This is a genomic window from Klebsiella sp. X1-16S-Nf21, from assembly GCF_002837615.1.
Classification (GTDB): domain Bacteria; phylum Pseudomonadota; class Gammaproteobacteria; order Enterobacterales; family Enterobacteriaceae; genus Klebsiella; species Klebsiella variicola.
Genome location: NZ_PJDK01000001.1, coordinates 171,964 through 228,658, shown reverse-complemented (window position 1 = coordinate 228,658; position 56,695 = coordinate 171,964). Strand labels below are relative to the sequence as shown.

The 56,695-nt window shown below is 59.3% G+C and carries 53 protein-coding genes and 3 pseudogenes (2 of these 56 running past the window's edge); 21 read left to right on the top strand and 35 right to left on the bottom strand.

All coding sequences use genetic code 11. The features are described from left to right. The 3 genes in view from CW267_RS01215 to CW267_RS01205 are tightly spaced (at most 9 nt apart) and all read left to right on the top strand, a layout consistent with a single transcriptional unit that may run on beyond the window. Nucleotides 1–976, top strand: the 3' portion of a protein-coding gene (locus CW267_RS01215) for a dipeptide ABC transporter ATP-binding protein (RefSeq protein WP_032730463.1). Its footprint begins 641 nt before the window's first position; 976 of the gene's 1,617 nt are visible here — the last part of the coding sequence; its start codon lies beyond the left edge, outside the window; it ends in the stop codon at nt 974–976. Further along, a complete protein-coding gene (locus tag CW267_RS01210; protein ID WP_032735723.1) occupies nt 976–1,962 on the top strand; it encodes a putative FMN-dependent luciferase-like monooxygenase in 987 nt (328 codons plus the stop codon). Before CW267_RS01215 ends, CW267_RS01210 begins: the two co-directional genes overlap by 1 nt. Nucleotides 1,963–1,971: 9 nt before the next feature. Beyond that, nucleotides 1,972–3,063 carry an alkylhydroperoxidase domain protein gene (locus CW267_RS01205; RefSeq protein WP_100780994.1) on the top strand — a complete coding sequence of 364 codons (1,092 nt, stop codon included), beginning with the start codon at nt 1,972–1,974 and terminating at the stop codon, nt 3,061–3,063. A gap of 6 nt (nt 3,064–3,069) precedes the next feature. On the opposite strand, the gene araJ is transcribed toward CW267_RS01205, so the two are convergent. Further along, nucleotides 3,070–4,224: an MFS transporter AraJ gene (gene araJ, locus CW267_RS01200; RefSeq protein WP_032730466.1), complete on the bottom strand. Its 1,155-nt coding sequence runs from the start codon at nt 4,222–4,224 to the stop codon at nt 3,070–3,072. A gap of 277 nt (nt 4,225–4,501) precedes the next feature. On the opposite strand from araJ, the gene CW267_RS01195 reads away from it, so the two are divergent. From CW267_RS01195 to CW267_RS01180, 4 genes are all read left to right on the top strand, one after another. After that, complete coding sequence (locus CW267_RS01195; protein WP_012968112.1) at nt 4,502–4,939, top strand: VOC family protein; 438 nt, start codon at nt 4,502–4,504, stop codon at nt 4,937–4,939. Between the two features lie 86 nt (nt 4,940–5,025). Next, nucleotides 5,026–5,844: a polyphosphate kinase 2 gene (gene ppk2, locus CW267_RS01190; protein ID WP_012541603.1), complete on the top strand. Its 819-nt coding sequence runs from the start codon at nt 5,026–5,028 to the stop codon at nt 5,842–5,844. 178 nt (nt 5,845–6,022) lie between these two features. Continuing rightward, the gene (locus CW267_RS01185) at nt 6,023–6,208 is read left to right on the top strand and encodes a hypothetical protein (protein ID WP_025711567.1); all 186 of its coding nucleotides are present in this window, start codon (nt 6,023–6,025) and stop codon (nt 6,206–6,208) included. Further along, entirely contained in the window at nt 6,205–6,531 is a 327-nt protein-coding gene (locus CW267_RS01180) for a CcdB family protein (protein ID WP_032735730.1), read from the top strand. The genes CW267_RS01185 and CW267_RS01180 overlap by 4 nt, the downstream gene beginning before the upstream one ends. Before the next feature lie 52 nt (nt 6,532–6,583). On the opposite strand, the gene fdnI is transcribed toward CW267_RS01180, so the two are convergent. The 3 genes from fdnI to fdnG are packed head-to-tail and all read right to left on the bottom strand — an operon-like array spanning nt 6,584 to nt 11,176. Then, nucleotides 6,584–7,240, bottom strand: a complete 657-nt coding sequence (gene fdnI, locus CW267_RS01175; RefSeq protein ID WP_032735733.1) for a formate dehydrogenase-N subunit gamma — start codon at nt 7,238–7,240, stop codon at nt 6,584–6,586. After that, entirely contained in the window at nt 7,233–8,117 is an 885-nt protein-coding gene (gene fdxH / locus CW267_RS01170) for a formate dehydrogenase subunit beta (protein WP_032735735.1), read from the bottom strand. The genes fdnI and fdxH overlap by 8 nt, the downstream gene beginning before the upstream one ends. Before the next feature lie 11 nt (nt 8,118–8,128). Then, on the bottom strand, nt 8,129–11,176 hold the full coding sequence (fdnG, locus tag CW267_RS01165) for a formate dehydrogenase-N subunit alpha (protein WP_094030618.1): 3,048 nt from the start codon (nt 11,174–11,176) through the stop codon (nt 8,129–8,131). Nucleotides 11,177–11,401: 225 nt separating this feature from the next. Here fdnG and yddG point away from each other — a divergent pair, with 225 nt between their 5' ends. Then, complete coding sequence (gene yddG, locus CW267_RS01155) at nt 11,402–12,280, top strand: aromatic amino acid DMT transporter YddG (RefSeq protein WP_100780993.1); 879 nt, start codon at nt 11,402–11,404, stop codon at nt 12,278–12,280. Here yddG and CW267_RS01150 read toward each other — a convergent pair. The 7 genes and pseudogenes from CW267_RS01150 to CW267_RS01120 all read right to left on the bottom strand — a co-directional run bounded on the left by CW267_RS01150 (nt 12,277) and on the right by CW267_RS01120 (nt 18,525). Continuing rightward, nucleotides 12,277–13,050 (bottom strand): 1,6-dihydroxycyclohexa-2,4-diene-1-carboxylate dehydrogenase, encoded by a 774-nt coding sequence (locus CW267_RS01150; RefSeq protein WP_100780992.1) that lies wholly within the window; start codon nt 13,048–13,050, stop codon nt 12,277–12,279. The two genes, yddG and CW267_RS01150, sit on opposite strands and share 4 nt — an antisense overlap. 9 nt (nt 13,051–13,059) lie before the next feature. Then, nucleotides 13,060–14,076 (bottom strand): benzoate 1,2-dioxygenase electron transfer component BenC, encoded by a 1,017-nt coding sequence (benC, locus tag CW267_RS01145; RefSeq protein ID WP_032735739.1) that lies wholly within the window; start codon nt 14,074–14,076, stop codon nt 13,060–13,062. Nucleotides 14,077–14,085: 9 nt separating this feature from the next. Next, nucleotides 14,086–14,571, bottom strand: coding sequence for a benzoate 1,2-dioxygenase small subunit (benB, locus tag CW267_RS01140; protein ID WP_012968103.1), 486 nt, complete (start codon nt 14,569–14,571; stop codon nt 14,086–14,088). Continuing rightward, nucleotides 14,571–15,953: pseudogene (locus CW267_RS01135) on the bottom strand (Rieske 2Fe-2S domain-containing protein). Before CW267_RS01135 ends, benB begins: the two are co-directional and overlap by 1 nt. Before the next feature lie 109 nt (nt 15,954–16,062). Beyond that, nucleotides 16,063–16,989 carry a catechol 1,2-dioxygenase gene (catA, locus tag CW267_RS01130; protein WP_032730479.1) on the bottom strand — a complete coding sequence of 309 codons (927 nt, stop codon included), beginning with the start codon at nt 16,987–16,989 and terminating at the stop codon, nt 16,063–16,065. A 69-nt stretch (nt 16,990–17,058) separates the two neighbouring features. Next, a complete protein-coding gene (catC, locus tag CW267_RS01125) occupies nt 17,059–17,349 on the bottom strand; it encodes a muconolactone Delta-isomerase (protein WP_012968100.1) in 291 nt (96 codons plus the stop codon). 12 nt (nt 17,350–17,361) lie between these two features. Beyond that, nucleotides 17,362–18,525: a muconate cycloisomerase family protein gene (locus tag CW267_RS01120; RefSeq protein WP_165787415.1), complete on the bottom strand. Its 1,164-nt coding sequence runs from the start codon at nt 18,523–18,525 to the stop codon at nt 17,362–17,364. 171 nt (nt 18,526–18,696) lie between these two features. On the opposite strand from CW267_RS01120, the gene CW267_RS01115 reads away from it, so the two are divergent. Further along, a complete protein-coding gene (locus tag CW267_RS01115) occupies nt 18,697–19,533 on the top strand; it encodes an IclR family transcriptional regulator C-terminal domain-containing protein (protein ID WP_165787414.1) in 837 nt (278 codons plus the stop codon). Here the strand turns inward: CW267_RS01115 and kmrA are convergent. Continuing rightward, a complete protein-coding gene (kmrA, locus tag CW267_RS01110) occupies nt 19,528–21,027 on the bottom strand; it encodes an efflux MFS transporter KmrA (protein WP_012968097.1) in 1,500 nt (499 codons plus the stop codon). The two genes, CW267_RS01115 and kmrA, sit on opposite strands and share 6 nt — an antisense overlap. Before the next feature lie 119 nt (nt 21,028–21,146). Here kmrA and CW267_RS01105 point away from each other — a divergent pair, with 119 nt between their 5' ends. Beyond that, nucleotides 21,147–21,722 (top strand): TetR family transcriptional regulator, encoded by a 576-nt coding sequence (locus tag CW267_RS01105; RefSeq protein WP_032738859.1) that lies wholly within the window; start codon nt 21,147–21,149, stop codon nt 21,720–21,722. A 188-nt stretch (nt 21,723–21,910) separates the two neighbouring features. Here the strand turns inward: CW267_RS01105 and nhoA are convergent, their stop codons facing one another. The 4 genes from nhoA to CW267_RS01085 form a co-directional block, all read right to left on the bottom strand. Continuing rightward, nucleotides 21,911–22,756 carry an N-hydroxyarylamine O-acetyltransferase gene (nhoA, locus tag CW267_RS01100; protein ID WP_032754496.1) on the bottom strand — a complete coding sequence of 282 codons (846 nt, stop codon included), beginning with the start codon at nt 22,754–22,756 and terminating at the stop codon, nt 21,911–21,913. Nucleotides 22,757–22,832: 76 nt separating this feature from the next. Next, nucleotides 22,833–24,488 carry an ABC transporter permease gene (locus CW267_RS01095; protein ID WP_032754498.1) on the bottom strand — a complete coding sequence of 552 codons (1,656 nt, stop codon included), beginning with the start codon at nt 24,486–24,488 and terminating at the stop codon, nt 22,833–22,835. Nucleotides 24,489–24,546: 58 nt separating this feature from the next. Continuing rightward, nucleotides 24,547–25,515, bottom strand: coding sequence for an ABC transporter substrate-binding protein (locus CW267_RS01090; RefSeq protein WP_032735752.1), 969 nt, complete (start codon nt 25,513–25,515; stop codon nt 24,547–24,549). Next, nucleotides 25,512–26,216: an ABC transporter ATP-binding protein gene (locus CW267_RS01085; protein WP_165787413.1), complete on the bottom strand. Its 705-nt coding sequence runs from the start codon at nt 26,214–26,216 to the stop codon at nt 25,512–25,514. The genes CW267_RS01090 and CW267_RS01085 overlap by 4 nt, the downstream gene beginning before the upstream one ends. A gap of 211 nt (nt 26,217–26,427) precedes the next feature. On the opposite strand from CW267_RS01085, the gene CW267_RS01080 reads away from it, so the two are divergent. Further along, on the top strand, nt 26,428–27,009 hold the full coding sequence (locus CW267_RS01080; protein WP_004151228.1) for a flavin reductase family protein: 582 nt from the start codon (nt 26,428–26,430) through the stop codon (nt 27,007–27,009). 57 nt (nt 27,010–27,066) lie between these two features. On the opposite strand, the gene CW267_RS01075 is transcribed toward CW267_RS01080, so the two are convergent. Next, nucleotides 27,067–27,891 carry a helix-turn-helix domain-containing protein gene (locus CW267_RS01075; RefSeq protein ID WP_008804719.1) on the bottom strand — a complete coding sequence of 275 codons (825 nt, stop codon included), beginning with the start codon at nt 27,889–27,891 and terminating at the stop codon, nt 27,067–27,069. Nucleotides 27,892–28,095: 204 nt separating this feature from the next. Here CW267_RS01075 and CW267_RS01070 point away from each other — a divergent pair, with 204 nt between their 5' ends. The 3 genes from CW267_RS01070 to CW267_RS01060 are packed head-to-tail and all read left to right on the top strand — an operon-like array spanning nt 28,096 to nt 32,729. Beyond that, on the top strand, nt 28,096–29,664 hold the full coding sequence (locus CW267_RS01070) for a family 78 glycoside hydrolase catalytic domain (RefSeq protein ID WP_100780989.1): 1,569 nt from the start codon (nt 28,096–28,098) through the stop codon (nt 29,662–29,664). A gap of 23 nt (nt 29,665–29,687) precedes the next feature. Continuing rightward, the gene (locus CW267_RS01065) at nt 29,688–31,070 is read left to right on the top strand and encodes an MFS transporter (protein WP_032735757.1); all 1,383 of its coding nucleotides are present in this window, start codon (nt 29,688–29,690) and stop codon (nt 31,068–31,070) included. Nucleotides 31,071–31,112: 42 nt separating this feature from the next. Further along, complete coding sequence (locus tag CW267_RS01060) at nt 31,113–32,729, top strand: carbohydrate porin (RefSeq protein WP_032730489.1); 1,617 nt, start codon at nt 31,113–31,115, stop codon at nt 32,727–32,729. Nucleotides 32,730–32,769: 40 nt separating this feature from the next. On the opposite strand, the gene CW267_RS01055 is transcribed toward CW267_RS01060, so the two are convergent. The 5 genes and pseudogenes from CW267_RS01055 to CW267_RS01035 form a co-directional block, all read right to left on the bottom strand. Further along, nucleotides 32,770–33,216, bottom strand: a complete 447-nt coding sequence (locus CW267_RS01055; protein ID WP_064165799.1) for a hypothetical protein — start codon at nt 33,214–33,216, stop codon at nt 32,770–32,772. A gap of 78 nt (nt 33,217–33,294) precedes the next feature. Beyond that, a pseudogene (gene nadS, locus CW267_RS01050) lies at nt 33,295–33,591 on the bottom strand (NadS family protein). A 188-nt stretch (nt 33,592–33,779) separates the two neighbouring features. Beyond that, a complete protein-coding gene (gene pptA, locus CW267_RS01045; protein ID WP_002906690.1) occupies nt 33,780–34,007 on the bottom strand; it encodes a tautomerase PptA in 228 nt (75 codons plus the stop codon). A 70-nt stretch (nt 34,008–34,077) separates the two neighbouring features. Further along, nucleotides 34,078–34,695, bottom strand: a complete 618-nt coding sequence (locus tag CW267_RS01040; RefSeq protein WP_012541578.1) for a glutathione S-transferase family protein — start codon at nt 34,693–34,695, stop codon at nt 34,078–34,080. Between the two features lie 83 nt (nt 34,696–34,778). Continuing rightward, the gene (locus CW267_RS01035) at nt 34,779–35,783 is read right to left on the bottom strand and encodes a LacI family DNA-binding transcriptional regulator (protein WP_032735759.1); all 1,005 of its coding nucleotides are present in this window, start codon (nt 35,781–35,783) and stop codon (nt 34,779–34,781) included. A gap of 304 nt (nt 35,784–36,087) precedes the next feature. Here CW267_RS01035 and CW267_RS01030 point away from each other — a divergent pair, with 304 nt between their 5' ends. Continuing rightward, a complete protein-coding gene (locus tag CW267_RS01030; protein ID WP_022066149.1) occupies nt 36,088–37,284 on the top strand; it encodes an L-talarate/galactarate dehydratase in 1,197 nt (398 codons plus the stop codon). 204 nt (nt 37,285–37,488) lie between these two features. Beyond that, nucleotides 37,489–38,799, top strand: coding sequence for an MFS transporter (locus CW267_RS01025; RefSeq protein ID WP_032421387.1), 1,311 nt, complete (start codon nt 37,489–37,491; stop codon nt 38,797–38,799). A 65-nt stretch (nt 38,800–38,864) separates the two neighbouring features. Here the strand turns inward: CW267_RS01025 and CW267_RS01020 are convergent, their stop codons facing one another. The 8 genes and pseudogenes from CW267_RS01020 to CW267_RS00980 form a co-directional block, all read right to left on the bottom strand. Then, nucleotides 38,865–39,716, bottom strand: a complete 852-nt coding sequence (locus tag CW267_RS01020; RefSeq protein ID WP_162494483.1) for a transporter substrate-binding domain-containing protein — start codon at nt 39,714–39,716, stop codon at nt 38,865–38,867. A 38-nt stretch (nt 39,717–39,754) separates the two neighbouring features. Then, the gene (locus tag CW267_RS01015; protein ID WP_100780988.1) at nt 39,755–40,528 is read right to left on the bottom strand and encodes an amino acid ABC transporter ATP-binding protein; all 774 of its coding nucleotides are present in this window, start codon (nt 40,526–40,528) and stop codon (nt 39,755–39,757) included. Then, the gene (locus CW267_RS01010) at nt 40,512–41,438 is read right to left on the bottom strand and encodes an amino acid ABC transporter permease (protein WP_100780987.1); all 927 of its coding nucleotides are present in this window, start codon (nt 41,436–41,438) and stop codon (nt 40,512–40,514) included. The genes CW267_RS01015 and CW267_RS01010 overlap by 17 nt, the downstream gene beginning before the upstream one ends. Before the next feature lie 9 nt (nt 41,439–41,447). Beyond that, a complete protein-coding gene (locus CW267_RS01005) occupies nt 41,448–41,957 on the bottom strand; it encodes a GNAT family N-acetyltransferase (protein ID WP_008804708.1) in 510 nt (169 codons plus the stop codon). 11 nt (nt 41,958–41,968) lie between these two features. Beyond that, nucleotides 41,969–44,232: pseudogene (locus CW267_RS31165) on the bottom strand (NtaA/DmoA family FMN-dependent monooxygenase). Between the two features lie 24 nt (nt 44,233–44,256). Further along, the gene (locus tag CW267_RS00990) at nt 44,257–45,378 is read right to left on the bottom strand and encodes a M20 peptidase aminoacylase family protein (RefSeq protein ID WP_008804705.1); all 1,122 of its coding nucleotides are present in this window, start codon (nt 45,376–45,378) and stop codon (nt 44,257–44,259) included. Next, nucleotides 45,368–46,375: an MsnO8 family LLM class oxidoreductase gene (locus CW267_RS00985; protein ID WP_100780985.1), complete on the bottom strand. Its 1,008-nt coding sequence runs from the start codon at nt 46,373–46,375 to the stop codon at nt 45,368–45,370. Before CW267_RS00985 ends, CW267_RS00990 begins: the two co-directional genes overlap by 11 nt. Before the next feature lie 91 nt (nt 46,376–46,466). Further along, nucleotides 46,467–47,018, bottom strand: coding sequence for a shikimate kinase (locus tag CW267_RS00980; protein ID WP_022065415.1), 552 nt, complete (start codon nt 47,016–47,018; stop codon nt 46,467–46,469). A 95-nt stretch (nt 47,019–47,113) separates the two neighbouring features. Between CW267_RS00980 and CW267_RS00975 the strand changes: the two genes are divergently transcribed. Next, nucleotides 47,114–47,809: a class I SAM-dependent methyltransferase gene (locus CW267_RS00975; RefSeq protein ID WP_032730502.1), complete on the top strand. Its 696-nt coding sequence runs from the start codon at nt 47,114–47,116 to the stop codon at nt 47,807–47,809. 2 nt (nt 47,810–47,811) lie between these two features. Here the strand turns inward: CW267_RS00975 and dapF are convergent, their stop codons facing one another. Then, on the bottom strand, nt 47,812–48,699 hold the full coding sequence (dapF, locus tag CW267_RS00970; protein ID WP_044612891.1) for a diaminopimelate epimerase: 888 nt from the start codon (nt 48,697–48,699) through the stop codon (nt 47,812–47,814). Nucleotides 48,700–48,893: 194 nt separating this feature from the next. On the opposite strand from dapF, the gene CW267_RS00965 reads away from it, so the two are divergent. Further along, nucleotides 48,894–49,781: a LysR family transcriptional regulator gene (locus CW267_RS00965; RefSeq protein ID WP_008804700.1), complete on the top strand. Its 888-nt coding sequence runs from the start codon at nt 48,894–48,896 to the stop codon at nt 49,779–49,781. 189 nt (nt 49,782–49,970) lie between these two features. Next, nucleotides 49,971–51,425, top strand: a complete 1,455-nt coding sequence (ansP, locus tag CW267_RS00960) for an L-asparagine permease (protein WP_008804699.1) — start codon at nt 49,971–49,973, stop codon at nt 51,423–51,425. A gap of 50 nt (nt 51,426–51,475) precedes the next feature. Here ansP and CW267_RS00955 read toward each other — a convergent pair whose 3' ends face one another. Together CW267_RS00955 and CW267_RS00950 are read right to left on the bottom strand one after the other, a co-directional pair. After that, nucleotides 51,476–51,697, bottom strand: coding sequence for a YgdI/YgdR family lipoprotein (locus CW267_RS00955; RefSeq protein WP_002906779.1), 222 nt, complete (start codon nt 51,695–51,697; stop codon nt 51,476–51,478). Nucleotides 51,698–51,853: 156 nt separating this feature from the next. After that, the gene (locus CW267_RS00950; protein WP_008804698.1) at nt 51,854–52,915 is read right to left on the bottom strand and encodes a YncE family protein; all 1,062 of its coding nucleotides are present in this window, start codon (nt 52,913–52,915) and stop codon (nt 51,854–51,856) included. 259 nt (nt 52,916–53,174) lie between these two features. On the opposite strand from CW267_RS00950, the gene pqqU reads away from it, so the two are divergent. Beyond that, nucleotides 53,175–55,280, top strand: a complete 2,106-nt coding sequence (gene pqqU, locus CW267_RS00945) for a TonB-dependent receptor PqqU (protein WP_008804697.1) — start codon at nt 53,175–53,177, stop codon at nt 55,278–55,280. Nucleotides 55,281–55,352: 72 nt separating this feature from the next. Here pqqU and CW267_RS00940 read toward each other — a convergent pair whose 3' ends face one another. Continuing rightward, complete coding sequence (locus tag CW267_RS00940; RefSeq protein WP_016161172.1) at nt 55,353–55,652, bottom strand: DUF406 domain-containing protein; 300 nt, start codon at nt 55,650–55,652, stop codon at nt 55,353–55,355. A gap of 89 nt (nt 55,653–55,741) precedes the next feature. Next, on the bottom strand, nt 55,742–55,972 hold the full coding sequence (locus CW267_RS00935; RefSeq protein WP_046620343.1) for a hypothetical protein: 231 nt from the start codon (nt 55,970–55,972) through the stop codon (nt 55,742–55,744). Here CW267_RS00935 and rihA point away from each other — a divergent pair. Next, nucleotides 55,934–56,695, top strand: partial view of a pyrimidine-specific ribonucleoside hydrolase RihA gene (gene rihA, locus CW267_RS00930; RefSeq protein WP_100780984.1) — the 5' portion only. The gene runs 174 nt beyond the window's last position; 762 of the gene's 936 nt are visible here — the first part of the coding sequence; it begins with the start codon at nt 55,934–55,936; its stop codon lies beyond the right edge, outside the window. The genes CW267_RS00935 and rihA overlap by 39 nt on opposite strands.

Below are 56,695 nucleotides of genomic sequence, written 5' to 3'. Positions count from 1 at the left end.
GGCGCTGGCCGCAGAACGCGCCGACCGGATCATGGTGTTTCGTCAGGGAGAGATTCAGGAACAGGGCGCCACCGAGACGATTGTCCAGCGTCCGCAACACCCCTACACCCGCCAGCTGCTCCACGACCTGCAGGATGCGCCGTTGGGGCTGACGGCGGCTCGTCACCGACTGCTGGCCACGCCGGCCATTCGCGTGGAGGGGATCAGCAAACGTTTCTCGCTGGGCAAACAGGCGCTGCAGGCGCTCGACAGCGTCAGTTTTGAGGTCAGACGCGGCACCACCCATGCGCTTGTGGGCGAATCCGGCTCCGGGAAAACTACCCTGGCGCGGATCCTGCTGGGCTTTGAGCGCGCCGATGCCGGACAGGTGACCATCGACGGTATCGACGCCGGGCATCTCAGCCGCGAGGCGCAGCGTCAGCTGCGGCGGAAAATCCAGTTTGTCTACCAGAACCCCTTCGCCTCGCTCGACCCGCGCCAGACGCTGTTTGCGATTATCGAAGAGCCATTAAAGAACTTTGAGCGCCTCAGCGCGTCGGCGCGTCGCCTGCGCGTGGAGACCGTCGCCGCGCGGGTGGCGCTGGCCCCGGAGCTGCTGTCGCGTACGCCGCGGGAGCTCTCCGGCGGCCAGCGGCAGCGGGTGGCGATTGCCCGGGCGCTGATCCTCGAGCCGGCGATACTGGTCCTTGACGAAGCGACCTCGGCGCTCGACGTCACCGTTCAGGCGCAGATCCTCGCCCTGCTGCAGCAGTTACAGCAGCAGCTGGGTCTGAGCTACCTGTTCATTACCCACGATCTGGCGACGGTCAGGCGGATTGCCGACAGCGTCACGGTACTGCGCGCCGGCCAGGTGGTGGAGCATGGCGACGTTGACCGCCTGTTCGCCACTCCGCAGCAGGCCTACACTCGCGAACTGATCGCCGCCATTCCCCAGGTTTCACCCCGCTTAGCACAGGCCCACACGGAGAACGCATAATGCCTAAACGCCTCGGCTTTTTTACCCGTCTGCTCGATCAGGGCTCCGCGCAAACGCGCTACCGGCTGGCGGCCGAACAGATCCGCCACGCGGAGCGTTTGGGCTTCGACAGCGCATGGATTGCCCAGCACCATTTTCATGAACAGGAAGGCGGCCTGCCATCGCCGCTGGTGTTTCTCGCCCACGTGGCGGCACAGACCGACCGGATCCGTCTCGGCACGGCGATTATCACTCTGCCGATGGAAAATCCGCTGCGCGTCGCCGAAGACGCGGCGGTACTGGATTTACTCACCGACGGGCGTCTGGAGGTGGGATTTGGTTCCGGCGGCACGCCAACGTCGTTTCTGCCCTTCGGCCTGACCAGCGAGCGGCGCGGGGCGGTGTTTGCCGACCATCTGCACCTGATCCATAGCGCCTGGCGCGGCGACACGCTGAGCCACCCGGACAACCGTCTCTATCCGCCCGCACCGCAGTTGGCGCAGCGTATCTGGATCGCCACCTTCTCGGCGGAGGGCGCCATCCGCGCCGGTCAGGCGGGACACGGGCTGATGCTGTCGCGCACCCAGCCACGGCCACCCGGCGAGCCACGTCTGCCGCTGGACGCCATTCAGAACCCGATCATCGACGCCTACCTGGCGGCGCTGCCGGACGGCGTTGCACCGCGGATCCTCGCCTCGCGCACCGCCTTCGTCGCCGACAGTCACGCCTACGCCCTGCAGGTCGCCGAGCCCGGTCTGCGCAAGCAGGCGACACAGCACCGGGCGGCGGGTCATACAATAGAAGGTGACAGTGTCACCGACTATCTGCAACAACTGGATGCCCACGTCGGCGATCCTGAGCATGTTATTGCCTCCCTGGCGCAGGACAGCGTGCTGGCCCGCGCCACCGATATTTCGTTTCAGGTGCACTCGGTCGAGCCTTCGCACCGGGATACGCTGCGTTCCATTGAGCTGATCGCTCAGCATATTGCCCCCCACATCAGATAAGGAGTCACCATGACGCTGAGTCAGGATATTCTGGCCGAACTGGCGGAGATTGCCGCCGGTTCCCCGCTCGACCAGGCGCGCGCCGTACGCGATGCCGCCACCCGTCACGCCCAGGGAAGTTATGAAGTGCTGTTCCGCCAGCAGGACGCTGACTTTCCTCTTGATGAACGCTTCGCGGTGGCCGCGAAGGTGGCGAAACTGCACCAGGCGGACGCGCTGGCGGCGCACTATGCCGGTTTCGGGCTCGCCGATCCAACCACCGATCGTTTGGTCCCGGCGCTGGCCTTTGCCCGCCTGCTCACCTTCACCCCCGTCGAAGCTACCCCCGGCGCGCTGCACACCTTAACCGGCGCGGGCTGGAGCCTGCGGGGCATCGTCACTCTGGCGCAACTGGTGGCCTTTGTCAGCTTCCAGAGCCGACTGCTGCTGGGCCTGCGGGCGCTGAACCATAAGCCCATTGTCAGCGCCGATACGCCGCTGGTCGCCGGATACTGGCATACCACACCGCACACCCAGAGCGGCAAAGCGGCCCCGGTTCGCTTCACCCGCGACGAGCTGCACTGGGAACCCTGGCTGGCCGATAAACCGCTGGCGGAATTCAGCGCTGAAGAACAGGCGATTCTGGCCAAATATGGCCATAGCGACTCCCCCTACTTTCGCCTGCTGGCGCGCAACCAGCCGGTGCTGGAGCAGCGGACGCTGACCGATAAAGGCATTTTCTATACCCCCGGAGGATTGCCGCGCGCAGAACGCGAACTGGCGGCCACGGTGACCAGCAAAATCAACGGCTGTATCTACTGCGCCTCGGTGCATGCCCGCAAAGCGGCGCAGCTGGCGAAGGACGAGACCGCTGTCGACACGCTGCTGGCGGTGACGCCGGGGGAAAATTTGAGTGACGGCCAGTCGCCGCGCTGGCAGGCGGAAATCGACGCCGCCGCTGCGCTGTCGGTGACGCCGCCCGGGCTGAATGCCCGCCATCTGGCGGCGCTTGATGAGCAGGGTTTAGATACCCTGGCCCAGCTGGATCTGCTGCAGTCGGCGGCCTTTTTCGCCTGGGCCAACCGGCTGATGCTGACCCTTGGCGAACCCTGGCGTGAGTAAGCGTCGTTAGCAAGCTTGTCGGCGCTGATGGCAGCCATAGATGAGCAAGGCGCTCATCGCCAGAAACGACAGCGTGGCGGCAGGAAGCGCCACGCTGTTCCAGCCAAAGCCCTGGGCAATCATCATCCCGCCGCAGAAGGCGCCGATGGCGCTGCCGAGGTTGAAGGCAATCTGCCCTCCTGCCGCCCCCAGCATCTCGCCGCCTTTGGCGTTCTGCAGCAGCAGGATCTGCAGCGGCGCCGACAGGGCGAATAGTCCCGCGCAGCAGATAAACGCCAGGGTCAGCGAAGCGACTTTATGCTCACCGAAGGCAAAGATCAGCAGCAGCGTCACGGCAATGACCCCGTCGGTCATGGCCGCAATACGCAGCGGGCTGAAGCGTCCGGAAATTTTGCCGCTGAACAGATTACCGACCACCATTCCCAGCCCCGCCAGCATCATAATCAGCATCATCCTGCTTTCGGCAAAGCCGGAGACATTGAGCATGAAGGGCTTAATATAGCTGAACCAGGCAAACACACCCGCATTGCCAAACATGGTGGCGGCAAAAATCAGCCACGGCGCCGGGGAGGCCAGAAAACGGAACTGCTCGCGCAGCCGGGTGCTGGTGCGATCATAGAGGGTGGGCACCCAGCAGAAAATAGTCATCAACACGGCGACGTTAAACACGGCGATAAGGGCAAAGGTATAGCGCCAGCTGAAGTGATGCCCAAGCCAGGTGCCGCCGGGGACCCCCACCAGGTTAGCCACCGTCATCCCGCCGATCATCCCCGCCACCGCGGCGGTCACCTTCCCCGGCGGCGCGATTTTCGACAGGATAATCGCGCCGACGCCAAAGAACGCCCCGTGAGGAAAACCGGAAACCAGGCGGCCAAGCGCCAGCATGGCGTAGCTACTGGAGAGGGTAAACAGGGTATTGCCGAGAATACACAGGGCAGCGAGAAACAGCATCACCGATTTCAACGAAAACCGGCTGGAGAGCAGCGCCATGATCGGCGCGCCGATCACCACACCGAAGGCATACCAGGCAATCATATTGCCGGCGGCGGGGATCGAAATCCCGACATCGTGCGCCATATCCGGCAGCACGCCCATAATGCCAAATTCCGCCATGCCGAGTCCGAAGGTGCCCAGCGCCAGTGAAAAAATCGTTTTTTTCATACATCTTATAGGGGTATTGAGAGACGGCCGGCATTATTGACCATCCCGCCCCGACACACCAGCTAAAAACGCCCGACGGCAGTTTCCTCCATACAACGGCCTGATTCGTTCATGCTCGCCGCCGCGCGGCCGGCCATCATCGAGCCGGCGACGGCGTGGCTTAGCAATGACCCTCCCCTATTAAAATCAGTGGGCTCAAAGCGATAAACGCCCAATTGATCTCAACTTAACTTGAGGTTGTAAAGTCTTCCCATCATTCACCTCTGGAGAATCATCGATGCAAACTGTTGATGTCGGTTTTACCCATGTCGCCTTTACCGTCCGCTGTCTGGCCAGCAGCATTGATTTTTATACCCGCTATACCGCGATGACCGTCATTCACCAGCGCGAGCCCGGCTTGCCCTCAGCGCGTAAGGTGGCGTGGCTCAGCGATCGCACCCGGCCCTTCGCTCTGGTGCTGGTGCAGAGTGACGATCCGGCCGACACACCGCTGGGCCCGTTCGGCCATCTCGGTGTCGCCTGCGCCACCCAGGCGGAGATCGATGAGAAGGTCGCTCAGGCGCGGCGGGAAGGCGTTTTGCGGCGGGAACCGGAACAGCTGGGCGATCCGGTGGGATACTTCGCCTTCTTTGCCGACCCGGACGGTAACACCCTGGAGCTGTCATGGGGGCAGCGGGTGGGGCTGGAAGTCATTGCGGCGGGGAACGCCAGCTAGCCCGTCCCCTCCGCGAATATTTTCCACCGCCTCGCCGGCGAAGGATTACACTTCAAAGGGATACCTCGGCAACACGGAGCATGGCGATGGGTAATAAGAAAAACGGTAATCCGGTCGACGCGGCGGTGAAGACCGCCCCGCTCGACAATAAAGCGTATGAGAAAGCGTTACGCAAACTCCATGTTGAGCTGGTGAAACTGCAGCGCTGGGTGGTGCATAAAGGGCTGAAGGTTTGCATCGTCTTTGAAGGGCGGGACGGCGCCGGCAAAGGCGGCACCATTAAGGCGATCACCGAGCGCGTCAGCCCGCGTATCTTCCGGGTCGTCGCCTTGCCCTCACCCACCGAGCGTGAGAAAAGCCAGCTCTATTTTCAGCGCTATATCAAGCACCTTCCGGCGGCTGGCGAGATTGTGATTTTCGATCGCAGCTGGTACAACCGCGCCGGCGTCGAACGGGTGATGGGCTTTTGCACCCCGGAGGAGGTGCAGAAGTTTCTCGACGGCGCGCCGATGGTGGAGCGCGGCATGGTCGAATCGGGCATTATTCTGCTCAAGTACTGGCTGGAGGTCTCTCCGCAGGAGCAGGAGCGCCGCCTGCGGGATCGCATCGACGATGGTCGTAAAATCTGGAAGCTCTCGCCGATGGACATAAAGTCTTTCAACCGCTGGGATGAATATACCGCCGCCCGCGACGCCATGTTCGCCGCCACCGATACCGCCTGGGCGCCGTGGTTCGTCGCCCGCTCGGAGGATAAAAAGCGCGTACGCCTGAATATCATCACCCATCTGCTGTCGCAGATCCCCTATGAAGCTTTACCGGTGGAGCATGTGACGCTGCCGAAGCGCAAAATTGGCAAAATGAAACAGACCAATTTCCCCTTCCGCTTTATTCCCGAGAAGTTCTGATTATTCTTCGCCGCGCTGGTTAATACCAGCGCCAGGTTTATTACCACAACCATGAATATTTCATGCGGTTACTTTCCTCTGGAAGCGGCCTCGCAAAATAAACATTAAAGTTGCTGCTGGGATTTATTTTTTAGTGAGTAAAGTGAATAATCACAGAACCAACCGCAAGGAGCCGATGATGAAAAGTAATACGCTACGTAAAAGACCCACTGACGTACCCGTCCAGAAGGCGTCAGCACAGCCAGGTAAGGATTTACGAGAAGCAGATAAACAGCGACAGCACAAGGAATTCATTGCCGCAATGAATGAATTTATTGCAAAAGGAGGCACTCTTACTGATGATGAATTTTTCAGGGTACTATGATGCTTGAACAATTCAATGTTTATCGAAATTGTTCTGCTCAGACAAATAAAACCCTGCCGTATTATATGATCGTGCAGAATGATTATTATGCAGACCTGGCCACGAGAGTCATTATTCCTTTAATGCGAACACAACAGTTACCACGCTGGCATCAGCATGTCGTACCAAGGATAAATACAGAATTTGACAGCTTTTTACTTTGTACGCCAATGATCAGTAACTTAAATAATAAACGGATCCAGCCACAGGATTTCGTCTGCAATCTGAGTCATGCGCGCCAGGGCGTTATCGATTCAATCGATACACTTATCACGAACTGCTGACTGCCGGGAACCCGCTCCGACATCTCCGGAGCGGGTTTTGCGCCGTGAAGGCTTACTTCATCCCTTCGCGACTCTCTTTCATCGCCTCCAGGCGTTCGACATCGCGATACCAGCGCGGGTGATGTTTCTTCGCCCAGCGGCGGCTCACCTTGCCTTCGATCATGCCTTTAATCGACCCTTTCACCCAGAATGCCATATACATATGGATGAGGATCGCGTGGATCAGGATAATCGCCGACGTCGCATGAATCAGCAGGCTATAGCGAATCACCTGAATCGGGAAATATGCCGCGAAATACGGCCGCCAGATAATCACCCCGGTCACCAACAGCACGAAAATCATGCTCATAATGGTCCAGAACATCATCTTCTGCCCGGCGTTATATTTCCCGACGCGCGCGACCTTATGTTCGTTGCCTTTCAGCACCTCCACGATACCTTTCAGCCAGGGGATATCCTGTTTATCAGGGATATTGTGGTGGACAAAACGCACAAACATAAACATCAGCGCGACAAAAATCAGCACCCCAAAGAACGGGTGCAGGATACGCCCCATCTGCGGCGTGCCGAAGGTTTCCGTTAGCCACTGCAGCGTCGGGAAGAAAAACGATATTCCCGACAGTGCCACGAGGAAGAAACAGATAACCACCGTCCAGTGACAGGCGCGATCGATAAACGTCGTGCGCATAATCATCTTCGATTTACTCATCATGCTCCTCCTCGTCGTCATCAACTTCCTTGTTCGGCCCGATACCGATGTAGTGGTAGATAAGCCCGGCGAAGGTGGCGATAAAGCCCGCCGCCGCCAGCGGTTTCAGCGCCCCCTTCCACAGACTGATACTGGTATCGATCTGCGGTTCCTTCGGCAGCTTGTGATACAGCTCCGGCTGGTCGGCATGATGCAGGACGTACATCACGTGGGTGCCGCCTACGCCCGGCGGGTTGTAGATCCCGGCGTTGGCATAACCGCGTTTTTTCAGCTTAGCCACCCGCTCCTGCGCCACTTCCAGCATCTCTTTTTTCGTGCCGAAGTGGATCGCGCCGGTAGGACAGGTTTTCACGCAGGCCGGTTCCTGACCGACGCTGACCCTATCCACACACAGCGTGCATTTATAAACCCGGTTATCCTCTTTATTGAGGCGCGGAATATTAAACGGACACCCGGCAATGCAGTAGCCGCAACCAATGCAGTTTTCCTGCTGGAAATCGACGATGCCGTTGGCGTACTGAATAATCGCCCCGGCGGAGGGGCAGGCTTTCAGGCAACCCGGCTCCTCGCAGTGCATACAGCCATCCTTGCGGATAAGCCATTCCAGCTTGCCGTTCTGTTCGGTCTCGCTAAAGCGCATTACCGTCCAGGATTTAGCGCTAAGATCCGCCGGGTTGTCATACACGCCGACGCAGTGCCCCACTTCATCGCGAATGTCATTCCACTCGGAACAGGCCACCTGGCAGGCTTTACAGCCCACGCAGGAGGAGACATCGATTAGCTTGGCGACTTCGGCCTTATAGTCCCGCGCGCGCGGCGCAGGCGTGATGGGGTTGGTCGCGGAGCGTTTAATAATGTCTTGTGTTTCCATCGCCATTGAATCGCTCCTTACGCTTTCTCGATGTTGACCAGAAACGCCTTATACTCCGGCGTTTGCGAGTTGGAATCGCCGACGTTAGGCGTCAGGGTATTGGCGATATAGCCTTTACGGGCCACGCCTTCAAAGCCCCAGTGCAGCGGGATCCCGACGGTTTCGACCTGCTGGCCGTTGACGTTCAACGTGCGCAGTCGGCGGGTCACCACGGCAACCGCGCAAATAAACCCGCGTTTGCTGCTGACTTTCACCCAGTCGCCGTTGGCGATACCTTTGCTTTTCGCCAGCCCTTCGCTGATTTCGACAAACTGTTCCGGCTGCGCGATGGAATTGAGCAGCGCATGCTTGGTCCAGGTGTGGAAATGCTCGGTCAGACGATAGGTGGTGCCGACATACGGGAACTTATCCTTCTTACCCAGGCGGATGGCGTCCTCTTCATACAGACGCACCACCGGGCTGGAGACCACCTTCGGGTGCAGCGGGTTGGTGCCAAGCGGGGTTTCCATCGGCTCGTAGTGCTCCGGGAACGGCCCTTCCGCCAGTTTATCGAGCGCAAACAGGCGGCCAAGTCCCTCCTGCTGCATGATAAACGGCCCGGTGTTGCTCCCCGGCGGCGCAGTATTGAAGTCCGGAATATCATTTCCGACCCACTTGCTGCCGTTCCACTGGATCAGCATCCGCTTCGCATCCCACGGCTTGCCGTTAATATCAGCCGAAGCGCGGTTATACAGCACCCGACGATTGAGCGGCCACGCCCAGGCCCATCCCAGCGTATTGCCCAGGCCCGAAGGATCGGCGTTATCACGATTCGCCATCTGGTTACCCTGCTCGGTCCAGCTGCCGGTATAGATCCAGCACGACGACGCGGTGCTGCCGTCATCGCGCAGCAGCGCGAAGCTATTGAGCAGTTGGCCTTTTTTCGCCAGCAGAGCGCCATTTTGATCGTAGAGATCCGCCAGCGCGTAGCCGTTGTTCTCTTTAGCCACTTCTGCCGATTCCGGGTGATCTGGCTGCTTATAGCGCCAGCTCATTTTCAGCAGCGGTTCCGCGCCCTTCCCGCCTTCGCGACGGTACAGCTCGCGCAGACGATGATAGATCCCAGCCAGGATTTCGCCATCGTTGCGCGCTTCCCCCGGTGCGTCCTGGCCTTTCCAGTGCCACTGCAGCCAGCGACCGGAGTTGGCGATCGAACCATCCTCTTCGGCAAAGCAGGTCGACGGCAGGCGGAAGACTTCGGTCTGAATCGCCGACGGGTCGACATCATTAGACTCGCCGTGGTTCTGCCAGAAGGTCGAGGTTTCGGTCACCAGCGGATCGATAACCACCAGATACTTCAGCTTGCTGAGACTGCGGACCACTTTGTTTTTGTCCGGGAAGGACGCTACCGGGTTGAAGCCCTGACAGATATAGCCAGTGACGTTGCCGTTATCCATCATATTGAAGTACTTGATAACGTCGTAGGCCTGATCCCATTTCGGCAACCAGTTGAAGCCCCAGTCATTCTCTTTCTGCGCCGCCTCGCCATAGAACGATTTCATCAGGCTGACGAAGAATTTCGGGTAGTTGCTCCAGTAGTTCACCTGGTCGGGCAACGTCGCTTTCGGCGTGTTGGCGCTAAGATAACTTTGCAGATCGCTCTGTTTATCGGATGGCAGCGTCAAATAACCCGGCAGACTGGTCGACAACAGGCCCAAATCGGTCAGCCCCTGAATATTGGAGTGGCCGCGCAGCGCGTTGACGCCGCCGCCGGCCATGCCCATATTGCCGAGCAGCAACTGGATCATCGCCATGGTGCGGATGTTCTGCGCGCCGACGGTGTGCTGCGTCCAGCCCAGGGCATACAGGAAGGTGGTGGTGCGGTCCGCGGCGCTGGTTGACGCCAGCACCTCACACACTTTAAGGAAGTCCGCTTTCGGCGTACCGCAGATATTCTCCACCACTTCCGGCGTGTAGCGGGAAACATGCTGCCTGAGCAGATTCCACACGCAGCGCGGATGGCTGAGCGTTTTATCGCGTTTGGCGTAGCCGTTTTCATCGAACTGGTAGTTCCAGGACGATTTATCGTACTGACGTTTTTCGGCATCGTAGCCGCTGAACAGGCCCTCTTCGAAGGCAAAATCATCCCGCACCAGCAGACTGGCATTGGTGTAATGCTTCACGTACTCGGCATTGATCTTATTATTTTCGATCAGGTACAGCAGCACGCCCGACAGGAAGGTAATGTCGGTACCGGAACGAATCGGCGCATAGATATCGGCCACCGACGCGGTACGCGTAAAGCGCGGGTCGACGACGATAAGCGTGGCATCGTTATTGTTTTTCGCTTCCATCGCCCAGCGGAATCCCACCGGATGCGCTTCGGCGGCGTTGCCGCCCATCACCACCACGACGTTAGCGTTTTTGATATCAACCCAGTGGTTGGTCATCGCACCGCGACCAAATGTTGGAGCAAGACTTGCTACCGTTGGTCCGTGTCAGACGCGTGCCTGGTTGTCTACCGCCAGCATGCCGAGCGAACGCACAAATTTTTGCGTCAGCATGCCAGTCTCATTGCTTGCCGCCGAGGCGCACAGCATGCCGGTGGAAAGCCAGCGGTTAACCGTCACGCCCTGCTCGTTCTTTTCAATAAAGTTGGCGTCGCGGTCGGCTTTCATCAGTCTGGCGATGCGGTTAAAAGCTTCATCCCAGGAGATGCGCTGCCATTTATCCGAGCCCGGGGCGCGGTATTGCGGATAACGCAGGCGGTTTTCACTGTGGACATAGTCCAGCAGGCCTGCGCCTTTCGGGCACAGCGCGCCGCGGCTCACCGGATGGTCCGGGTCCCCTTCAATATGGTAAATCGCTTCTTTGGCGTTTTTCGCGCCGTCGCCGAGGCTATACATTAATAGCCCACAGCCCACGGAGCAGTAAGTGCAGGTGTTGCGGATCTCTTTCGCACGCAGCAATTTGAAATTGCGTGCCTGAGCCAGCGCCATTTTAGGGGCAAAGCCCAGGGCGGCGGCTGTGGTTCCGGCCATACCGCCTGCGCAGATCTTAAAGAACTTTCTGCGGCTGACGTCCATTGCATTCCTCCATGCAGGATGTTGATTCATCGCGCGGAGGAAACTAACAGCAATACCTTTGTTTTATTTGCGTCAAATCAAGGTCGAAAACGCTCGCCCCCTTAATAGTCAGCGGCGACGAGTTTGACTAATACCAAAGAGTTAACGCCGGCGGGAAATATCGACCATCGACCGGCAAAAGATGTTATAAATTCCGGCTGCGTTTGCGTCACTATCAGGTTAAATATGCAAAAAAAGAGAGCGACATCAATCGGCTTCGCCGCCATTATCTTATGGAGCACGATGGTCGGATTGATTCGCGGCGTCAGCGAAGGGTTAGGCCCGGTTGGCGGCGCGGCGATGATTTATAGCCTCAGCGGCCTGCTGCTCATTTTTACCGTTGGCTTTCCCAACCTGCGCCAGATCCCGCGCCGCTATCTGCTGGCTGGCAGCGTGCTGTTTGTCAGCTATGAAATCTGCCTCGCCCTGTCGCTGGGGTTCGCCGCCACTCGCCAGCAGGCCATTGAAGTGGGGATGGTCAATTACCTGTGGCCCAGCCTGACGATTTTGTTCGCCATTCTCTTTAATGGCCAGAAAAGCAGCTGGCTGGTGATCCCCGGCTTATTGCTGGCGCTGTTCGGCGTGAGCTGGGTACTTGGCGGCGAGCACGGGCTCAACCCCGAGGAAATCATCAATAACGTGGTGTCCAGCCCGCTGAGCTACATTCTGGCATTTGTCGGGGCGTTTATCTGGGCGGCGTACTGCACGGTGACCGCGAAGTACGCCAAAGGTAAAAATGGCATTACCCTCTTTGTCCTGTTAACCGCCCTGACGCTATGGCTGAAATTTCTCGTCAGCGACCAGCCGCCGATGCTCTTTAGCTGGCCGGTAGTCATTAAGCTGATCACGGTCTCCGTGGCGCTGGGGCTGGCTTACGCGGCGTGGAACGTCGGCATCCTGCACGGCAACGTCAGCCTGCTGGCGGCCGCGTCGTACTTCACGCCAGTGCTCTCTTCCGCGCTGGCGGCAGTCCTGCTCAGCGCCACGCTATCGTGGTCCTTCTGGCAGGGCGCCGGGATGGTGTGTCTCGGCTCCCTGCTCTGCTGGTACGCCACCCGCCGCTAACCGAGATCGCCCCCCGCCACCGGTAGCGTCACGCCGGTGATATAGCTGGCTTCATCGCTGGCGAGAAACAGGATCGCGTTCGCCTGTTCCGCCAGCGTGCCGTACCGGCGCATCAGACTGCTCGCCACCGTCTGATCGACCACCTGCTGATACCACGCCTTTTCCTGCTCGCTCGGCTGCTCATCGTTGCGCGGCGTCAGGCGCGGCGGCACCTCCGTCCCGCCTGGCGCGACGGCGTTAATCCGAATGCCGCTGCCGCTGTACTCCATGGCAATCGACCGGGTCAGCGCATTCACGCCGCCTTTCGCCGCCGAGTAAGGCACCCGGTTCACTCCTGCCGTCGCCACCGACGAGATATTGACGATGCTGCCTTTCCCCTGCTTCAACATCCAGGGGAGCGCCGCACGGCAGCCCCACAGCGTGGGGAACAGCGAGCGGCGGATCTCTTTCTCAATTTGTTCTGGCTGATATTCAGCGAAAGGTCGCGCCCAGATGGTGCCGCCGACGTTGTTGATGAGCACGTCGAGGCGGCCAAAATGAGCGACCCCGGCGGCAAACGCCTGTTCAGTACTCTGCCACTGCTCAAGGTCAGCCTCCAGCGCCAGTACCTGACTTCCGGCCTGGGCTAAAACGGCAGCCAGTTCGTGCACGTAAGGCGAGCGGTCAATCAGCAACAGGGCGGCGCCTTCAGTTGCCGCCTGCTCCGCGGTCTGGCGACCAATGCCCTGCGCCGCGCCGGTAATAGCGACGACTTTATCGGTAAAACGCATCATGCCTCCTTATGCCGCCGCGCTCTGGCTGGCGATAAATTTCTCATACCAGAACCCTGCCGGGGAAATGCCTCTGTCGCGCAGCGCCGTGGCGACCGCGTTCACCATCGGCGGCGGCCCACAAAGATAGATATCGACGTCGCCGTTATTCAGCATGGCGTCATCCAGATGGTCGGTCACAAAGCCGCGCTGCGGGCAGGTACTGTTTTCATCCGCCACCACCGGCAGCCAGCGATATCCCGTCAGTTGTTGGTTAAACGCATCCAGCGCGTCGGTTTTCACCAGATCGCAATCGCGGGTCACGCCGTACAGTAGCGTTACCGGGCGCTGACTGCCCTGTGTTTGCAGGGTATGTAACATGGAGAGCAGCGGCGCCAGCCCGGTGCCGCCCGCCAGCATGAGCAGCGGGCGTTCGCCGCTGCGCAAATAGAAGCTGCCCATGGGGCCGCTGAGGGTCAGGCGATCGCCGGGCCGCGCCTGCTGGGTTAACCACTGGCTCATCATGCCGCCAGGCACGTTACGGATCAGAAAACGCCCTTCGAGAGAACCCGGCAGCGAGCTAAATGAGTAGGCGCGCACATGAGGCGTGCCCGGTACCTGAATGTTAATGTACTGTCCCGGCAGAAAAGCCAGCGGCTCATCCAGCGCGACCACCAGTTCGATGGCGGTATCGGACAGACAATTCACCTGTCGTACCTGCGCCCCGGTGTTGGTCAGCGCGGTTTTGCACTGGGCGGCGGCCACCGGCACGTCGATCACACAGTCGCTGGTCGGGACCATCTGGCAGGTCAGCACCTGGCGGGCCTGCGCTTCGTCGTCGCTTAACGCCTCGTCGAGATAATCCTCCCCCAGATCGTATTCACCGCTGGCGCAGTGGCATTTGCAGGTGCCGCAAACGCCGTCCGAGCAGTCCATCGGCAGATTCACCTTCTGGCGATAGGCGGCATCCAGCACCTTCTCCCCGGCATGGCATTGAATAAAGCGGGTAATGCCGTCCTCAAAATTAAGAGCAATATTGAAGGTCATAAGCGCCTCTTAAATGTGGTAAACGTCAATCACCTGACGGATATAATCGTTATTCAGGCGCACGGTTTTGCGCACGATCTGCGGTCTGCCGTCCTGCTCAATTAGCGTGCAACAGGTAGAGCCGAAATAGGCATCCGTGTGTTGATAGCGGTGGCTCCAGGTGACCCAGTTGTAGCGCACCTCCAGCCCCTCGTCGCTGTCGCCCATCAGTTCAACATTGCTGATGATGTGCGTGGTGCGCGGCTCCGGCGTACTGGCGCCGGAACGTTCGGTTTTAATGCGATAGACGCGATCTTCCAGGCCTTCACGGTTGGGATAATAGATAAGGGAAATCTCTTTTTGCGGGTCGCGCGTCAGCTGGTCATCGTCGCCCCACGCCGGCATCCAGTAGACCACCTGCGGACTGTAACAGCTCAGCCATTCGTCCCACTGACGATCATCCAACAGGCGGGCTTCGTAATAGAGAAACTGGCGAACGTGTTCGAGATTCAACATCAGGCCACCTCCACGCGCTGGGTAATCGACTGGTCGTAACGCTGCTGTTCCTGTTCCAGCGCCGCCAGCATCACCGTTTGCCAGTGATGGTGATGGGCGATGTACAGCGCTTCATCTTCTGATTTCACCCCGCTGAGTCGTGGCGTGAAACCGGCATGTTTGGCGTGCTCATCCGGGCCGTCGACCCAGCGCAGCGCACCGCGGCTCAGATCGCTCCATGGCAGATTTTCGCCGAGATAGCCGCGCTGACAGGCGCTGAACTCTTCCAGATCGTCCGGCGTCCCCATCCCGCTAAAGTTAAAGAAATCTTCATACTGGCGGATGCGTAGCGCCCGCGCCTGGTCTGATTCACCTTTTGGCGCAAAACACCAAATGGTGACTTCGGTTTTATCGACCGCAATCGGGCGGATCACGCGGATCTGGGTAGAAAACTGATCCATCAGGTAGACGTTGGGGTACAGGCACAGGTTGCGGGTTTCATTGACCATCTGGTCGGCGCGTCGTTCGCCAAATTCCGCCTACAGACGCTCGCGGTGGGCATACACCGGGCGCACTTCCGGGTTCAGCGCCCGGGTCCACAGCAGCATGTGGCCATTGTCAAAACCGTAGCCGCCGCCGACGCTCTTTGACCAGCCGTTGGCGTCAACCGCATGCGTCCCCTCCGCTTCATAGTTGCGGCGTGACATGGTTGAGGCATAGTTCCAGTGCACCACGCTGACGTGATAGCCATCGGCGCCGTTCTCCGCGCCCAGCTTCCAGTTGCCTTCGTATACATAGCTCGACGAGCCCTTCAGCACTTCCAGGCCGTCCGGCGCCTGATCGACGATCAGATCGATGATTTTGCGGGTTTCGCCGAGATAGGCCTCCAGCGACTGCACGTCCGCATTGAGGCTACCGAATAAGAAACCGCGGTAAGACTGAAAACGCGGCAGTTTTTGCAGATCGTGAGATCCTTCCTGTTTGAAGGTGTCAGGATAGGCGCCGGTGCTCTCATCTTTGGCTTTTAATAATTTGCCGTTATTGCTGAAGGTCCAGCCATGGAACGGACAGGTAAATGAGTTTTTATTTCCGGTTTTGCGTCGGCATAACATAGCCCCGCGGTGGGCACAGCTATTAATTAATGCATGCAATTCATTCTTTTTATCACGAGTGATAATAACCGGCTGCCGTCCCAGCGTCAGAGTATAATAATCTCCCGGCTCGGCAATCTGGCTTTCATGCGCGAGAAAAACCCAATTACCTTCGAAGATATGCTTCATTTCAAAATCAAATAACTGTGGATCGGTAAATATAGAGCGGTGGCAACGGTAAATATGATTTTCACGGTCGACAATTAACGCGTTGTTAATTTTGTCTTTAAGCGCTGATAGCGTTTTTTGCATGAGTCAGTCCCTCCTGCAGGATTCAGGATGAAAGAAACAGGGTGAATTTGTCGTTTTCGGGTGCAATGTCTGGCCCGGGCAGCGGCGTGCCCGGGGCCGATAATACCGGTTACTCTTTGGCGCGCAGGCGGGTGCCGCGGTGCTCTTCGTCGGCGTTCAGGGCTTTACACAGGGTGAAATCAAAACAGACCTCGGTGTGCTCTCCCTCAAGATCGCGCTGCGCGATGGTCTCGCGGTCGGTCACTTTTACCGGGTCGGCAATCAGACCGTCGCGGGTAGCAAAGGCAAAATCATCCCACAGATATTTATCGCCGCTGAGGTTAATCTGGCTGGTCAGATGCTTATGGCCCGGGGCGGAGACGAAGAAGTGAATGTGCGCCGGACGGTTGCCGTGGCGGCCTAACTGATCCAGCAACTTCTGCGTCGGACCATCCGGCGGGCAGCCGTAGCCGGACGGCATGATGCTGCGCACGCTGTAGCGGCCATCGGCGCCAGTACGGATCCGGCGACGGAGGTTGTAGTCGCTCTGACTTTGATCGAAAAACGAGTAATTACCGAGGGTATTGGCGTGCCAGATATCAACAATGGCGTTAGCGATCGGCTGGCCCTGATTATCTTTAACCTGACCATGCAGCCACATCACTTCCCCGGCATCTGCGCCATCATCCATCCGGGCGTGGCTGTCGGCCAGCGGCGCATTGGCCACATACAGCGGCCCTTCGATGGTGCGCGGGGTACCGGTTTCCCGCCGCGCCGCCGCATCAATGGCGTCCTGACGCAGGTCGAGGAAATGCTCCAGTCCCAGCCCGGCCGCCAGCAGCGCCGCTTCCTGACGCCCACCCAGCTCGTGCAGATAGTTCACCGCGTGCCAGAACTCTTCTTCTGTGACGTTATAGTCATCGATCAGCGTGCAGATATTCTCCAGCAAACGGTGGACGATGGCTTTAAAACGTTCATTACCGCCAGGGACATTTAACCCCGCGCCTTCACGTAATAATTTCTGCACGGCTTCTTGTTGTACGAAAGCATTACTCATAATTATTCTCTCTTATCGTTGTAGGATATTTGCCGGGTGTTCCCGGCATGAGGTCAGATGTTATTATTATTAGCTATCGTCTTCACGAACAGACGAGGGATGACGGCACAGCGCCTCGACGCGAATATCCATAAAGGGATACAGCGGCAATCCCATTAAAATTTGATGTAACTCTTCGGCATCTCGAACATCGAAAATGCTGACATTGGCGTAAAGACCGGCGACGCGCCAGATATGTCGCCATTTGCCTTCACGTTGTAATTGCTGCGAATAGGCTTTCTCGCGTTGTTTAATTTCATCCGCTTCGGCGGCAGGAAAACCGAGCGGAATATTAACGGTCATCTCCACTTTAAATAGCATTATTTACTCCTGTTATGCTTTACGGGAATAGAAGCGCAGCTTGTCTTCATCCAGCTCCACGCCGAGCCCTGGCGTCTGCGGGAGCGCTACCTGACCATCGGCAAAGGTGAGTGGCACGCTGACAATATCGTCTTTGAGGAGCAGCGGGCCGAACATCTCAGTGCCCCACTGCAGCGGCAGCGTCGACCAGGCGTGCAGCGACGCGACGGTACCGACGGTCCCTTCCAGCATGGTGCCGCCATACAGGCCAACCCCCGCCGCCTGGGCGACGCGGGCCAGCGCCAGCACGCTGTTCGGTCCCCCGGCTTTGGCGATTTTCAGGGCATAAGCGCCGGTAAATCCCTGTTGCGCCAGTTGGTAACCATCGTAAGCGGTCGCGACCGCTTCATCCGCGAGGATCGCAGTTTCAATATGCTGGCTCAGGCGCACCAGTGCAGCATTGTCGTGGTCGCTGACCGGCTGTTCGATAAGATCGACCCCCATCGCCGCCAGCTCTCGACAGCCTTTCGCGCCGGTCGCGGCATCCCAAGCCTGGTTAACGTCGACGCGGATGCTGGCGCGATCGCCTAACGCTTCCACAATGGCCCGGGTATGACGCAGGTCGGTGGCTAATTCCCGCGCGCCAATTTTCAGCTTGAACGCCTGATGACGGCGCTCGGCTAACAGCTTTTCCCCTTCGGCGATATCTTTCGCGGTATCGCCGCTGGCTAACGTCCACAGCACCGGCAACGCCGTTTGCAGCGCGCCGCCGAGCAGCGCCGATACCGGTAGCCCTAAAGCTTTGCCCTGGGCATCAAGGAGTGCGGTTTCAATGGCAGACTTTGCGAAAGTATTGCCTCTAATGGCGCTGTTCATACGCGCCGTCAGCGCATTCAGGTTATCGGCCGGCAGCCCTTTCAACAGCGGCGTCAGATAATGGGTTATCGCCGACGAGATAGCCTCCGGGCTCTCGACGCCATAGCTCAAACCACCAATGGTGGTGGCTTCGCCGATGCCGCAGATGCCGTCGGAGCGGGTAAGCCGCACGATCACCAGCGTCTGGCAGCCCATGGTGGTCATCGATAACTTGTGTGGCCGGATGGTCGGGACATCCACTATCCAGCTCTCAATACGTTCTACGGTGGCGGTCATTTTCGGTTCCTGATGAGATGTATAACTTTTTGTACCCACATCCATAACGGGGAGGTGTGTGCCATTGACAATAGGGTTCAGCCTGGCGGCTGGTCAACGGCGATAATCGAAATGTTGTGCGATTATCGGCACGTTTGTTAAAAGGCAGTTAATAATGTGATCGCGGTGGTAAAACCGGCACAATTCAGGACGGTGCAGTTTGCGCACGGTATAGTGATGCCCCGTGAGCTTTGCATTGCAACGGAGAGGGAATCAATGCGTGACCATACCCCCACCACCTTGAGCGCCAGGCAGGCCGAGCACGACCCCAATTTTATGCTGTCTCTGGCCCGCGGGCTGGAGGTGCTCAATGCTTTTACTCCCCAGCGCCAGCGGCTGACCATTTCTCAGTTGAGCCAGAAAACCCAAATCTCCCGCGCGGCGGTACGCCGTTGCCTGTATACCCTCGCCGCGCTGGGCATGGTGCACAGTCCGGATGGCCGCAGCTATGAACTGCTGCCCCGGGTGCTGGCCGTCGGCCACGCCTATCTGGCCGGCACGCCGCTGGCGAAAGTCGCGCAGACGGCGCTGGATAGCCTTGGCAAAGCGCTCGGCGAATCCTGCTCAGCGGCGACGCTGGACGGCGACAACGTGCTCTATATCGCCCGCGCGGCGGTCAATAATTTACTGAGCATCGACCTGGGGCGCGGCAGTCGCCTGCCAGCATGGGCGACCTCTATGGGACGGGTATTGCTGAGCGCACTGCCGGAGGAACAGCTTGAAGTGACACTGTCACGAGCAACGTTAATCCGCTACACCCCGCATACCCTGTGCGATATGGCCGGGCTACGCGCGGAGATCGCCCGGGTGCGCATGCAGGGCTATGCCCTCGCCGACCGGCAGATTGAGGTGGGGTTGTGTTCGCTGGCGGTGCCCGTGCTGTCACGCAATGGCCAGGTGGTGGCCGCCCTGAATGTCGGGGTTCCCGCCGCGACGACCAGCGCCGCGGCGTTAAAAGAGAAGGCCCTCGCCCCGCTACGACGCGCGGCGATGGACCTGTCGCTACAGCTATAGCGCTGACTGCGGTTTCGCCACGCTCGCCAGGCTGCGCCAGATGCCGGCCGCCAGCAGCAGAAGCAGTACGCCCGCCGTCGCCAGCACCAGGCTGTGAGCCTGGGTAAAGGCCGCCTTCGCCGCCGCCATCAGCGCCTCAGCCATCCCGGCGGGCAGCGCCTCGGTCAGACTGACCGCCTCGCCGATTGACGACGACGCCTGCTGCGCCATGGACTCACTCAGCCCGGACGGTAGCACAATGGTGGCGCTGTAGCTGCGGGTCAGGATCAGGCCAAACAGCGCAATACCGAGACCGGCGCCCAGCTCATAGGCCATGGTTTCGATGGCCCCGGCCGCCGCCGCTTTCTCCTTCGGCGCCGCCGCCATAATCGCGGAGCTGGAGGCCAGCAGCGCGCTGGCGACGCTGAAGCCCAGCAGCGTCATCAGCCCCCACGCCTGCCACGGCTGACTGCTGAAATCGGTCAGCGCGAGGCCCAAAAAGCTGAAGGCGCTGAGCAACATCCCGCCGGTCGCCACCTCGCGCAGCCCAAGCCGCGACACCAGCAGGCCGGCAATCGGGCCGCTGAAGCCGCTGGCGACCATCACCGGCAGCATAAACATCCCCGCCTCGAACGGCGTTTTCTGATGCACAAACTGCAGCTCCTGCGCCATCAGCAGCTCAAAACCGACCAAGGTAATCAGGGCCGTCATCGCCATCATCACCCCGCTTAAAATAATACGATGGGTGAACAGCCGCATATCCACCATCGGGCGGGTCGCCGACAGCTGCTTGCGGATAAACCAGGTGAGCATCGCCGCTCCGCCGATCGCCACCAGTGCGGTGAGCCACAGCGCCAGCTGGCCCTTCAGCGCCGATTTCGCGCTAAACACCAGCATCAGGATCGAGGCAATTAAAATGAGCGCCTGCAGCAGATTGAGCGGTTGTTCGCGGCGCGCAGGCTGGCGCGGCACCACCTTCGCATTAATGGCGATAACCACCAGCACGATCGGTACGTTGATCAGGAATACCGACCCCCAGTAGAAATGCTCCAGCAGCATGCCGCCCACCAGCGGGCCAAAAGCCGCGCCGCCGGAGCCCACCGCCGCCCACAGACCCAGCGCCATATTGCGCTGGCTGGCCTCGGCAAAGGTGCTGCGGATCCCGGCCAGCGTCGCCGGGACGATCATCGCCGCCCCCACCGCCAGCAAAGCGCGTGAGGCAATCAGCGTCAGGGCCGTCGGCGACAGCGCGGCGCACAGCGAGGCGACGCCAAAAATGGCGCTGCCGAGCAGCAGCAGGCGCTTGAAGCCGATTTTATCGCCGAGGGCGCCCATCGGCAGCACCATACCGGCCATGACTAAGGAGTAGATATCAATAATCCACAGCAGCTCATTGCCGCTGCTACCCAGCGCGACGCTGAGCGTCGGCGCGGCCACATGCAATACCGTGGCGTCAATCGCCACCGGAATATAAACCAGCAAAATCGCCATCAGCGTCATCCATTGCCGTGACATAGCTTGTACCTCAATGTTGGAAATTGGACACACGTCCAGGATGGCGATCCTGCCGGATTGTTGAACGCATGTCCAATTTTTTGTTACACTCGGCCAAAGCCAGATGACAGCGGGGTTCTATGCACTATTTACAGCGGGATGCACGACGGGAAGGGATTATGCAGGCCGCCATGCGGCTGGCGCTGCGCGGCGGCTTTGCCGCCATGACCGTGCGGCAGATCGCCCGCGAAGCCGAGGTGGCCGCCGGGCAGTTGCACCACCACTTCTCCTCCATCGGCGAGCTGAAATCACAGGTTTTCATCCGTCTGATCCGCGAGATGCTCGATATGCCGCTGGTGGCCGAAGACGCCAGCTGGCGCGAGCGGTTATTCTCGATGATCGGCAGCGAAGATGGCCGGCTGGAGCCCTATATCCGCCTGTGGCGCGAAGGCCAGGTGCTGGCCGACAGCGACCCGGACATCAAAGCGGCCTACCTGCTGACCATGAACATGTGGCATGAAGAGACCGTCGCCATCATCGAGCAGGGCCTCGCCTGCGGCGAATTTCATTCGTCTGAACCACCGGCAGATATCGCCTGGCGTTTTATCGCCCTGGTGTGCGGCCTCGACGGGATTTACGCCCTTGGCACCCAGGCCCTGGACGATGCAGCGTTTAGCCGTTATTTGAATAAGATGATTACCATGGAATTGTTTTAGCGGACGCTGCCAGAGCGTGGCAGGGATCCATCGCGGGCACTGACTGCTGGCGGAGGCCATTGACCCCGTTGCGCCGTTAGTTTGCCGGATGGCGGCTACGCCTTATCCGGCCTGCAAAACGCTTCTATCTTCATTCGATAGCTTTCCCTCAGGCCCGGTCAGCGCAGCGCCACCGGGTATCAGGAAATTTACTTCCCGGCTTCCGGATGGGTATCGAACGCCGCCATTACCGCCGCCAGCGCCGCTTCACTAAAGCCATGTTTAGGATCGTCCACGCCCAGCCCGAAGCGGGTCTGCAGCGCTTCATACAGCGCGGAGACATCGGCAAAATCGATCTTCTCCACCACGTGGTTATTCTCCCAGTGGGTAAAGTGGAAATTGGTGAGGGTCATTTTGCCGCCGTCCGGCAGATGACGGCACATCAGCAGATGGTGACGGAAGTGAGACTGTGGCCAGTGCGCCGACCAGAAGTTGCCCATCACATAATCAGACGCATACTGGCGGCCTAAATCGAAATGGTACATCGACTGCCAGTGCTCGTGATGGTTGAACTGCAGCGTCCATTCATCCCCTTCATGCACCAGACGATAGCTGCCATGCGGCGTTTGCTGGGGGATATCGGCCAGCAGTTTGATCGGCGCGGTCAGCGTCTGGCCGCCGAAGCCGACGTCGGCGATCCAGCGCTCGCCCGCCACTTCCACCAGCAATAAACGGTGAGTACGCGGCGGCATCTGCGGCGGATTGGCCAGCACTACGCGGCCAAGCAGGCTGCGGACGTTAAAGCCTATCTCGCGCAGCACGCGCTCAAGGAGACCATTTTGCTCAAAACAATACCCCCCGCGGCGGGCGACGATCAGCTTCTCTTCCAGCGCCCGATCGTCAAGGTGGATCTCACGCGGCAGCAGGACGTCGAGGTTTTCAAAGGGGATGGCGCTGTTATGCTGCAGATGCAGTTCCCGCAGGGTATCAATGGATACATCAGGCTCACCCGTCCAGCCCAGACGGGAAAAATAGGCGCGTAAAAAGGGACTCATCAAGGCCTCCAGCTGTAGGTGTCCGACATTTATAGCCTATTTTTCCGCGCCGACCGTCTTTTTTGTGCGCTTGTCGTTAACCACGCGTGCTGCGCTGCATCAGCGCCAGCGCCGTCAGCATCAGGACCAGACCGGTCAACAGCGTCAGGCTGGCCATCGCCATGCCCTGACCGACGGAACCCTGTTCGAACTGGCGCCAGATAAACACCGCCACGGTTTGCGTACCGGCCGGAGAGAGCAGCAGCGAGGTCACCAGCTCCCGGGAGGCCACCGCGAACACCATCAGCATCGCCGCCAGCAGCGCCGGAAAGACCAGCGGCAGAACAATCAACCGCAGCGCCTGCAGTGGCGACGCCCCGTGCACCCGGGCGGCGGGCTCAAGATTGTGGCCCAGCTGGCGCAGCGCGCTGCCGACATAGCGCACCGGCCAGGGCAACAGCAGGCAGCAATAGGAGAGCAGCAACATCCACAGCGTGTTATAGGGCGAGCGCGGCCAGAAGGGCTGATTCCACAGCAGGATCAAACCGACGCCTACCACCACGCCCGGCAGCGCCGCCGGCATCAGTGACAGCGCGTCCACCATCCCGCGCCCTTTAATCTTCTGCACCATCACCAGCCAGGCGGCCAGCAGGCCCAGCGCGCCGACAATCAGCGCCGAGCCCAGGGCCAGCGACAGGCTGGTGCCGAGGGCCGACAGGGCATCCCCCTGCTGGTCAAACAGCGCCGCGAAGTGACGCAGCGTGACATTCTCAACACTCACGCCCCCTGAGAGCGTGCCCATCACGCTGGTGAGCATCATCGAGGCGGCGGGGACGCCGACCGCCAGGCCGCCGACGGCCGCCATTATCAGCACGGCGGGCAGCGTCATCACGCTCAGCGATGCTCCGCGGTTTTCTCCCGGCTTGCCGGTGACGCTGGTGACCTCTTTCTCCCCCACCAGCCGTATTTGCAGCCACCAGGCGAACAACGCCACCGCCATCAGCAGCAGCGACAGCAGCGCGGCGCCGGTAAGGTCCACCGGCCAGTCGGCCAGCTTTTTCTCAATACCGACCGTCAGCATCACCACTCCCGCCCGGCTGCCCAGCGCCGCCGGTACGCCAAACTCCTCGATGGCGAGGGTAAACGCCAGCAGCGTGCCCGCCGCCAGCGCCGGGGAGAGCATCGGCAGTGTCACGTGCCAGAAGGCGCGCCAGGCGCTGGCGCCATGGACGCGGGCGACCACCGCCAGCCGGGTCCCGCTCGCCAGCAGGCTGCGGGAGACGGCAAAGTACACCACCGGGAAAATATTAAAGGTCATCACCAGCACGATACCGCTGCGGCTGAACAGCAGATCGTTCAGTTGCCAGCCGGTCAGCTGCTGCAGATAGCCCTGGCTTTGCAGGGCCAGCATCCAGGAGAGCGCCGAGATATAGGGCGGCGTCAGAAAGGGGATCAAAAACAGGAGATCCCACAGTCGGGGCAGCGGCAGCGAAAACATACCGCGCAGGATGCCGAGCGGCAGGCCAATCATTACGCTGACCAGCGCCACGCCGGCGGCGATCCACAGCGTACCGCCGAGCATCGCCGGTAACTGGGGATCGGCCAGCAGCGCCGAGACGCCGCCAAAGGCGTCCCCGAGCGAACCGGCGCTAAAATGGGGAAAAATCGCCTGCAGCAGAATAAACACTAACGGCAACGCGACCAGCATCACCAGGGCAGCGAGGGTCGCGCCGGAAAGGAATGTTTGTTTCACAACCGGTTCCTGAAGCTGAGGGGTCCCCCGGCGGCCAGCGCCGGAGGAACCGAGTCAATTACTGCGCGTACAGCTGACTGAAGCGGGCGAGCACGGCGCCCCGCTCGCTGCTGCCTTCGCTGGTGGTGGGCAGCACCTTCAGCGCGTCCAGTAGCGGACGTTTGGCCGCCACGTCGCGGCGGGCGGGCATCAGCCAGGCATCGGCAACCCTCGCCTGACCTTCCGGCGACAGCACATAATCGATAAAGGCTTTGGCATCGTCGGCATGCTGGCTGGTTTTGAGGATCATCATCGGGCGCGGGGCAATCACTGTTCCGCTGGCCGGGAAGATCACCTTCAGCGACTCGCCCTGCTGAATATTGCCGTAGGAGACATAATCCACCGCGCCAAATACCGCCGCTTTCGCCCCCTGCATCACCGGCGTCACCGCCTGGGCGTTGGGTCCGCTGACCACCATGCCGTTCTTTTTCAGATCGTCAAACAGTTGCCAGGCCTGGTCGCCCATGCTGTTTTGCAGCCCGATCAGCAAATCCAGCGACGCACCGGAGAGCGCCGGGTCGGGGATTGTCACCTTGTCTTTAAACGCCGGCTGGGTGAGATCCCGCCACTCTTTCGGTTCCGGGGTACCGCTTTTACTGTTCCAGACAATGCCCAGGGCGGAGACGCCCTGGGCGATATAGTCCGCCGATTTCAGGTTCGCCGGTACCTGGTCGGCGTTGGCGCTCGCAAAAGGCAGCAACCAGCCCCGCTGGTGCAGATCTTCGGCGGTATCCCACGAGGCGGAGATCAGCACATCCGCCTGCGGGTTGGCCTGCTCGGCCTCCAGTCGGGCCATTACTTTGCCGGTGGTGGCCTGGAAAACCGTCACCTTCACCCCGGTCTGTTGTTCAAAACCGCTGGCCAGGCTTTTCGCCAGCGAGCCGGGTCCGGCGGTGTAAACGGTCAGCGCATGGGCGCTGGAGAGCATCATGGCGGAAAGAGCCATCGCGAGTACCACTCCTTTCTTAACGGTCATAACGGTGTTCATGCAACTTCCCCTGAGGTTGGCGTAACGGCGCGGACAGCGGCCACGCGGCCCGCGGATAAATGGACAATCTGGTCGGCTAACAGCTCGGCTTCACGTCGGTCATGGGTGACATACACGGCGGTGATGCCGAGCTGTCGCAACAGGCGGCTCATTTCGCCGCACAGCGATTCGCGCAGTTCGCTGTCCAGGTTGGAGAGCGGTTCATCAAACAGCAGCACCCGCGGTGCGGCGACGATCGCCCGCGCCAGCGCCACCCGCTGCTGCTGACCGCCAGAAAGACCAGAGGGTTTACGTTCGGCGAAACCGTTGAGGCCTACCCGCGCCAGCGCCTCGCTGACCCGGCGCTCGCGTTCGCTACGGGAGACGCCGCGCATGCGCAGCGGAAAGGCGACGTTCTGCGCCACGCTCATATGCGGCCAGAGGGCGTAATCCTGAAAAACCATGCCGATATCGCGCTGCTCCGGGGGCAATCCCCATCCTGCGCGGGCGACCAGCCTGTCGCCAAAGCGGATTTCGCCGCTGGCCGGCACGCTCAGCCCGGCCAGCAGACGCAGCAAAGTGCTTTTGCCGCAGCCGGACGGACCCAGTAGCGCCACGATGCGGCCGGGGTCGATATGCAACGAGAAATGGTCAAGAACGGGAGTCTCTGCGAAGGCAAAAGAGACCTCCTGCAAGGTGATAGGGGTCAGCGTGCGCATCATCGCCCTCCCTTTCGGGACAGCGAGACCTGCCCGGCGGCCGACATCCGACGGGGCACGCTCACCTGGGATAACATCAGGGGAGCCAACATATTGTGATCCTCTTTGGGACTTAGTGCTGGCGACTATAGTCAGACGAGATGACGTATTGATTACATTTTCATTGCGGCTTAACGTGTTACCTGCCAACCGACCCATTATTCAAGGAACGCCTATGAGCCGCTTTCGCCACGTTGAACTGCAGTACGCCAGCCGCCTGCTCAACCACGGCCCGACCATTTTGATCACCAGCTACGATGCCCCGTCTGACCGGCGCAACGTCATGGCCGCCGCCTGGTCAATGCCGGTGGAATTCGCCCCGCCGCGGGTGGCTATCGTGGTGGATAAAAGTACCTGGACGCGGGAGATCATCGAGCGCAACGGCACCTTCGGCATTGTGGTCCCCGGCGTCGCCGCCGCCAGCTGGACCTACGCCGTCGGCAGCGTCAGCGGCCGCGATGAGGACAAATTCAATGCCTGGGGGATCCCGGTAGTGACCGGCCCGGAGCTGGGGTTGCCGCTGATCGAGGAGAAGTGTCTGGCATGGATGGAGTGCCGACTGCTGCCGGCGACGGCGGCCCAGACCCAGTACGACACCCTGTTCGGGGAGGTGGTGTCTGCCGCCGCCGATGAACGCGCGTTCGTCACCGGACGCTGGCAGTTCGACGACGATAAGCTCAATACCCTGCATCATCTTGGCACCGGCAATTTTGTCGCCAGCGGTCGTCATGTGCGGGCAAACTCCCTCGACGAATAAGCGTGACCTGCCGCGGGTGGCAGATTTTTCCCCTGCCCGGCCTGCGGCCCTCCCTTTTCAACCCGGAGGGCGGCGGCGATCGGCGCTGGGGGTCAGGCCAAACACTTTTTTATACAGAGTGGTAAAGTGGTTGCTGTTGGCGAAGCCGCACAGATAAGCCACTTCGGTAATGGACATCTCCGTTTCACGTAATTTGACCCGCGCGGAGACCAGTCGCAGACGTTTCAGATAATTATCCGGCGTTAAGCCCGTGGCCTCTTTAATATGGCGAAACGCCGTGCGGGTGGTGAGATGAAATTGCTCCGCCAGTTGCTGCCAGTTATGTTCTTCGAAACAGTGCTCCTGCAGCCAGGTGAGTAATTTATGCAGTTTATAGCGGGTGCTGCTATATTCGGCTTCCGACTCGGCTGTGAGAATGGTGGTCACCAGCTGGAAAAAGAGAGACTCCCGTTGCGGGGTATTATCCGCCGCCCTCAGCGCCGGGGAAAATATCTTTTCCACCAGTTCCCGACAATAGCTGCGGGTCTCCGGTGCCAGCCAGCCATAGCAGGCGGCGCGCTGCGCCGATAATTGCTGCAGCAATCCTTCCATCTGCTGTAAATAGCGAAAGGCCACCGCCGGATTAATTAAGACATTAATCAGCTTCAGCGTCCCCAGTTCATCATAATAGTGGACATCGCCAGGCTGGACGTAAAATACATCGCCCTGCTGGATATACAGCGGGCGGCCATTAATAACGTGTAATCCATGCCCCTCCTCGACGATCACCAGCTCGGCAAACTCGTGGCCATGTTCCTGGCTATTATCTTCCGGGTCGCTGGCGTACATGCCGAGCTTATCCTGGGGATGGGTGAAATAATACTCAACGGTCAGTGTCATCATTACAGCAAATCCTGAACAGCCTGGTGCGCAGGGGCACGATAATCTATTCCGACCTTCGCCACGCGCCCGATGTGCGGATTTGTGATCGCCAGCGCCCCCACCTCATTATTCCTGCCATTTTCACTGACGGTTTGGCATTGCCAGAGTGGTGGCGCCGCCAGACGACGGCCTATGCTGCGCCTAACCTAATGGAGAGGACGCAGTATGTCACAGGCAATTCAATACAATTCCAGTGTGGCGATGACCCGCCATCCGCATTTATTACAGCGTGCGGCCGCCCTAACGCCCGCGCTGCATCGTCAGCGCCAGGCACCACAGGCCATCGTCGAGGCCGTCGCCGATCCGGCGGCGCTGAACGGCTGGCGGGGACACACCGTCTGCACGCCTGAGCAGTTTTATCAGCAGCCGCTTCGCGTCGGCGACAGCATCATCATTGATTTTGGCAGCCATTTTGTTGGCTACCTGCAGTTCAGCTGCCGCAGCGTCGGCAGCCCACCGGATGCCCCGGCCCATCTGCACTTCACCTTCGGCGAAACGCTGAGCGAAGTCTGCGAGCCGTTCAGCGAGTACCAGGGGTGGCTGAGCAGTAGCTGGTTGCAGCAACAGGATCTGTGGCTCGACGTCCTGCCCGCCCGGGTTGACCTGCCGCGTCGCTACTGCCTGCGCTACCTGAAGGTGGAGGTCAAAGCGCTGTCGCGCAAATTTCGTCTGCAGTTCGATGAGATAGCCCTGGAAACCGTTACCTCAGCCGGCAGCCCGCAGCCAGCGGTCATCGCCGATCCGCAGTTGAAAGCCATTGATAGCGTCGCGGTTCGCACCCTGCAAAACTGCATGCAGGAGGTATTTGAGGATGGGCCGAAACGCGACCGTCGGCTGTGGCTCGGCGACCTGCGCCTGCAGGCGTTGGTCAATGACGTGACCTTCGGCCACCACGATCTGGTCCGCCGCTGCCTGTACTTGTTTGCCGGCCATACCCGGGAAGACGGCATGGTCTCCGCCAATGTCTTTGTCCAGCCTGATGTGCGCGCCGATGACACCTTTCTCTTTGATTATTCATTATTTTTTATCGACGTACTTTATAACTACCTGCAAAGCACCGGCGACACGGAAACCGTCGGTGAGCTGTGGCCCACGGCGCGGCGGCAAATCGAGCTGGCGCTGACCCGCTGCGATCCCCAGGGTCTGGTGCGCGACAGCGATGACTGGTGGGCATTTATCGACTGGCAGGCAGAGCTGAATAAACAGTCGTCGGCGCAGGGGGTGCTTATCTACTGCCTGCAGCGTGCCCTCTGGCTGGCGCAGCGTGTTGAACCGCAGCGGGTAGCCGACTACACCGCTACGCTCGCGCAACTGAAAGAGGCCGCCCTCCGCCACCTGTGGGACAGCGAGCGGCAGGTGTTTATCAGCGGCGCCGCGCGCCAGGTCTCATGGGCATCGCAGATCTGGCTGGTACTGGCGGAAGTTGGCACCGCCGGGCAGCGGCAAGCGCTGATGCGCCGCCTGCAGCAACAGCCGCCCGCCATTGCCATGAATACCCCGTACTTGCGCCATCATCACATTGTCGCCCTGCTGCAGTGCGGCCTGCGCGAGGAGGCGGTGGCGGAGATCAAAGCCTACTGGGGAGCGATGGTTGACTACGGCGCCGACACCTTCTGGGAAATTTTCGACCCACAGCATCCTGACTTTTCCCCGTATGGCAGTAAGCTCATTAACAGTTACTGCCATGCGTGGAGCTGTACCCCGGCCTGGTTTATTCGCCAGTACGGACTTTAACAACAACGATAAGCGAGTGATTTATGGCAGAAACAACGTTTACCCTGTGGCGGCAGCGCCTTGGCTATGGCATTGCCGATCTCTCCTGCAACCTTGTGTGGCAGATGATCTCTCTGTATCTGATGTTCTTTTACACCGACGTGATGGGCCTCCCGGCCTATTACGTTGGGCTGATGTTCCTGGTTACCCGGCTGGTGGATGGCGTGGCCGACGTGTTGATGGGGCTGGTGATCGACAATACCGCCACCCGCTGGGGGCGCTGCCGTCCCTGGCTGCTGATTGGTGCCCTGCCTTTTGGTCTGCTGTGTATTCTGGCCTTCTATGTGCCGGATTTCGGCACCACCGGCAAACTGCTGTACGCCTTTATCACCTATCTGTGTCTGTCGTTCCTCTACACCCTGGTGAACATTCCGTTCTGCGCCATGCTGCCGTTTTTAACCAGTGATTCCGCAGAGCGCACCACGCTGTCGGCGGTACGTATTCTGCTGGGATCCCTCGGGGCCACCATCGTCGCCGTGGCCACCCTGCCGCTGGTCGGCATGCTGGGCAAAGGCGACCAGCAGCAGGGGTTCCTCTATACCGCGGTGATTTTTGGCGTACTGGCGGCCTTTTTCCTGCTGGTGAGCTTTCGCAACGTCGAAGAAAAGATTACCCTCACCGGGGAGCGCATGACCCTGAAACGCGCCTGGATTAGCCTGCGCGCCAATCGTCCGTGGTGGATCTTCGCCAGCAATATCTTTCTGATGTGGGGGGCATTCTTCTTTCAGACCGGAGCGCTGGTGTACTTCTTCCACTATTACGTCGGGAATACCGAGCTGACGGCGGTTATCGCCGGGATCTCCACCTTCGTTCCCCTGCTCGGCACCCTCACCGTCCCGTTGCTGGCCCGACGCATGAAAAAACGTCATGTCTATCTGGTGGCCAGCGCGGTCAATCTGCTCGGGATGGGGATGATGATGCTGTCTGGCACCTACGCGCTGGGGCTGATCGTCGGGGCGGTGATCCTCTCCCTTGGCGCCGGTCAGCGCACGGCTATCTATTTCTCGATGCAGGCCGACCCGGTGGATTACGGCGTGTGGAAAACCGGCATTAATACCGCGGGTATCCTGACCTCGATAAACGGCTTTCTTGGCAAGGTGGCGATGGCCGGCGCCGGGGCGATCACCGGGGCACTGCTCTCCTCCGGCGGCTATATCGCCAACCAGGCGCAAAGCGACAGCGCCCTGTTGGCCATCAAGGCCTGCTATCTGTATATTCCGGCGCTGTTGATCCTCGCCTCGATGCTGTGGATGGGCCGCTTCTACCGCCTCGACGATCACTATGAGCAGATCCGTGCCGACCTCGATGCCGGACGCGGCGCCTCGCCAGCCCCGGCCCCGACCACCGGAGAATCCCCCGCCATGTAAGGCGCCCCGCTGCTTTAACCTCTGGATAAATTAAGGACTTTTATGCGTATCTCTGTGATTAGCGCAGCGGTTTGCTGCGCCCTTTTTCCGCTCACCAGCGTCATCGCCGCCGGGTTGAGCGTCGAACAACGGCTGGCGCAGCTCGAAGCGCGCCTCAATCTCGCCGAACAGCAGGCCAGCGAAGCCAGCCGCCGCGCGCAGCGGGCAGAACAGCAAACCGCCGCCGCCGAACAGCGCGCGGCGGCGGCGGAGCAGCAGGTGCAGGCGCTCAGCCAACAGACCTCGGCTCGCGAACAAAAACAGCAGGCCACCAATCAGCAACTGAGCGAGCAGCTGGCGAAACGCGCCCCGGACGATGGCTTTACCTTTAACGCCTATGCCCGTTCCGGAATGTTAGTCAACAGCCACGGCAAAGGCGCCCGCGGCGGGCCAGGCATCTCCCCGGCCAGTTCGCTCAACGGCGATGCCCACGTCGGTCGTCTCGGCAACGAAAAAGATAATTACGCTGAGCTGAGCTTTGGCAAAAAGCTCACCTTCAACGATGGCTCATGGGCGCGCTTTAAGACCATGCTCGCCGACGGGGCCACCAACCCGGATCCGTGGGTTCAGGACAACGACAGCCACCATCTGAACATTCGTCAGCTGTACGTCGAGATGGGCGACTTCGCCGAGTTCACCGGACCGTTAAAACGCGCCTCGATCTGGGCCGGCAAACGCTTTGATCGGGATAACTTCGATATCCACTTTACCGATAGCGACATCATGTTCCTCGGTGGCACCGGCGGCGGGATCAATGATGTCGACTGGGGAAGCGGCCTGCGCGGCGATTATTCGGTGTATGCGCGTAACTTCGGCGACCTTGGCAGCGATAATTACGCGGATAATGACATCCAGAATCTGCTGTTCACCGCCAACCATTTTTACGGCAACTGGCAGCTGATGACCACGGTGATGACCGCCCAGGGTAACGATGACCTGAAAGATAATACCTCGACCACCGGGAGCTATGCCCTGCGCAGCGATAACACCGCCAAAAACGGCTACTACGCGATGCTGGCCCTGCACGACAAACAGCAGTTCTACGGCCTGGCGCCAGGGGTGTCGGAAAGCGCACTGCAGTACGGCGTCGGGCTGGGTGCCGAAGCGCGCCAGCCGGGGAGCGATGGCGATCTGACCGAGAACGCGGCTTCCCTGCGCTTTGCCTCGTACGGGATCCTGCCGCTGGGGAAAAACTGGCAGCTGGCGCCGTCGGTGATAGCCCAGCACAGCGAAGACCGCTATCGCGACGGCGACCGCTACGACTGGGCGACGTTTAACCTGCGGGTATCGCAAGGGATCTCCGCTCACTTCGCCCTGCTGTATGAGGCCTCGTGGCAGTATATGGATCTCAATCCGAACGGGCGCAGCTATCGCTATAATGACAACGTTTATCAGTATCAGGCGGTCCGCGGTGATTTCTACAAGCTGACCTTCGCCCCCACCTTTAAAGTGGGCGATGTGTTTGATATCAAAGCGCGGCCGGAGATACGTTTCTTTGTCACGTGGATGAACTGGGATAAAGACCTGGATCGTTATGCGATCAACGATGATTTCGGCAGCAAAGGCTTTACCGCTGGCGGGACATGGAACTTCGGCGTGCAGACGGAGATTTGGTTTTAATCAAACGGCCCGTCCGGCTCAAATGCCAGGACGGGTTGATTTAAATACACGCTGTTACTTTGTCACTATGCCAGTGCTGTATGAAGTAATATAAACTCATAAAATAAAAAAGATAACAGGCTAAAAAGATAAAGGTTGTTTTTATAATTTCGACAAGTGACTTTCGTTTTTTCTCAACGATGAGAAGATCGTGAAACCTTTCTTGCTGTTGTTCTGGTGTTAAATTATCAACTATTTTATTTTTTATATCATCGTGAATCTTTTTAAACGTTCGCTTTTCACCTGGAAAGCTACCGTGTAGAAGAAACAAAAAAATAAAGAAAAGCATCACGAATGCTAATATCCGAATACTGGGCTCAGTTACCCCCCAGCATCCAAGGGTAGCAATAAACAACCAGATACCATGAGTGTTTGCTCGCGCTCTAAACCTATCAATATGAGCGCTGTATTTATTGATTTCTTTCAAAATAGAATCGTTGGTTTCCATACGTAATGCACTCCTTTTTAAAGGCCCCGGTTACGAAAGAGGGCAAACTCTGCCATTTTCCTTGCGAAGAATAACCTTTCAAACAACCTTCAGCAAGTTGATAATCAATGGATTCCCCTGAAGCAATAAAAGCAGTTTTCTGGCTGCACCGGTTGGGTGACGTCATTTCGTTTCCCAGCTTTTAACCAACTCGTAGCTAACGCCAACGGCCGCTGCAAAGTCCTGCTGGTTTAAACCTGTGGCTTCACGTATCGCTTTCACGTCAATTTCGCTGAAAGTATGAACGTGCTTCTCCTTCGGCATTTGTTCACCTTTCTCGATCCTGACCATTTCTTCTGCACTCGCCAGCAGATCGGCAAACAATTCGTCTTTCATACCCACCTCGGTTGGCTCTCTGGCGCTTAGGATAGATGAACATGCTGTTTCTCTCAGTGCGTCGCCGGAGAAGCCCCTCCCCGGGGGCGGCGCAAAGCGCCTTGCCCGGGCTACGGAACTTCGGCATGCAGACGGAGATTTGGTTCTGACCGAGCGTCACTGGCGGGCATCATGCCCGCCAGTGGCAATTACATGCTATAACCCGGCTTCTTTATCAGCTGCGCCATCTGCGGGGCGATCTCACTGTCCCACACCGCCTGCCACGCGTCCGGCTCAACCTGAGTCAGCGCGACGCTGACGGCGCTCTCTTTGCTGTTCAGATGGCGGATCAGCACCTCTGTGATGTCGGCGGCCAGCGCGGTTTTTTGTTCGTCAGTCAGTTCACGGGGAAAACATTTAATATCTACATGCGGCATAGCAAAGACTCCTTGTGGTCAGAGCCATAACGCTACCACAGAATGGCCGTTCTGGTTGCCATCGCGTGCGTTAAATCAGCTTGTTACGGCGTAGCGCCACGGCCAGTTCCGGTCGCTGACAGACCGCCCGGGCGATGGCGGCGAATTTTGGCGCGTGGTCGTCAAACCACGCCTGTCGCGGCCCCCAGCTGTACATCGCCGCGATATAGCAATCCAGCAACGTTACCGACGAGCCCAGCGCCCACGGCCCGGCAGCCAGCTGCTGTTCGAACCAGAGATAGAGATTTTTCCGGTACTGGCGACAATTCTCCACCAGTTGCTCTGCGGCGGCGGGCGCCCAGCGTTCCGGGTAATCGGCATAGGTAAAGGTGGGATAGATGTTGGCCACCAGCCAGACCAGCAGACGCTGGAACTGTTGACGCTGCGGCGTCCCCGGCGCGGGGGCCAGATCGGGACGCTGATCGAGGATCATCAGCGCGATGGCGGCGGTTTCGGTCATGATGCTCCCATCGGCCAGCCTCAGGGTGGGCACCTGGCACAGCGGATTAATCTGCCGCAGACGCTCGCGCGCCGGACCGGGCTGGTCAAAGCCCTCCACGTCAACCACCTCGTAGGGAATATCGGCCAGGGAGAGCATCAGCTCGCTAATCGTCGAGCCCCATCCCGGCACGCCATAAACGGTAATCATGGTCTGCCTCCAGGGTAAAGCCTAAGTGTAGGCAGAAATTCGCCGCTCACCCACCCGGCACACCATGCCCTGAAAAGGCAGGCCTACGCCGATTCTCGTGCCACCAGCTGAAAGCCGATATCTATAATCACCCCGCTGTCTTCTCCCCCTTCGATGCGGTCAGCCAGCAGCGTAGCGGCCCGTTCACCGATGGCATGACGGTCGACGCTGACGGTAGTGATAGCCGGACGATTGCTGGCGGCGAAATCCAGATCGCCAAAACCGATCACCGCCAGATCCTGCGGTACGCGTAGCCCCCGGCTTTCGGCTTCCATAATCGCCCCCTGGGCGAGGGTGTCTGAGCTGCAGATGATTACATCAAACTCGCCGGCGGCGAGCAGCTCCGCCAGACCGCTTCGCCCCAGCGCCAGCGACGCCGGGAGCGGCACTTCAACCTGAGGCGCATCGTCCAGCCCTTTTTTAGCCAGTCGGGCACAGAGCCCCTGCTTACGCAACATCGCGCGCGCATCGCCCGCCCACAGCAGGCCTGGTCGCTGGTAGCCTTTCTCCAGCACGTACTCGCCAATGGTTTCGCCCACTTTTTCATGGGAAAAACCGACCAGCATATCCAGCGGCGTCGGGGTGAGATCCCAGATTTCCACCACCGGCGTGGCGGCGTTAAGAATCGTTTTCTTTAACAGCGGCGCATGCTGGATGCCGGTTAACACCACGCCATCAGGGCGCCGCGAAAGCAAGGTGGAGACCAGCTCGGCCTCGGTCTGCCGGTCATAGCCCGCCACGCACAGCAGCATATGGTAGCCGCGCGCCGCCAGGCTATCGCTCAGCGCCTGGATGGTATCGACAAACATATTGTTATTGATTTGCGGTACCACGACCGCCACCAGCTTGCTGCGCCTGGAGGCGAGGCCGCCGGCCAGCGCATTGGGGATATAGCCCGTCGCCTGCACCGCCAGCATCACTTTCTCTACCGTTTTTGGCCTGACCAGCTGGGGCGTATTCAGCGCCCGACTGACCGTCATCGGCGACAACCCGGCGCTGCGAGCCACATCCTCCAGCGTCGGCGCCCGCGTCGGTTTTTTGCTTTTCACGGCTAAGCCCCTGTGTTAAGTCGTTTCCTGTGGGCATTATTGATGATGCCCCACGCAATTGCCAGCGCCCGCCGCGTCTCCCCTAACAGAATCAACGACCTGCAATATAAAATGTTATCGCTATCATTATGACTTGTCACTTTTCACAAACTGTTTTGAATTGTGACCTGCACAGCAAAGTTTTCGCCTTTATAACGGCCAATTGTGATCGTTTGTACAAATTAAAACCACTAGCGTAGCGTCAAAAGCATTTCACCATTACAAATGATAGCGCAATCATTTTATAATCAAAAAGGACACCACTATGACCTCAAGCGCCAATTCCGAGTCCGTAACCTACGCCAAAGCTTTCGGCGTCAAAACCGCCGCTGAAACCGGTGACCGCATTGACCACGTTAAACTGTCGCTGGCTTTTCTGCCGCTGGCCACCCCCGTCAGCGATGCCAAAGTGCTGACCGGTCGCCAAAAACCGCTGACCGAAGTGGCGATTATCATCGCGGAAATTCACTCCCGGGATGGATTCACCGGCGTCGGCTTTAGCTACTCGAAACGTGCGGGCGGCCAGGGTATTTACGCTCACGCCAAAGAGATAGCCGATAATCTGCTTGGCGAAGATCCGAACGACATCGACAAGATCTACACCAAACTGCTGTGGGCCGGGGCTTCCGTCGGCCGTAGCGGCATGGCGGTACAAGCTATCTCCCCTATCGATATTGCCCTGTGGGATATGAAAGCCAAACGCGCCGGTCTACCGCTGGCCAAACTGCTGGGTTCACATCGTGATTCCGTGCAGTGCTACAACACTTCCGGCGGCTTCCTGCATACCCCCCTGGATCAGGTGTTGAAAAACGTGGCTATCTCCCGTGAAAACGGCATCGGCGGGATTAAACTGAAAGTCGGTCAGCCTAATACTGCCGAGGATATCCGTCGTCTGACGGCGGTGCGCGAAGTGCTGGGTGATGACTTCCCGCTGATGGTCGATGCCAACCAGCAGTGGGATCGCGAAACCGCCATCCGCATGGGGCGCAAAATGGAGCCGTTCAATCTGATCTGGATTGAGGAGCCGCTGGATGCCTATGACGTCGAAGGCCACGCGCAGCTGGCTGCCGCGCTGGATACGCCGATTGCCACCGGCGAGATGCTGACCAGCTTCCGCGAACATGAGCAATTGATCCTCGGCAACGCCAGCGACTTCGTGCAACCGGACGCCCCGCGCGTCGGTGGGATCTCCCCGTTCCTGAAAATAATGGATCTGGCCGCGAAACACGGTCGCAAACTGGCTCCGCACTTTGCCATGGAGGTGCACCTGCATCTCGCCGCCGCCTACCCGCTGGAGCCATGGCTGGAGCACTTCGAGTGGCTGAACCCGCTGTTTAACGAGCAGCTAGAACTGCGCGATGGCCGGATGTGGGTTTCCGAACGCCATGGTCTGGGCTTCACCCTCAGCGAGCAGGCCCGCCGCTGGACCCAGCAAAGCTGCGAGTTTGGAAAACGCCCGTAATGACTTTTCCCGGATGACGGCGTCCACGCCTTATCCGGGCTACCGTTCCGCAAACCACTGAGAACCCGTAGCCCCGGTAAGCGCAGCGTCACCGGGAATAAACCTCTGACCCGCTGTACTCGCAATACACGAAATCCGTCAGCAAGCATCAAAGCGGCCTGAAAGATGACGTGTCTTCACAACCCTGCAAAGGAGTTGAATAACATGCAACAGCAAATAAAACGCAGCAACGTGCGTTACGGTATATTGGTTTTTTTATTTCTCGCGACCGTATTTAATTATGCTGACCGGGCCACCCTGTCCGTTGTCGCGCCGATGATGAGTAAAGAGTTAGGTTTTGACCCTGAAGCAATGGGCCTGGCCTTTTCGGTGTTTGGTATTTCCTACGTCATTATGCAAATCCCCGGCGGCTGGCTGCTGGATAAATATGGTTCGCGGTTGGTCTACGGCTGCGCGCTGATTGGCTGGTCGGTCGTCACTATGTTTCAGGGCACTATTTATCTGTTTGCCAGTCCGCTGGTGGTGCTGGTGATCCTGCGTCTGATGATGGGGGCCATTGAAGCGCCCGCTTTTCCGGCCAACAGTCGCCTGAGCGTCCAGTGGTTCCCCAATAAAGAGCGTGGATTTGTCACCTCGGTCTATCAGGCCGCGCAGTATATTTCGCTGGGCATTATTACGCCGCTGATGACCATCATTCTGCATAATTTAAGCTGGCACTATGTCTTTTATTATATTGGCGCTATCGGGGTGGTGCTGGGAATATTCTGGCTGGTAAAAGTTAAGGATCCTTCACATCATCCTAAAATTAACCCGCAGGAGCTCGATTATATTCGTGAAGGCGGCGGCGTACCGGAATTAGGTAGCCAAAAAACGCCGCAAAAATTAACTCTCGCGCAGATTAAAAGCGTCTGCGTCAATCGCATGATGATCGGGGTTTATATCGGCCAGTTCTGCGTCACATCGATTACCTGGTTCTTCCTCACCTGGTTTCCGACTTACCTCTACCAGGCCAAAGGCATGTCAATCCTCAAGGTCGGGTTTGTCGCCAGTATCCCGGCCATAGCTGGATTTATCGGTGGCCTGCTGGGCGGCGTGTTTTCGGACTGGCTGCTGAAACGCGGTTACAGTCTGACCACCGCTCGTAAGCTCCCGGTGATCTGCGGCATGCTGCTCTCCTGCGTCATTGTCGTCGCCAACTACACCTCCTCGGAAGTGGTGGTAATCGCCGCCATGAGTCTGGCGTTCTTTGCCAAAGGTTTCGGGAACCTCGGCTGGTGCGTGCTGAGCGACACCTCGCCGAAAGAGATGCTCGGTATTGCCGGTGGCGTGTTCAATATGTGCGGCAACCTGGCGAGCATCATTACCCCGCTGGTCATCGGGGTGATCCTCGCCAACACCCACTCGTTTGATTACGCCATCCTCTACGTCGGTTCCATGGGCGTGCTGGGCCTGTTCTCCTATCTTTTTATCGTTGGGCCGCTGGATCGCTTGACGCTCACTCCGCGCACCGTTTGATTGAAGACCCTGGCGAGCATTCGCCTCCGCTGTTTCGCGTCGTACTCCGGCGAAACAGCGGTTTTTTAGTAGGTTATCCCCGGCGGGTTGACCACCGACTGCGCCACCGCCTCGCCCTGCTCTCCCCAGCGCGCCAGCACCTGCTGATATTCACCGCGGGCAATCGCCCCGTCGAGGGCTGCCTGCAGGGCAAAGACCAGGCCGTTGCCTTTTTTGGTGGTCGTCGCCACCCACGCTTTTTTCGGCCCCAGGCCCACCACCCGGGTCTGGCCGTTAAGGGCGGCCTTATAGGCTGCCACCGACTGCGGGCCGAAAAAGATATCCGCTCGCCCGGACTGGATATAGAGGTTGCCGGAGGCATCATCGGTCAGGTAGACCGGCTGGGCCTGCGGCCGTCCGGCGGCACGGTTGTCCTCATTCCAGCCCAGCAGGATCCGCTCCTGATTGGTGCCGGACCCGACGATCACTTTGCGCCCGGCGAGGTCGGCGGGTCCGTTTACCGCGGCGATGTCGCTGGTGGATTTCACCGAGAAGGCCAGGGAGTCCACCCGGTAAGTCGCAAAATCGAACTTCTCTTTGCGCTTCTCGGTTACCGCGATATTGATCAGCGCCACATCGTAGCGGCCGGAGGCGATGCCCAGCGGCCAGTCCTCCCACGCGGTGGGCACCAGCCTGAGTTTCAGGCCAAGGCTTCCGGCCAGCAGGCGGGCCATATCCGGGTCGCTGCCGATCCGCGTGCGGTTGTCGCTGGCCAGCAGCGCCAGCGGCGGCGAATTGAGCGCCGAGATCGCCACCGTCAGCGTCCCCGGCTCGACGAAGCGATAGCCCGGCGGAATTTTCGCTATCGCCTGCGGGTCGCGGGTGACCGGCAATGGCTGCTCATTGGCACGCAGATCCAGCGCCGCGTGAGCGCTCATGGCAAAAGCGCTGAGAACAAGGGTCATTAGCGCTCTGTTCATGACGGCAGTACCCTGGATAAAAACTGTCGGGTACGCGGATGCTGCGGATGGTTGAGCACCTCGTCGCTGCTGTCGACGATCCTGCCGTCGACCATAAACACCACCTGGTCGGCCACCTCGCGGGCAAAGCCTACCTCGTGGGTCACCACCACCAGGGTGGTACCGGAGCGCGCCAGCTTCTTGATGACATCCAGTACCTCGCCCACCAGCTCGGGATCCAGCGCCGAGGTGGGCTCATCAAACAGGATCACCCGCGGGTCCAGTGCCAGCGCCCGGGCAATCGCGATACGCTGCTGCTGCCCGCCTGAGAGATGCCGCGACCAGGCGTCGGCTTTATTGCGCAGTCCGACAACGTCCAGCAGTTCATAGGCGCGGGCAATGGCCTCTTTGCGCGTGACCTGCTTGTGGGCGATCGGCGCCTCAATCAGGTTCTCCAGCACCGTCAGGTGCGGAAACAGGTTAAAGTTCTGGAACACGTAGCCGACGTTGATCCGCTGGCGGAGGATCTCCTTCTCTTTCATCTCATACAGCTTGTCGCCTTTGCGGCGATAACCAATATAGTCGCCGTCAATCTGAATAAATCCCTCATCGACACGTTCGAGGTGATTGATGGTGCGCAGCAGCGTCGACTTGCCCGAGCCGGAAGGGCCGAGGATCACCGTCACCGTGCCCGGGGGGATCTCCAGCGACACATCGTCCAACGCCTTGTGGCGGCCATAGTATTTGCTGACCCCGGTGATAGAGATATGGCCATTATGAGAGCTGGGCATGAACGGCCTCCTGCGGCTGTGGTTGACGTGCGGGTTGATTCAGACGACTGCTGCGGGCGCTGTTTACCGCCGAGCGGCGCTCGCTGCGCGCCAGGGCGCGTTCCACCAGATACTGAATGGCGGAGAGGACGCTGGTGATCGCCAGATACCAGGCGGCGCCGACCATCAACAGCGGGATCACCTCCTGGGTACGGTTGTAGATCATCTGGATGGTGTAGAACAGTTCCGGCATCGCCAGGACGTACACCATCGCCGTTCCCTTGGCCAGACTGATGATCTCATTGAAGCCGGAGGGCAGGATGGTGCGCAGCGCCTGCGGCAGAATAATGCGCAGCGTACGTCGCCAGGCGGGAAGCCCCAGTGCAGCGGCGGCTTCATACTGCCCATGGTCGACCCCTAAAAAGCCGCCGCGAATAATCTCCGCGGTATAGGCGCTCTGCACCAGCGTCAGGCCCACCACCGCCGTGGAGAATTGCCCCAGCACGTTAATGGTCTGATAGCTGGCCCAGGTGACGCCGGTAAAGGGGATCCCCAGCGACAGGGTGTCGTAGAGATAGGAAAAGTTGTACAGAATAATCAGCACCACAATCATCGGCAGCGAGCGAAACAGCCAGATATAACCCCAGGCGAGGCTGCTGAGCAGCCACGATGAGGATAAGCGGGCCAGCGCCAGCAGGCCGCCGAAGATCACGCTCAGCACCGTGCCGAGCAGGGTCAGGAGCAGGGTTTGTCCCAGCCCCTCGAGGATCACCGGGTCGAAGAACCAGCGGGCGAAGACGCCCCACTCCCAGCGCGGGTTAAAGGCCACCGACTGGATCACCACCGCCAGCACCAGCAGGGCGACCAGGGCCCCGACCACCCGCAGCGGATAGCGCGCCGGCACCACTTTTATTGTTTCAGATGAATGCATCATGCCTCCTCAAGCGCTGTGACTGAAGGCGCTCACCGCCAGCGCTTTAGTGAACCGCAGCCGGCCATCGTACGGCGGCTGACTGTACTCTTCCGGGTCTCGCGTGAGGTCAAACTGCGCCTCATACCCCTGGCTGAGATAGAGCTTTACCGCCTCCGGCTGACGGAAGCCGGTAGTCAGGTAGATATGGCTGTACCCGGCCAGCACCGCCCGCCGCTCCAGCTCCTGGACCACCTTCGCCGCCAGCCCCTGCTGGCGCAGACGGCGGTGCGTCCAGATACGTTTGATCTCCGCGGTGTGGCGATCTTTCGGTTTATAAGCGCCGGTGGCGATAATTTCACCCTCACGCTCAAGGACGATAAACAGCCCCTGCGGCGGCAAATACCACTCAGTCAACTCCACTTCCGCATCGCGGGAAAAATAGTCGCCGTAGCGGGCGGCATATTCGGCAAACAGCCCGCTAATAATCGGCTGCAGCTCCGGTGCGTCCGGAGAAATATCGCGGAATGCTTCGCTCATCGCGCCTCCTGTCAGTCGCCCAGTCCGGGTGGGTTGATTTCTGATTGCGGAATACTCTCCACCCCTTCGCCCCAGCGGTTAAGCACTTTGGCGTAATCGCCGCTGGCGATAGCGCCGTTCAGCGCCGCCTGGACGGCATTCACCAGCCCGCTGTCTTTTTTCAGCGTCACCGCGATATGCGCCGCTTTCGGCCAGCCGCCATCGACGCTGCCCACCAGTTTGGTTTTGCCGGTCAGCGCCGCCTTCCATGCGCCAATCACGTTAGGGCCGAAAAAGGCGTCGGCTCGCCCGGTCTGCAGGGCCAGCGTCTGAGCGGCGTCATCCTTGGTGTAGACCGGGGTAAACGGCTTCAGCCCCTTCTTCACGTTCTCCGCGTTCCACGCCAGCAGGATCGCCTCCTGGTTAGTACCGGAGCCGACGATAATCTTCAGCCCGGCGATGTCTTCCGCCTTGTCAATTTTGCTCAGCGGACTGGTGCTTTTGACGTAGAAGCCCAGCGAATCTTTGCGGTAGGTGGCGAAATCGAACTTCTCTTTGCGCTCTTTGGTGACGGTAATATTGCTGATCGCGGCATCATATTTGCCGGAGGTAACCCCCAGCGGCCAGTCTTCCCATGAAGTGGGAACCACGTTTACTTCCAGCCCGAGGCTCTCCGCCACCAGCCGGGCGATATCCGTCTCGCTGCCGAGTAGGGTTTTGTTGTCATCGGCGAAGACCGTCAGCGGTGGTGAGTTCAGGGCTGCCACCGCGACGGTGAATTTCCCCGGCACCGCCAGATGCAGATCTTTCGGCAACAGCGCAATGGCCTGTGGATTTTTCGCTGTGTGAATCGGCGTTTTGTTGGCCTCCAGGCTCACCCCGGTGCCATTGATCTTGACGTCCTGGGCCCACGACGAGGCGCTAAATGCCAACGCGACGGCCAGCAAGAGTGTTGTTTTCTGCATAGCGTGATTCTCTTTTATTATTTTTGGAATTGATTAGCAGGTAGCGCCAGACCCAGACTTTCCCGCAGGGTGGTGCCCGGATAGTCGCGACGGAACAGGCCGCGCGCCTGTAACAGCGGAACCACCTCATCCACAAAGCGCGGGAAGGTTTCCGGCGTGCCGCCCTGAATAATGAAACCGTCCGCCGCGTGCAGTTCGAACCACAATTGCAGGCCATCGGCGACATCGCTGGCGGTGCCGGTAAAGCGCGGACGCGGACTCGCTGCCTCCAGGGCCACCTGGCGCAGGGTTAATCCCCGCTCGCGGGCGTGACGTTTAATCTCGTCGGTGGTGCTGCGGAAGCTGTTTTGTCCGAGGTCGCCAATATCCGGGAACGGTTCATCAAGCGGATACTGCGAAAAATCATGATGTTCGAAATACCGCCCCAGATAATTCAGCGCATCCTCGATGGAAACCAGCGCCGCGGTAGTCTGGTACTGACGTTCCGCATCCTCGGCGTCGTCCCCGACGATGACGCTGACGCCCTGGAAGATATGCAGTTGGTCCGGGGTGCGCTGATATGCGCTGAGTTGGCTTTTAACATCCTGATAAAATGCCTGCGCCTCGGCCAGCGATTCCTGATGGGTAAAAATGGCATCGGCGTGGCGTGCGGCTAATTTCTTGCCGTCGTCCGACGCGCCGGCCTGGAAAATAATCGGCCGTCCCTGTGGCGTGCGGGCAATATTTAGCGGCCCGGCCACTTTAAAGAAATCGCCATGGTGATCGAGCGTATGCAGTTTATTTTTATCAAAGAACTGGCCAGTCTCCTTATTGCGCACAAAGGCGTCCTCTTCCCATGAATCCCATAAGCCTTTCACCACCTGCAGATATTCATCGGCAATGCGATAGCGCAGCGCATGATCCGGATGCTGGGCCCGGGAGAAGTTTTTCGCCGACCCTTCCAGCGGCGAAGTGACGACATTCCACCCCGCCCGTCCCTGGCTTAAATGGTCGAGGCTGGCGAACTGGCGGGCGGTAGTAAACGGCTCGCTATACGAAGTGGATAAGGTCCCCACCAGTCCCAGACGCCGGGTGACCGCGGCCAGCGCGGAAAGTACCGTTAAAGGTTCGAAGCGATTTAAAAAATGTGGAATCGATTTTTCATTGATATATAACCCGTCGGCGACAAAAATAAAATCCAGCTTCCCCTCTTCCGCTTTTAACGCCGTCTGCGTGACAAAGTTAAAATTAATACTGGCGTCCGCCTGCGCCGCCGGATGACGCCAGGCGGACATATTTCCCGATGCGCCATGTAATATCGTTCCCAGACGCAATTGTCGATTTTCAGACATAGTTACCCCTTCCCCTGTCATCCATTAAATATGTTGTAATGCCTGTTCCGCCAGCTGAGCGAAATAGTGTGCTGCGGGCGCAATAAGCCGTTCGTCCGGATTAAATGCCGGATGGTGCAGACCATATTCGCTGGCGCTGCCGATGCTGACGAACGCCCCGGGAATATGCTGAAGATAGACCGCAAAATCTTCGCCACCGAGATGCAGATCGGCGTGATGGGTGCGGTACCCGGCCTGGGCCGCCACGTCGCTGGCGAAGTCGGCCCAGCGGGCGTCATTGACCAGCGCCGTCGGGCCGGCATACCAGAAGACGTCAATCTGTGCGCCAAAGGCGCTGGCGAAACCGGCCGCGATCTCGCTGACCCGGGCCTTGACCCGCTGCTGCACTTCACTGCTGTGAGTGCGCAGCGTCCCTTCCAGCTCGACGCTCTCCGGCAGCACGTTCCAGGTATTGCCTCCCTGGATCCGCGTCACGCTGAGCACCACCGAGTCGAGGGTGTTCACTTCCCGACTGGCCACGCTCTGCAGCACCGTCACCAGTTGGCTGGCCAGCAGGATCGCATCCTTTCCTTCGTGTGGGCGGGCGGCATGCGCCCCCTTCCCGGTCACTTTGAAGACGAAGCGGTCGACGTTGGCGTAGAACGCGCCGCCGCGGGTGGCAAATTCGCCCACCGGCAGGCCGGGCTCATTGTGCATGCCAAAGATCGCCGACACGTCCTCCAGCGCCCCGGCGCGGATCAGGGTTTTCGCGCCGCCAAAATTTTCCTCCGCCGGCTGAAACAGGATCCGCACCCGCCCCGGGAGTTCCGCTTCCCGCTCCTTCAGCAGCAGCGCCGCCCCCAGCATCACGCTGGTGTGAATATCATGGCCGCAGGCATGCATCACCCCTTCATTTTGCGAGCGGTAAGGCAGACCGGTCGCCTCCTCGATGGGCAACGCGTCGATGTCCGCCCGCAGGGCAATCACCTTGTCGCCGCTGCCGACTTCGGCGACCAGCCCGGTTTTCAGATCGTAGGGCAGCAGAGTCAGCCCGCCGCTCTGCAGCCAGTCGCGGATCCGCGCGGTGGTGGCTACCTCCTGCAGGGAGAGCTCCGGGTTCTGGTGCAGCTCGCGCCGCCAGCTAATCAGTTGTTGTTCAAAGGACATTCAGCACCTCCTTGCCGTAGTGAGCCTGCGCCAGCAGGCACAGGGAGTGCAGGCGCGCTGGCCCGTCGCTAATGGGGGTATCAATGATTAATTCATCCAGCTGATCTTCCGCCTGCAGCGCGTCAAGCCGGGCTTTAACCTGTTCGGGAGTACCGGAGATCAGTGAAGATTCGCGGCGGTGGATGCGTGTCGGCCGGCTGCCAGCCTGGCGGGCAAAGGCGACGGCCTGAGCCTCACTGCCGACGGTCACCCGCTGGCCGTTCTCCAGCTCGACGCCCCACACCTCGACCTGCTGCGCCAGCGCAGCGGCGGTGGCCGGATCGTCAGCCACCACCACCTGCACGGCGACGATCGCCTCACGCGGGCTGAGCTCGCGCCAGCGGTTGATCACCGTGCGGCGCAGCGCGCTGTCGCCATTGAGATGGGCCGCAAACACGAAGTTCCAGTCAAGACGGGCGGCCAGTTCCGCACTCTCCAGGCTGGCGCCGAGCAGAAATCCGTCGGCCCGGCGCGGCGGGATCGGCGTGGCGCGCAGGCTCTCCTCTCCCCCTGGCTCAGTCAGTGACAGCCAGTTATCCAGCTGCGCCAGCTGATCGGCAAAGGTCCCTTTCTCCTCCTGATGCAGGCCCTGCTGCAGGGCGCGGGTGGAGAGCGGCAGGCCGCCAGGCGCCTTGCCCACCCCGAGATCGATGCGACCCGGCGCGAGGGCAGCCAGCAGGTTAAAGTTTTCCGCGACTTTATAGGGGCTGTAGTGCTGGAGCATGACGCCGCCGGACCCAAGACGAATGCGCCGGGTGTGGCCCAGCAGCCAGGCGATAACCAGCTCCGGCGAGGGGCTCGCCAGCTGATCGGTATTGTGGTGTTCGGCGACCCAGAAGCGGTGATAGCCCCAGGCTTCGGCGTGTTGCGCCAGCGTTAATGTACGCGCCAGCGCCTGCGCGGCGGTTTCCCCGGCGGCAAGCGGACTTTTATCCAGGATACTGATTCGATAAGACATTTCGCAGGCTCATATGAAAGTACGTGCCTGCATTATTAAAATCTCAGCTAACTATTGAGAAACAATTAATTCACATGTGTACTGCTGAAAATTAGATATGCCCGCCTGGCCGCTGCGCTTCCAGCTCGCGGAGCAGCGCCTCAGCCTGCCGCGGACTGCGCACCCGGACGAAGCGAATATGACGATATTGCGGATCCTGCATGTCGGCCAGATAGCGTCGGCGATTCTGCCGCCAGGTTTTCAGCGTCCAGAGGATAATGGATTCCCGGCTGCAGAACGAACGGCGAAAGCTCTCGCGGTTGCCCGTGCCCGGCCACAGCTCCTGATGCCGCCACGCCCGGCTCGTCGCCCGCCACACCGCCTGGCGCAGCGTGCGCCAGAGGCTATAGTCGACCCAGATCACCAGATCCACCTCGCGCCATTTGACGCTGCGGCTGCGATTGTAATTGCCATCCAGCACCCAGCCCGGCGAGGCCGTAGCGGCGGCAATAGCGGCGAAAAACGCCTCATCCGGCGTGCCCTGCCAGTTCGGCCGCCAGTACAGGCGATCGAGCTCGATCCAGGGTAGTCCCAGCCTGTGCGCCAGGCGCCGGGCCAGAGTGGATTTACCTGAGCCGCTGGTGCCGACCACGTTGATGTTCATCTCTGTTTCTCTCTGGTAGCCAAACGAATACTTATTTCAATGTTAAATGGCGTATATAGTAGTGATGTTTATCAATGATAAAAGGTGTTTTCAGGATGAACCCCTATGAAGCCCGCTACAGACAACTGTTAGCCAACGGAGCCAGCGCCTGGGCGGGTGATGGTTTTGCCAGGGCAAAGATACAACAAGAAAAAACATTTCATTGGCTGGATGCCCATGGCTATTTACCCGCTCCCGGCGCGCCGGTACTTGAACTGGGATGTGGCAATGGTGCCATGGCTGCCCAGTATCTGGCGGAAAGAGGCTATGCCGTATCGGGTGTTGATGTGTCCGAAACGGCGATCCGCTGGGCAGAAGACCGTTTTCAGCAAGCGGGTCTGGACGCCACATTTTTCGTCGGCAACGTCTGTCATCTTTCTCAATGTGAGGATGCCCAGTTTGCCTTAATCATTGATGGCAGCTGTTTACATTGTCTGCTGGAAGATGAGCGTCGCCGTTTTTTCGCCGAGGCGAGAAGATTGCTGAAACCCGCAGGCCGGCTGGTGATCGGCTCGATGTGCGGGCTTCCTCGTTATGCTGAAGACCTCGCCACTTACGATCCTGTCAAGCATCATCTCCTGAAAGAGGGGCAGCCCTGGCGTACGCTTAAACCCCTCCCGGCTTTACTGAATGAGATACAGCAGGCGCAGTTTAGCGTCCTTGCCACCGATGTTAAGCACAATGCCTGGTGGGATCATGCCACCATCGTTTGTTCGGCAAACGGGCCGTCGGCTGATCCTCAGAAGAGTTAATTTCAGGCTGACCGCGCCACCTGTTTTGCAGCGCCAGTGAAGATGGCGCTGCCGCCAACAAAGCAGTCTTTATCCAGCGTCAGGCTGGCGATTTTATGCACCGGGCCACGCATACGGACCTGAAAATCCGCGTCGAAGGTGATGTGCAGCTGACCACCAGGCATGTTGACATCCACCCGATCGTCCACCTTCCCTAACCGGCGCATCGCGCTGGCAGCCGCGCAACTGCTGCTCCCGGAGGCCATCGTGAACCCGGCGCCCCGCTCCCAGATACCAATCTTTAGCGTATGGCGATCGATAACTTCCACGAACTGGACATTGGTGCGTTTGGGGAACAAGGAATGGTTTTCGATTTGCGGCCCTAAACGATGAACCTGCGCCAGGTCGAGCTTATCGACGAGGACAACGCAGTGGGGATTGCCCATGGAGACCAGCACGACGGACAGGGTTTCATCCGCCAGCGGCAAAGGATAATTCACCGCCTCAGGCAAATTCACTAAGGCGGGCAGCGCCGCCGGATTGAAATTCGCCCGCCCCATGTCGACGCTAATCTGATGAACATCGCCATGCACAGTGCAATAGACGTCACCGCCCGCCGTATGTACCAGAAAGGGCTCATGGCCGACGCGACCGATATCAAAAAGATAACGCGCATAGATCCGTAGCCCGTTACCGCTTTTCTCCGCTTCGGAGCCGTCCGGATTGATAATACGCAGTGTGGGATTGATCTGATCGCCGCTGTCGATCAGCAGACCATCCGATCCCACGCCATAGTGGCGATGGCACAGCATTTGAATATGCTCGTTGCTCAACTGTTCGGCAACGTCGCGATGGCATACCAGGTAATCATTACCCAGCCCGTGATATTTATGAAAGTGTAAGGGTGTCATTGTGTGGGTTCGCCTGGCGCTGCAGTTTTTTGGACATCTTACATTACATTCACCGTCTTGATGAATTAAACCCTGCGTTGTTAACCGTCGTGATCATTCTGCTCCACTGCGTCCGGCTATCAGACTGGCGCCTCCCCTCCGTCGGGCTTACACTCTGCGTACCTGTGAGCGGTATTCATCAATCCGGAAAGATTATGCTAAAAGAGAACGTAAACGATCTGCTCTCCTTTATGGTGGTGGCGCGTGAGCGCAGCTTTACCCGCGCAGCGGCCCAGCTCGGCGTGTCACAGTCGGCGCTCAGCCATGCCATGCGCCATCTCGAAGCGCGTCTCGATGTGCGGCTGCTGACCCGCACCACCCGCAGCGTGGTACCGACCGAGGCGGGTGAGCGACTCATTCAGCGCCTCGGTCCGCATCTGGAGGAGATGGAGCGGGCGCTGACCGCGCTGCGCGATACGCGCGAACGCCCGGCGGGCAACCTGCGCATCACCGCCGGGGAGCATGCCACCAGCACCGTACTCTGGCCGGCGCTAAAGCCATTTATGCTGCAATATCCGGATATTAACATCGAAATCACTGTTGATAATGGCCTCACGGATATCGTGGATGGCCGGTTTGATGCCGGGGTGCGACTCGGCGAACAGGTGGCGAAAGAGATGATTGCCGTGCGCATTGCCCCGGATATGCGGATGGCGGTAGTGGGTTCGCCAGCCTATCTGCAGCAGGCCGGTACGCCGCAGACGCCCTGGGATCTTGCGCAGCATCGCTGCATCAATCTGCGCCTGCCGACACGAGGTGGACTTTACGCCTGGGAGTTTGCCCGCGACGGCCGGGATATCCAGGTCCGGGTGGAGGGGCAAGTGATCCTCAACAGCCTGCCGCAGCGCATCGATGCGGCGGAGGCGGGCCTCGGTCTGGCCTACGTTCCGGATGACTGCGTGGCGGAGGCCTTAGCCAGTGGCCGGCTGGTGCAAGTGCTGGCGGACTGGACCCCCACCTTCCCCGGCTACCATCTCTACTACCCCAGTCGACGCCAGCATACCAGCGCTTTCACTCTGTTGCTGGAAACTCTGCGACGCTGATCTCATTGATAAATCTGTCAAATGCTATCGGTAAATGTTTTAGGTGCGTAACTATTACGTTACGTGTAGGATTCAGCGCCATGTCTGAGCTTATCTCCTACGTCAGAATGATGAGAAAGCCAGCATAATGTGCCAGCCGTCATCCACTCCGGCTGCAAACATGGGCATTGACAGGAAACTGATACATCAATGAATACGAAACACGACACTGCAGCGGAGCACCATGCTGCGAAACGCCACTGGCTCAACTCACATGAAGCGGGTTATCACAAAGCGATGGGCAACCGTCAGGTACAGATGATCGCCATCGGCGGCGCTATCGGTACCGGTTTGTTCCTCGGCGCCGGGGCACGTTTACAAATGGCAGGGCCAGCGCTCGCCCTGGTCTATCTGGTCTGCGGCATCTTCTCCTTCTTTATTCTTCGCGCCCTCGGCGAACTGGTTCTCCACCGCCCCTCGAGCGGCAGCTTCGTCTCCTATGCCAGGGAATTCCTCGGTGAAAAGGCCGCTTACGTGGCCGGCTGGATGTACTTCGTTAACTGGGCCATGACCGGGATCGTCGATATCACCGCCGTGGCGCTGTATATGCACTACTGGGGCGCGTTTGGCGATGTGCCACAGTGGGTCTTCGCCCTCGGCGCGCTGGCGATCGTCGGTACCATGAACATGATCGGCGTAAAATGGTTCGCCGAGATGGAGTTCTGGTTCGCGCTGGTCAAAGTGCTGGCGATCGTTGCGTTCCTCGTGGTCGGCACCATTTTCCTCGGCTCCGGTAAGCCGCTGGACGGCAATGCCACCGGCTTCCATCTGATCACCGATAACGGTGGCTTCTTCCCTCACGGCCTTCTGCCGGCGCTGGTGCTGGTGCAGGGCGTGGTCTTTGCCTTCGCCTCCATTGAACTGGTGGGCACCGCGGCCGGTGAGTGTAAAGATCCGGAGTCGATGGTACCGAAGGCCATCAACAGCGTGATCTGGCGTATCGGCCTGTTCTACGTCGGTTCGGTGGTGCTGCTGGTGCTTCTCCTGCCGTGGACCGCCTACCAGGCAGGACAGAGCCCGTTCGTCACCTTCTTCTCCAAACTGGGCGTACCGTATATCGGCAGCGTAATGAACATCGTGGTGTTAACCGCCGCCCTCTCCAGCCTCAACTCCGGCCTCTACAGCACCGGACGTATCCTGCGCTCCATGTCGATGGGGGGCTCCGCGCCGAAGTTTATGTCGAAAATGAGCCGTCACCACGTCCCTTACGCCGGGATCCTGGCGACGCTGGCGGTGTATGTGGTGGGGGTGTTCCTCAACTATCTGGTGCCGTCGCAGGTGTTTGAGATCGTGCTGAACGTCGCGTCGCTGGGGATCATTGCTTCCTGGGGCTTTATCGTGGTGTGTCAGATGCGTCTGCGCAAAGCGATCAAGGAAGGAAAAGCGGCGAAGGTGAGCTTCAGAATGCCGGGGGCGCCATTCACCTCCTGGCTGACGCTGCTGTTCCTGTTCAGTGTGCTGGTGCTGATGGCCTTCGATTATCCGAACGGCACTTACACCATTGGCTCAATTCCATTACTGGCGGTGCTGCTGGTAGCTGGCTGGTTTGGCGTGCGTAAACGCGTGCATGCGATCCACAGTACGGCGCCGACGCTCAGGAAGTAACTGGCAGGACTCCCGGTTTGCCCGCGACGGACAAACCGGGAGGTCAGGATTTAGTTATCCTCAACCAGCTGCGACACGTCGCTACTGTTAATTTCCCGCTTATTACCAGACTCATCGATATAGCTGGTCATCCCCGTTTCTTTATCCAGCTGCGGCTTGCCGTGGGTGACGATCGTCTGACCGCTTTTGGTGGTCATAACGTAGTTGGACGAACAGCCTGCCAGCAGCGCCAGCATCGCACCGGCGCAAATCACCATAAATGGCTTTTTCATTTTATCTCCACTGATTACCACTGCCCGCGCAAGGCGGGAAAGCGTTAAGTGTATAACCATCTGGTTTATCAGGCCAATACGCGTTTGTAACAGAGGGTGAGGTGCCGGGCGGCATGCGGGGCGCGACCTTGACCGATCGTCGTCGCCCCGGGCATCTTACAGCGCGATGCGGATCACGTCGTCCGGCGCGGTGGCCTCTTTCTCACGGCTGGAAGCCTGTTTCACGCTGACATACAGCGTTTTGCCGTCATCAGAAAGCGCCAGGCTGTTGGGGTGAGTCGGCGTTTTAAAGGTCTTCACGATCTTGTAGCGCTTGCCATCGATAACGCTGACTTCCCCGGCCTTACGGTGCGTCACATAGGCTTCATTACGCGTCGGGTTAAACAGCACCGCCAGCGATTCCGGCGCGGCGATTTTCTCCAGCACCTTACCATCGCGGGTATCGACCACCAGCACTTCCGGCTGCTTGCTGTCGGTAATAAAGGCGCGGTGACCGGCGGTATCAAGGCTCAGGTTTAAGTAGAAGTGTGCTTTGCCATCGTCCTGCAATTTCTTGCGCGAAACAATGGTATTGCTCTCGCTGTCGATGGTCAGCAGTTCGCCGTCGGCATTGGTGGTATAGAGGCGTTTCGCCTGCGGATCGATCGCCAGACCCGTCGCCATTGCCCCGGTGCCGGTAATAGTGGTTTTCAGCTTCAGGGTCGCGCCATCTACCACCCAAATCACGCTCTCTTTGCCCAGACCGGTAATGTAGACCGTGTTGGTCTGCTCATTGACCGCCAGCTCGCGCGGTTGCAGTGGGCGTACGGTTTCACTGCGCTGACGCTCGTCCAGCACCAGACGCCCTTTCACGGCGCCGGTTTTGGCGTCAATGGCGGTGACGGTGCTGTCAACGGTATTGCCAAACCACAGCGTGCCGGTGGCATGGTTGATAGCAGCGCCGAACGGCTTCAGATCGTTGTGAATAATCTGCGTCACGTCCAGGGTGGTGGGGTCAAGACGATAAACAATACCGCCCTTGTCCAGTGAGCGACTCTGCGACGTGGCGACCCATAACGCGTTCTCCTGCTGGCTGTAGGCCATTTCGTAGGCCCCTTTTCCGACGGCCTTACGCAGCATCTCATCCGCAGCGTGGGCGCTAAAGCTACCTGCCAGCAGCAGAGAGGTGAATAACAGTGAATGGCGCAGACGCGGCGCGGCAAAATGACGTAGTGACATGACGACTCCCTTTGATAAACCAGTATGTGCTGACCCGACATCGCTTCCGGCGGTAAAGTCCTGGCTTTACCCTTATTTTTGAATGCGAATAGTAATCATTATTTATCTCAAAGTGGAGCGCTAATTGTTGTTGTTCGGTAAATTCATCAGCAAGAAGCACTATCCGTTAACCAACGGCGGTTAATAATTTTCAAATGTTTTACAAACGGGGTAACATATCTACATATGTTCCATTTGGTTCGTCTCCCGAGTACTATCGATGAAAATCCTGTCCGTGCGTCACGCCGCCCTGCCGGCGCTGCTGCTACCGCTGATTGCCGCGGCCCAGACCGCTGATGAACAAACCATGGTGGTGACCGCCGCGCCAACCACTGTTTCTGAACTGGATACCCCCGCCGCCGTCAGCGTGGTCAATGGGGATGAAATGCGCCAGGCCGCACCGCGCGTCAATCTCTCTGAATCACTGGGCGCCGTACCGGGCCTGCAGGTGCAGAACCGGCAAAACTATGCCCAGGATCTGCAACTGTCGATTCGCGGGTTTGGCTCTCGCTCCACCTATGGCGTGCGCGGGCTACGCATCTATGTAGACGGCATTCCGGCGACCATGCCCGACGGCCAGGGGCAGACCTCGAATATCGATATTGGCAGCGTCGACACCATTGAGGTGCTGCGCGGCCCCTTCTCTGCCCTGTACGGTAACTCGTCCGGCGGGGTGATCAACGTCACCAGCCAGACCGGCACCCAGCCGCCCACCGTGGAAGCCAGCAGCTACTATGGCAGCTTCGGTACCTGGCACTACGGGATGAAGGCCACTGGCGCCGTTGGCGACGGCAGCCATGCAGGCGATGTGGATTACACGGTCTCGACCAACCGCTTCACCACTCATGGCTATCGCGATCACAGCGGCGCACGCAAAAATCTGGCGAACGCCCGACTGGGGGTGCGCATCAACGATGTCAGTAAGCTGACGCTGCTGCTGAACAGCGTGGATATCAAAGCCAATGACGCCGGCGGCTTAACCGCCGACGAATGGCGCGATAACCCGCGCCAGTCGCCGCGCGGCGACCAGTATAATACCCGCAAGAATACCCGGCAGACCCAGGCCGGCCTGCGCTATGAGCGCCAGCTGAGCGCCCAAGACGATCTCAGCGTCATGATGTACGCCGGTGAACGTGAAACCACGCAGTTCCAGTCGATCCCGCGCGCGCCGCAGCTGAAACCGAGCCATGCCGGCGGGGTGATCGATCTCACCCGTCACTACCAGGGGATCGATACCCGCCTTACCCATCGCGGAGAGCTGCTGGTGCCCGTCACCCTGACCGCCGGTCTCGATTACGAGAACATGAGCGAGCGCCGTAAAGGGTATGAAAACTTTGTGATGGTCAACGGCGCGCCGCAGTATGGCGAACAGGGCGCGCTGCGCCGTAACGAACGCAACCTGATGTGGAACGTCGACCCCTACCTGCAGACCCAGTGGCAGTTAACGGACAAACTCTCGCTCGATGCCGGGGTTCGCTACAGCTCAGTATGGTTCGACTCGAATGACTACTACATCACCCCAGGCAATGGCGATGACAGCGGTGATGCCAGCTATCACAAGTGGCTGCCCGCAGGCTCGCTGAAGTATGCTCTGACCGACGCGTGGAACGTCTACCTCTCCGCTGGCCGCGGCTTCGAGACGCCGACCATTAACGAACTGTCATACCGCTCCGATAACCAGAGCGGCCTTAATTTCGGCCTGAAGCCCTCCACCAACGACACAGTGGAGATCGGCAGTAAGACGCGGCTCGGCAATGGGCTGCTCACCGCCGCCCTGTTCCAGACCAATACCGATAATGAGATCGTGGTCGACAGCAGCAGCGGCGGGCGCACCAGCTATAAAAACGCCGGCAAAACCCGTCGTCAGGGGATGGAGCTGGGACTGGATCAGCAGTTTGGCGAGAGCTGGCGTCTGAAGGCGGCATGGACCTGGCTGGACGCGACCTATCGCACCAACGTCTGCGACGACGCCAGCTGCAACGGCAACCGCATTCCGGGGATCGCGCGCAATATGGGCTACGCCTCCTTTGGCTATCAGCCGGAGCAGGGCTGGTACGCCGGCAGCGATATTCGCTACATGAGCGACATCATGGCCAATGACGAAAACACGGCTAAAGCGCCTTCCTGGACGGTGGTTGGCCTGACGACCGGCTATAAATGGAGCTACGGCAGGATGGACATGGATCTGTTCGGCCGCGTCGACAACCTGTTCGACCGGGAGTACGTCGGGTCCGTTATCGTTAATGAGTCCAACGGGCGCTACTACGAGCCTGCTCCCGGACGCAATTACGGCATCGGCCTGAACCTCGCCTGGCGCTTCGAATAACACGCCCCTTCCCCGCCGGCGATGATTGGCGGGGAAGGCTTAACGATGTGGCGTTTTCCCCACGGACGCGGGTTAAAGCAGATTTCGCAGGGATAACTCGAAAATGATCTTTTCCGCCTGGCAGGAGAAAGCGATGGCGAGATCGAGTTTAACCTCGTCGCCAACGGCGGCGATGGTGTAATCGACCTGCGGCGGTTCACTGGCCGGCGCCGCGGCGGCAGCACGTTCGCGCACGGCGGCTACGGTGGATTCCGCTTCTTCGCGGCTCGGGAACATTTTCTCAGCCCGGTAGACGCAGTCCTCGTTATCAATGATGGTACCGACATCAATGGCGCAGCCTTTGGTGCTGCATTTATCTACTACATCTTTCATCGTAATAACCTCTCGAGTTTTCTTAAGGATAAGAATCCGCTCACCGAAAAGCAAACCATTAATATCCGTAAGGATTAGCAATTTTTCTATTATATCGCGCCGCGGCGGGCGCCAGCTTGCGCCATCGCAAGGTGAGGCAATATGACTGCCGACGATCGCCTGACGATACGCGATGCCATCGCAGCAATCGTGGCCTCCATCACACTATTCTGCACACCATCTCGTCTGCCTCGCCTCACAGCGTTAGTCTGGTCACAGAACAACGCCAACAAGGAGCTGCTATGGCACTGCCGATGATGATTGATTGCGATCCGGGACATGATGACGCGATCGCCCTGGTCCTCGCCCTCGCCTCGCCGGAGCTGGAGGTGAAAGCCGTCACCGCTTCCGCGGGCAACCAGACCCCGGAGAAGACCCTGCGCAACGTGCTGCGTATGCTGACGCTGCTGAACCGGCCGGATATCCCGGTGGCCGGCGGCGCGTGGAAGCCGTTGATGCGCGATCTGATCATCGCCGATAACGTGCACGGCGAGAGCGGACTGGATGGCCCGAGCCTGCCGGAACCAACCTTTGCCCCGCAGAACTGCACCGCCGTCGAGCTGATGGCCAGGGTGCTGCGGGAAAGCCAGGAGCCGGTGACTCTGGTGGCCACCGGGCCGCAGACTAACGTGGCGTTGCTGCTCGCCAGCCACCCGGAGCTGCACGCGAAAATCGCCCGCATCGTGATCATGGGGGGCGCAATGGGGCTGGGCAACTGGCAGCCGGCGGCGGAGTTTAATATTTTCGTCGATCCGCAGGCCGCGGAAATGGTCTTTCAGTCCGGGATCCCGGTGGTGATGGCGGGCCTTGACGTCACCCATAAGGCGCAAATCCTTTCCGCCGATATCGAGCGATTCCGCCAGATTGGCAATCCGGTGTCGACCATTGTCGCCGAGCTGCTCGACTTCTTTATGGCCTACCACAAGGATGAAAAGTGGGGCTTCGACGGCGCGCCGCTGCACGATCCCTGCACCATCGCCTGGCTCCTCAAGCCGGAGATCTTT

Coding starts and splice junctions, on each gene's coding strand:
- CW267_RS01210 (WP_032735723.1), top strand. CDS start 976: ATGCCTAAACGCCTCGGCTTTTTTACCCGTCTGCTCGATCAGGGCTCC.
- CW267_RS01205 (WP_100780994.1), top strand. CDS start 1,972: ATGACGCTGAGTCAGGATATTCTGGCCGAACTGGCGGAGATTGCCGCC.
- araJ (WP_032730466.1), bottom strand. CDS start 4,224: ATGAAAAAAACGATTTTTTCACTGGCGCTGGGCACCTTCGGACTCGGC.
- CW267_RS01195 (WP_012968112.1), top strand. CDS start 4,502: ATGCAAACTGTTGATGTCGGTTTTACCCATGTCGCCTTTACCGTCCGC.
- ppk2 (WP_012541603.1), top strand. CDS start 5,026: ATGGGTAATAAGAAAAACGGTAATCCGGTCGACGCGGCGGTGAAGACC.
- CW267_RS01185 (WP_025711567.1), top strand. CDS start 6,023: ATGAAAAGTAATACGCTACGTAAAAGACCCACTGACGTACCCGTCCAG.
- CW267_RS01180 (WP_032735730.1), top strand. CDS start 6,205: ATGATGCTTGAACAATTCAATGTTTATCGAAATTGTTCTGCTCAGACA.
- fdnI (WP_032735733.1), bottom strand. CDS start 7,240: ATGAGTAAATCGAAGATGATTATGCGCACGACGTTTATCGATCGCGCC.
- fdxH (WP_032735735.1), bottom strand. CDS start 8,117: ATGGCGATGGAAACACAAGACATTATTAAACGCTCCGCGACCAACCCC.
- yddG (WP_100780993.1), top strand. CDS start 11,402: ATGCAAAAAAAGAGAGCGACATCAATCGGCTTCGCCGCCATTATCTTA.
- CW267_RS01150 (WP_100780992.1), bottom strand. CDS start 13,050: ATGCGTTTTACCGATAAAGTCGTCGCTATTACCGGCGCGGCGCAGGGC.
- benC (WP_032735739.1), bottom strand. CDS start 14,076: ATGACCTTCAATATTGCTCTTAATTTTGAGGACGGCATTACCCGCTTT.
- benB (WP_012968103.1), bottom strand. CDS start 14,571: ATGTTGAATCTCGAACACGTTCGCCAGTTTCTCTATTACGAAGCCCGC.
- catA (WP_032730479.1), bottom strand. CDS start 16,989: ATGAGTAATGCTTTCGTACAACAAGAAGCCGTGCAGAAATTATTACGT.
- catC (WP_012968100.1), bottom strand. CDS start 17,349: ATGCTATTTAAAGTGGAGATGACCGTTAATATTCCGCTCGGTTTTCCT.
- CW267_RS01120 (WP_165787415.1), bottom strand. CDS start 18,525: ATGGATGTGGGTACAAAAAGTTATACATCTCATCAGGAACCGAAAATG.
- CW267_RS01115 (WP_165787414.1), top strand. CDS start 18,697: ATGCCCCGTGAGCTTTGCATTGCAACGGAGAGGGAATCAATGCGTGAC.
- kmrA (WP_012968097.1), bottom strand. CDS start 21,027: ATGTCACGGCAATGGATGACGCTGATGGCGATTTTGCTGGTTTATATT.
- CW267_RS01105 (WP_032738859.1), top strand. CDS start 21,147: ATGCACTATTTACAGCGGGATGCACGACGGGAAGGGATTATGCAGGCC.
- nhoA (WP_032754496.1), bottom strand. CDS start 22,756: ATGAGTCCCTTTTTACGCGCCTATTTTTCCCGTCTGGGCTGGACGGGT.
- CW267_RS01090 (WP_032735752.1), bottom strand. CDS start 25,515: ATGAACACCGTTATGACCGTTAAGAAAGGAGTGGTACTCGCGATGGCT.
- CW267_RS01085 (WP_165787413.1), bottom strand. CDS start 26,216: ATGATGCGCACGCTGACCCCTATCACCTTGCAGGAGGTCTCTTTTGCC.
- CW267_RS01080 (WP_004151228.1), top strand. CDS start 26,428: ATGAGCCGCTTTCGCCACGTTGAACTGCAGTACGCCAGCCGCCTGCTC.
- CW267_RS01075 (WP_008804719.1), bottom strand. CDS start 27,891: ATGATGACACTGACCGTTGAGTATTATTTCACCCATCCCCAGGATAAG.
- CW267_RS01070 (WP_100780989.1), top strand. CDS start 28,096: ATGTCACAGGCAATTCAATACAATTCCAGTGTGGCGATGACCCGCCAT.
- CW267_RS01065 (WP_032735757.1), top strand. CDS start 29,688: ATGGCAGAAACAACGTTTACCCTGTGGCGGCAGCGCCTTGGCTATGGC.
- CW267_RS01060 (WP_032730489.1), top strand. CDS start 31,113: ATGCGTATCTCTGTGATTAGCGCAGCGGTTTGCTGCGCCCTTTTTCCG.
- CW267_RS01055 (WP_064165799.1), bottom strand. CDS start 33,216: ATGGAAACCAACGATTCTATTTTGAAAGAAATCAATAAATACAGCGCT.
- pptA (WP_002906690.1), bottom strand. CDS start 34,007: ATGCCGCATGTAGATATTAAATGTTTTCCCCGTGAACTGACTGACGAA.
- CW267_RS01040 (WP_012541578.1), bottom strand. CDS start 34,695: ATGATTACCGTTTATGGCGTGCCGGGATGGGGCTCGACGATTAGCGAG.
- CW267_RS01030 (WP_022066149.1), top strand. CDS start 36,088: ATGACCTCAAGCGCCAATTCCGAGTCCGTAACCTACGCCAAAGCTTTC.
- CW267_RS01025 (WP_032421387.1), top strand. CDS start 37,489: ATGCAACAGCAAATAAAACGCAGCAACGTGCGTTACGGTATATTGGTT.
- CW267_RS01020 (WP_162494483.1), bottom strand. CDS start 39,716: ATGAGCGCTCACGCGGCGCTGGATCTGCGTGCCAATGAGCAGCCATTG.
- CW267_RS01015 (WP_100780988.1), bottom strand. CDS start 40,528: ATGCCCAGCTCTCATAATGGCCATATCTCTATCACCGGGGTCAGCAAA.
- CW267_RS01010 (WP_100780987.1), bottom strand. CDS start 41,438: ATGCATTCATCTGAAACAATAAAAGTGGTGCCGGCGCGCTATCCGCTG.
- CW267_RS01005 (WP_008804708.1), bottom strand. CDS start 41,957: ATGAGCGAAGCATTCCGCGATATTTCTCCGGACGCACCGGAGCTGCAG.
- CW267_RS00990 (WP_008804705.1), bottom strand. CDS start 45,378: ATGTCCTTTGAACAACAACTGATTAGCTGGCGGCGCGAGCTGCACCAG.
- CW267_RS00985 (WP_100780985.1), bottom strand. CDS start 46,375: ATGTCTTATCGAATCAGTATCCTGGATAAAAGTCCGCTTGCCGCCGGG.
- CW267_RS00980 (WP_022065415.1), bottom strand. CDS start 47,018: ATGAACATCAACGTGGTCGGCACCAGCGGCTCAGGTAAATCCACTCTG.
- CW267_RS00975 (WP_032730502.1), top strand. CDS start 47,114: ATGAACCCCTATGAAGCCCGCTACAGACAACTGTTAGCCAACGGAGCC.
- dapF (WP_044612891.1), bottom strand. CDS start 48,699: ATGACACCCTTACACTTTCATAAATATCACGGGCTGGGTAATGATTAC.
- CW267_RS00965 (WP_008804700.1), top strand. CDS start 48,894: ATGCTAAAAGAGAACGTAAACGATCTGCTCTCCTTTATGGTGGTGGCG.
- ansP (WP_008804699.1), top strand. CDS start 49,971: ATGAATACGAAACACGACACTGCAGCGGAGCACCATGCTGCGAAACGC.
- CW267_RS00955 (WP_002906779.1), bottom strand. CDS start 51,697: ATGAAAAAGCCATTTATGGTGATTTGCGCCGGTGCGATGCTGGCGCTG.
- CW267_RS00950 (WP_008804698.1), bottom strand. CDS start 52,915: ATGTCACTACGTCATTTTGCCGCGCCGCGTCTGCGCCATTCACTGTTA.
- pqqU (WP_008804697.1), top strand. CDS start 53,175: ATGAAAATCCTGTCCGTGCGTCACGCCGCCCTGCCGGCGCTGCTGCTA.
- CW267_RS00940 (WP_016161172.1), bottom strand. CDS start 55,652: ATGAAAGATGTAGTAGATAAATGCAGCACCAAAGGCTGCGCCATTGAT.
- CW267_RS00935 (WP_046620343.1), bottom strand. CDS start 55,972: ATGTCCCGGATCGCAATCAATCATCATCGGCAGTGCCATAGCAGCTCC.